Origin of the sequence: Sphingobium sp. LMA1-1-1.1, assembly GCF_040676365.1 — a bacterium.
GTDB lineage: Bacteria > Pseudomonadota > Alphaproteobacteria > Sphingomonadales > Sphingomonadaceae > Sphingobium.
On sequence record NZ_JBEGHS010000067.1, the window covers coordinates 1 to 55,521 of the forward strand.

The 55,521-nt window shown below is 64.8% G+C and carries 54 protein-coding genes and 1 tRNA gene (1 of these 55 only partly in view); 24 read left to right on the plus strand and 31 right to left on the minus strand.

The genetic code is table 11. The features are described 5' to 3' along the window. The coding region (locus MRBLMA1_RS20085; RefSeq protein WP_363739306.1) for a carbon starvation CstA family protein at positions 1–1,447 on the minus strand (1,447 nt) is incomplete at its 3' end. 232 nt (positions 1,448–1,679) lie between these two features. On the opposite strand from MRBLMA1_RS20085, the gene MRBLMA1_RS20090 reads away from it, so the two are divergent. Beyond that, positions 1,680–2,234 carry a 2'-5' RNA ligase family protein gene (locus MRBLMA1_RS20090; RefSeq protein ID WP_363739308.1) on the plus strand — a complete coding sequence of 185 codons (555 nt, stop codon included), beginning with the start codon at positions 1,680–1,682 and terminating at the stop codon, positions 2,232–2,234. A gap of 33 nt (positions 2,235–2,267) precedes the next feature. Here MRBLMA1_RS20090 and MRBLMA1_RS20095 read toward each other — a convergent pair whose 3' ends face one another. From MRBLMA1_RS20095 to MRBLMA1_RS20135, 9 genes are all read right to left on the minus strand, one after another. After that, complete coding sequence (locus MRBLMA1_RS20095; protein WP_363739310.1) at positions 2,268–2,690, minus strand: GFA family protein; 423 nt, start codon at positions 2,688–2,690, stop codon at positions 2,268–2,270. A 10-nt stretch (positions 2,691–2,700) separates the two neighbouring features. Next, a complete protein-coding gene (gene yihA, locus MRBLMA1_RS20100) occupies positions 2,701–3,348 on the minus strand; it encodes a ribosome biogenesis GTP-binding protein YihA/YsxC (protein WP_363739312.1) in 648 nt (215 codons plus the stop codon). A gap of 10 nt (positions 3,349–3,358) precedes the next feature. After that, complete coding sequence (gene yidC / locus MRBLMA1_RS20105) at positions 3,359–5,062, minus strand: membrane protein insertase YidC (protein WP_363739315.1); 1,704 nt, start codon at positions 5,060–5,062, stop codon at positions 3,359–3,361. A gap of 35 nt (positions 5,063–5,097) precedes the next feature. Next, on the minus strand, positions 5,098–5,310 hold the full coding sequence (yidD, locus tag MRBLMA1_RS20110; protein ID WP_133653450.1) for a membrane protein insertion efficiency factor YidD: 213 nt from the start codon (positions 5,308–5,310) through the stop codon (positions 5,098–5,100). Continuing rightward, the gene (gene rnpA, locus MRBLMA1_RS20115) at positions 5,307–5,726 is read right to left on the minus strand and encodes a ribonuclease P protein component (protein WP_363739317.1); all 420 of its coding nucleotides are present in this window, start codon (positions 5,724–5,726) and stop codon (positions 5,307–5,309) included. Before rnpA ends, yidD begins: the two co-directional genes overlap by 4 nt. Before the next feature lie 32 nt (positions 5,727–5,758). Then, complete coding sequence (gene rpmH / locus MRBLMA1_RS20120; protein WP_007683189.1) at positions 5,759–5,893, minus strand: 50S ribosomal protein L34; 135 nt, start codon at positions 5,891–5,893, stop codon at positions 5,759–5,761. 201 nt (positions 5,894–6,094) lie between these two features. Further along, positions 6,095–6,865, minus strand: a complete 771-nt coding sequence (locus MRBLMA1_RS20125) for a DsbA family protein (protein ID WP_363739319.1) — start codon at positions 6,863–6,865, stop codon at positions 6,095–6,097. Beyond that, a complete protein-coding gene (locus MRBLMA1_RS20130) occupies positions 6,862–8,214 on the minus strand; it encodes a M48 family metalloprotease (RefSeq protein ID WP_363739321.1) in 1,353 nt (450 codons plus the stop codon). The genes MRBLMA1_RS20125 and MRBLMA1_RS20130 overlap by 4 nt, the downstream gene beginning before the upstream one ends. A 263-nt stretch (positions 8,215–8,477) precedes the next feature. Continuing rightward, positions 8,478–11,138, minus strand: coding sequence for an Rne/Rng family ribonuclease (locus tag MRBLMA1_RS20135; protein WP_363739323.1), 2,661 nt, complete (start codon positions 11,136–11,138; stop codon positions 8,478–8,480). 509 nt (positions 11,139–11,647) lie between these two features. Here MRBLMA1_RS20135 and MRBLMA1_RS20140 point away from each other — a divergent pair. The 5 genes from MRBLMA1_RS20140 to MRBLMA1_RS20160 all read left to right on the plus strand — a co-directional run bounded on the left by MRBLMA1_RS20140 (position 11,648) and on the right by MRBLMA1_RS20160 (position 17,871). Further along, entirely contained in the window at positions 11,648–12,607 is a 960-nt protein-coding gene (locus tag MRBLMA1_RS20140) for an N-acetylmuramoyl-L-alanine amidase family protein (protein WP_414714781.1), read from the plus strand. Between the two features lie 85 nt (positions 12,608–12,692). Beyond that, positions 12,693–15,230, plus strand: coding sequence for a penicillin-binding protein 1A (locus MRBLMA1_RS20145; protein WP_363739327.1), 2,538 nt, complete (start codon positions 12,693–12,695; stop codon positions 15,228–15,230). Between the two features lie 393 nt (positions 15,231–15,623). After that, positions 15,624–16,751 carry a peptide chain release factor 2 gene (prfB, locus tag MRBLMA1_RS20150; protein ID WP_363739329.1) on the plus strand — a complete coding sequence of 376 codons (1,128 nt, stop codon included), beginning with the start codon at positions 15,624–15,626 and terminating at the stop codon, positions 16,749–16,751. Next, a complete protein-coding gene (locus tag MRBLMA1_RS20155) occupies positions 16,751–17,470 on the plus strand; it encodes a class I SAM-dependent methyltransferase (RefSeq protein WP_363739330.1) in 720 nt (239 codons plus the stop codon). Before prfB ends, MRBLMA1_RS20155 begins: the two co-directional genes overlap by 1 nt. 101 nt (positions 17,471–17,571) lie before the next feature. Then, positions 17,572–17,871 carry a PilZ domain-containing protein gene (locus MRBLMA1_RS20160; RefSeq protein ID WP_363739332.1) on the plus strand — a complete coding sequence of 100 codons (300 nt, stop codon included), beginning with the start codon at positions 17,572–17,574 and terminating at the stop codon, positions 17,869–17,871. A gap of 14 nt (positions 17,872–17,885) precedes the next feature. On the opposite strand, the gene MRBLMA1_RS20165 is transcribed toward MRBLMA1_RS20160, so the two are convergent. The 3 genes from MRBLMA1_RS20165 to MRBLMA1_RS20175 are packed head-to-tail and all read right to left on the minus strand — an operon-like array spanning position 17,886 to position 19,998. Further along, positions 17,886–18,044, minus strand: a complete 159-nt coding sequence (locus MRBLMA1_RS20165) for a hypothetical protein (RefSeq protein ID WP_167706561.1) — start codon at positions 18,042–18,044, stop codon at positions 17,886–17,888. Positions 18,045–18,056: 12 nt separating this feature from the next. Then, positions 18,057–18,770, minus strand: coding sequence for a hypothetical protein (locus MRBLMA1_RS20170; protein ID WP_363739334.1), 714 nt, complete (start codon positions 18,768–18,770; stop codon positions 18,057–18,059). Positions 18,771–18,774: 4 nt separating this feature from the next. Further along, the gene (locus tag MRBLMA1_RS20175; RefSeq protein WP_363739336.1) at positions 18,775–19,998 is read right to left on the minus strand and encodes a toxic anion resistance protein; all 1,224 of its coding nucleotides are present in this window, start codon (positions 19,996–19,998) and stop codon (positions 18,775–18,777) included. A 156-nt stretch (positions 19,999–20,154) separates the two neighbouring features. On the opposite strand from MRBLMA1_RS20175, the gene MRBLMA1_RS20180 reads away from it, so the two are divergent. The 4 genes from MRBLMA1_RS20180 (at position 20,155) to MRBLMA1_RS20195 (ending at position 25,865) form a co-directional block, all read left to right on the plus strand. Continuing rightward, entirely contained in the window at positions 20,155–20,490 is a 336-nt protein-coding gene (locus MRBLMA1_RS20180) for a DUF485 domain-containing protein (protein WP_363739338.1), read from the plus strand. Beyond that, positions 20,487–22,181, plus strand: a complete 1,695-nt coding sequence (locus MRBLMA1_RS20185; RefSeq protein ID WP_363739340.1) for a cation acetate symporter — start codon at positions 20,487–20,489, stop codon at positions 22,179–22,181. The genes MRBLMA1_RS20180 and MRBLMA1_RS20185 overlap by 4 nt, the downstream gene beginning before the upstream one ends. Positions 22,182–22,301: 120 nt before the next feature. Next, positions 22,302–24,122, plus strand: a complete 1,821-nt coding sequence (gene typA, locus MRBLMA1_RS20190) for a translational GTPase TypA (RefSeq protein WP_363739342.1) — start codon at positions 22,302–22,304, stop codon at positions 24,120–24,122. 420 nt (positions 24,123–24,542) lie between these two features. Then, positions 24,543–25,865, plus strand: coding sequence for a NupC/NupG family nucleoside CNT transporter (locus MRBLMA1_RS20195; RefSeq protein ID WP_363739343.1), 1,323 nt, complete (start codon positions 24,543–24,545; stop codon positions 25,863–25,865). Positions 25,866–25,897: 32 nt separating this feature from the next. On the opposite strand, the gene egtD is transcribed toward MRBLMA1_RS20195, so the two are convergent. Both egtD and egtB read right to left on the minus strand, forming a co-directional pair. Then, positions 25,898–26,854 carry an L-histidine N(alpha)-methyltransferase gene (egtD, locus tag MRBLMA1_RS20200; protein WP_363739344.1) on the minus strand — a complete coding sequence of 319 codons (957 nt, stop codon included), beginning with the start codon at positions 26,852–26,854 and terminating at the stop codon, positions 25,898–25,900. A gap of 4 nt (positions 26,855–26,858) precedes the next feature. Beyond that, positions 26,859–28,127: an ergothioneine biosynthesis protein EgtB gene (gene egtB, locus MRBLMA1_RS20205; protein WP_363739346.1), complete on the minus strand. Its 1,269-nt coding sequence runs from the start codon at positions 28,125–28,127 to the stop codon at positions 26,859–26,861. Between the two features lie 135 nt (positions 28,128–28,262). On the opposite strand from egtB, the gene coaBC reads away from it, so the two are divergent. The 4 genes from coaBC to MRBLMA1_RS20225 are packed head-to-tail and all read left to right on the plus strand — an operon-like array spanning position 28,263 to position 31,084. Then, the gene (gene coaBC / locus MRBLMA1_RS20210; protein ID WP_363739348.1) at positions 28,263–29,519 is read left to right on the plus strand and encodes a bifunctional phosphopantothenoylcysteine decarboxylase/phosphopantothenate--cysteine ligase CoaBC; all 1,257 of its coding nucleotides are present in this window, start codon (positions 28,263–28,265) and stop codon (positions 29,517–29,519) included. Further along, on the plus strand, positions 29,494–29,955 hold the full coding sequence (gene dut / locus MRBLMA1_RS20215) for a dUTP diphosphatase (protein WP_363739350.1): 462 nt from the start codon (positions 29,494–29,496) through the stop codon (positions 29,953–29,955). Before coaBC ends, dut begins: the two co-directional genes overlap by 26 nt. Beyond that, complete coding sequence (locus MRBLMA1_RS20220; protein WP_133653432.1) at positions 29,955–30,731, plus strand: HesA/MoeB/ThiF family protein; 777 nt, start codon at positions 29,955–29,957, stop codon at positions 30,729–30,731. The genes dut and MRBLMA1_RS20220 overlap by 1 nt, the downstream gene beginning before the upstream one ends. Then, positions 30,719–31,084 (plus strand): DsrE/DsrF/DrsH-like family protein, encoded by a 366-nt coding sequence (locus MRBLMA1_RS20225; protein ID WP_363739352.1) that lies wholly within the window; start codon positions 30,719–30,721, stop codon positions 31,082–31,084. The genes MRBLMA1_RS20220 and MRBLMA1_RS20225 overlap by 13 nt, the downstream gene beginning before the upstream one ends. 101 nt (positions 31,085–31,185) lie before the next feature. On the opposite strand, the gene MRBLMA1_RS20230 is transcribed toward MRBLMA1_RS20225, so the two are convergent. From MRBLMA1_RS20230 to MRBLMA1_RS20240, 3 genes are all read right to left on the minus strand, one after another. After that, positions 31,186–32,259 carry a M48 family metallopeptidase gene (locus MRBLMA1_RS20230; RefSeq protein WP_363739354.1) on the minus strand — a complete coding sequence of 358 codons (1,074 nt, stop codon included), beginning with the start codon at positions 32,257–32,259 and terminating at the stop codon, positions 31,186–31,188. Positions 32,260–32,264: 5 nt separating this feature from the next. Continuing rightward, positions 32,265–33,341 (minus strand): YjgN family protein, encoded by a 1,077-nt coding sequence (locus tag MRBLMA1_RS20235; RefSeq protein ID WP_363739356.1) that lies wholly within the window; start codon positions 33,339–33,341, stop codon positions 32,265–32,267. A gap of 124 nt (positions 33,342–33,465) precedes the next feature. Next, positions 33,466–33,903 (minus strand): ExbD/TolR family protein, encoded by a 438-nt coding sequence (locus tag MRBLMA1_RS20240; RefSeq protein ID WP_133653428.1) that lies wholly within the window; start codon positions 33,901–33,903, stop codon positions 33,466–33,468. Positions 33,904–34,092: 189 nt separating this feature from the next. On the opposite strand from MRBLMA1_RS20240, the gene thrS reads away from it, so the two are divergent. Continuing rightward, positions 34,093–36,090, plus strand: coding sequence for a threonine--tRNA ligase (gene thrS / locus MRBLMA1_RS20245; protein ID WP_363739555.1), 1,998 nt, complete (start codon positions 34,093–34,095; stop codon positions 36,088–36,090). 218 nt (positions 36,091–36,308) lie between these two features. Then, entirely contained in the window at positions 36,309–36,842 is a 534-nt protein-coding gene (infC, locus tag MRBLMA1_RS20250) for a translation initiation factor IF-3 (RefSeq protein WP_133653427.1), read from the plus strand. A gap of 131 nt (positions 36,843–36,973) precedes the next feature. Here the strand turns inward: infC and MRBLMA1_RS20255 are convergent, their stop codons facing one another. The 4 genes from MRBLMA1_RS20255 to gluQRS form a co-directional block, all read right to left on the minus strand. After that, complete coding sequence (locus MRBLMA1_RS20255; RefSeq protein WP_363739358.1) at positions 36,974–37,846, minus strand: GGDEF domain-containing protein; 873 nt, start codon at positions 37,844–37,846, stop codon at positions 36,974–36,976. Between the two features lie 138 nt (positions 37,847–37,984). Then, a complete protein-coding gene (locus MRBLMA1_RS20260; protein ID WP_363739359.1) occupies positions 37,985–38,554 on the minus strand; it encodes a cob(I)yrinic acid a,c-diamide adenosyltransferase in 570 nt (189 codons plus the stop codon). Positions 38,555–38,567: 13 nt separating this feature from the next. Continuing rightward, complete coding sequence (locus MRBLMA1_RS20265; RefSeq protein WP_133653424.1) at positions 38,568–38,801, minus strand: twin transmembrane helix small protein; 234 nt, start codon at positions 38,799–38,801, stop codon at positions 38,568–38,570. Positions 38,802–38,811: 10 nt separating this feature from the next. Continuing rightward, the gene (gluQRS, locus tag MRBLMA1_RS20270; protein ID WP_363739360.1) at positions 38,812–39,687 is read right to left on the minus strand and encodes a tRNA glutamyl-Q(34) synthetase GluQRS; all 876 of its coding nucleotides are present in this window, start codon (positions 39,685–39,687) and stop codon (positions 38,812–38,814) included. Positions 39,688–39,811: 124 nt separating this feature from the next. On the opposite strand from gluQRS, the gene MRBLMA1_RS20275 reads away from it, so the two are divergent. Beyond that, positions 39,812–40,378, plus strand: a complete 567-nt coding sequence (locus MRBLMA1_RS20275; protein WP_025549923.1) for an HNH endonuclease — start codon at positions 39,812–39,814, stop codon at positions 40,376–40,378. A 24-nt stretch (positions 40,379–40,402) separates the two neighbouring features. Here the strand turns inward: MRBLMA1_RS20275 and MRBLMA1_RS20280 are convergent, their stop codons facing one another. After that, on the minus strand, positions 40,403–41,140 hold the full coding sequence (locus tag MRBLMA1_RS20280) for a Crp/Fnr family transcriptional regulator (RefSeq protein WP_363739363.1): 738 nt from the start codon (positions 41,138–41,140) through the stop codon (positions 40,403–40,405). Between the two features lie 204 nt (positions 41,141–41,344). Here MRBLMA1_RS20280 and murA point away from each other — a divergent pair, with 204 nt between their 5' ends. Together murA and MRBLMA1_RS20290 are read left to right on the plus strand one after the other, a co-directional pair. Next, positions 41,345–42,628, plus strand: coding sequence for a UDP-N-acetylglucosamine 1-carboxyvinyltransferase (murA, locus tag MRBLMA1_RS20285; protein ID WP_363739365.1), 1,284 nt, complete (start codon positions 41,345–41,347; stop codon positions 42,626–42,628). After that, on the plus strand, positions 42,621–44,144 hold the full coding sequence (locus MRBLMA1_RS20290; protein WP_363739367.1) for a sensor histidine kinase: 1,524 nt from the start codon (positions 42,621–42,623) through the stop codon (positions 44,142–44,144). Before murA ends, MRBLMA1_RS20290 begins: the two co-directional genes overlap by 8 nt. Here MRBLMA1_RS20290 and MRBLMA1_RS20295 read toward each other — a convergent pair. The 3 genes from MRBLMA1_RS20295 to MRBLMA1_RS20305 form a co-directional block, all read right to left on the minus strand. Next, positions 44,089–44,526 (minus strand): response regulator, encoded by a 438-nt coding sequence (locus MRBLMA1_RS20295; RefSeq protein WP_363739368.1) that lies wholly within the window; start codon positions 44,524–44,526, stop codon positions 44,089–44,091. The genes MRBLMA1_RS20290 and MRBLMA1_RS20295 overlap by 56 nt on opposite strands. A gap of 72 nt (positions 44,527–44,598) precedes the next feature. After that, positions 44,599–44,826: a DUF2188 domain-containing protein gene (locus MRBLMA1_RS20300; protein ID WP_363739370.1), complete on the minus strand. Its 228-nt coding sequence runs from the start codon at positions 44,824–44,826 to the stop codon at positions 44,599–44,601. 146 nt (positions 44,827–44,972) lie between these two features. Beyond that, positions 44,973–45,590 (minus strand): DNA-3-methyladenine glycosylase family protein, encoded by a 618-nt coding sequence (locus MRBLMA1_RS20305; protein ID WP_363739372.1) that lies wholly within the window; start codon positions 45,588–45,590, stop codon positions 44,973–44,975. Between the two features lie 77 nt (positions 45,591–45,667). Here MRBLMA1_RS20305 and MRBLMA1_RS20310 point away from each other — a divergent pair, with 77 nt between their 5' ends. Beyond that, positions 45,668–45,985, plus strand: a complete 318-nt coding sequence (locus MRBLMA1_RS20310) for a 2Fe-2S iron-sulfur cluster-binding protein (RefSeq protein ID WP_363739374.1) — start codon at positions 45,668–45,670, stop codon at positions 45,983–45,985. A gap of 130 nt (positions 45,986–46,115) precedes the next feature. Here MRBLMA1_RS20310 and MRBLMA1_RS20315 read toward each other — a convergent pair whose 3' ends face one another. After that, positions 46,116–46,859, minus strand: a complete 744-nt coding sequence (locus tag MRBLMA1_RS20315) for a hypothetical protein (RefSeq protein ID WP_414714697.1) — start codon at positions 46,857–46,859, stop codon at positions 46,116–46,118. A 37-nt stretch (positions 46,860–46,896) separates the two neighbouring features. Then, positions 46,897–47,637: a 23S rRNA (guanosine(2251)-2'-O)-methyltransferase RlmB gene (gene rlmB / locus MRBLMA1_RS20320; RefSeq protein WP_133653414.1), complete on the minus strand. Its 741-nt coding sequence runs from the start codon at positions 47,635–47,637 to the stop codon at positions 46,897–46,899. 102 nt (positions 47,638–47,739) lie between these two features. Between rlmB and MRBLMA1_RS20325 the strand changes: the two genes are divergently transcribed. Together MRBLMA1_RS20325 and MRBLMA1_RS20330 are read left to right on the plus strand one after the other, a co-directional pair. Then, a tRNA-Tyr gene (locus MRBLMA1_RS20325) sits at positions 47,740–47,826 on the plus strand. Positions 47,827–47,958: 132 nt separating this feature from the next. Next, positions 47,959–50,226 (plus strand): glycoside hydrolase family 3 N-terminal domain-containing protein, encoded by a 2,268-nt coding sequence (locus tag MRBLMA1_RS20330; RefSeq protein WP_363739378.1) that lies wholly within the window; start codon positions 47,959–47,961, stop codon positions 50,224–50,226. A gap of 90 nt (positions 50,227–50,316) precedes the next feature. Here MRBLMA1_RS20330 and MRBLMA1_RS20335 read toward each other — a convergent pair whose 3' ends face one another. Continuing rightward, entirely contained in the window at positions 50,317–50,778 is a 462-nt protein-coding gene (locus MRBLMA1_RS20335; RefSeq protein WP_363739380.1) for a glycine zipper 2TM domain-containing protein, read from the minus strand. 195 nt (positions 50,779–50,973) lie between these two features. Here MRBLMA1_RS20335 and MRBLMA1_RS20340 point away from each other — a divergent pair, with 195 nt between their 5' ends. Beyond that, the gene (locus MRBLMA1_RS20340; protein ID WP_363739382.1) at positions 50,974–52,842 is read left to right on the plus strand and encodes an ABC-F family ATP-binding cassette domain-containing protein; all 1,869 of its coding nucleotides are present in this window, start codon (positions 50,974–50,976) and stop codon (positions 52,840–52,842) included. 21 nt (positions 52,843–52,863) lie between these two features. On the opposite strand, the gene MRBLMA1_RS20345 is transcribed toward MRBLMA1_RS20340, so the two are convergent. Together MRBLMA1_RS20345 and MRBLMA1_RS20350 are read right to left on the minus strand one after the other, a co-directional pair. Further along, positions 52,864–53,973, minus strand: coding sequence for an AI-2E family transporter (locus tag MRBLMA1_RS20345; protein WP_363739557.1), 1,110 nt, complete (start codon positions 53,971–53,973; stop codon positions 52,864–52,866). A 43-nt stretch (positions 53,974–54,016) separates the two neighbouring features. Beyond that, positions 54,017–55,258: a cytochrome b/b6 domain-containing protein gene (locus tag MRBLMA1_RS20350; RefSeq protein WP_363739383.1), complete on the minus strand. Its 1,242-nt coding sequence runs from the start codon at positions 55,256–55,258 to the stop codon at positions 54,017–54,019. 210 nt (positions 55,259–55,468) lie between these two features. Between MRBLMA1_RS20350 and MRBLMA1_RS20355 the strand changes: the two genes are divergently transcribed. Next, a protein-coding gene (locus tag MRBLMA1_RS20355) for an acyl-CoA thioesterase (RefSeq protein ID WP_133653409.1) crosses the window boundary here: on the plus strand, positions 55,469–55,521 show its start. The gene runs 385 nt beyond the window's last position; the window shows 53 of its 438 coding nt (coding positions 1–53); it begins with the start codon at positions 55,469–55,471; its stop codon lies off the right edge, out of view.

Sequence of the window (55,521 nt, forward strand, 5' to 3'; positions counted from 1 at the left end):
TCCCCGCATCGACGGCGGTCAGGATGAACAGCGCCTCGAACAGGATCGCGAAATGATACCAGAAGGCCTTCATCGCCGGCCCGCCCACGACATGGGAGAAGATCTCCGCCATCGCCACCGCCAGCGTTGGCGCCCCGCCCGCGCGGGAGATGATGCTGTGCTCGCCCACATCCTTCGCGGTCTGCAGGATCAGTTCGGGCGAGATGGGGAAACCCATGGCCGTCACCGCCGCCGCGGCGCTCGCCGCATCCTTGCCGATGACCGCCGCCGGGCTGTTCATCGTGAAATAGATGCCCGGATCGAGGATCGACGCGCCCACCAGCGCCATGATGGCGACGAACGCCTCCATCAGCATCGCGCCATAACCGATCATCGGCGCATCGGCTTCGCTCGCGATCAGCTTGGGCGTGGTGCCGCTGGAGATGAGGGCGTGGAAGCCCGATACCGCCCCGCAGGCGATGGTGATGAACAGGAAGGGGAACAGACCGCCCGACCAGACCGGCCCGTTGCCGCTGACGAACGCGGTTACGGCATGCATTTTGAGGGGCGGCGCCATGATGACGATGCCGATCGCCAGCGCGGCTATCGCGCCGATCTTGAGGAAGGTCGACAGATAATCGCGCGGCGCCAGCAACAGCCACACCGGCAGCACCGAAGCCACCGCACCATAGCCGATCAATATCCAGCAAAGCTGCACCGGCGTGAAGGTGAAGACCGGACCCCAGACCGGCGAAGCGGCGATGCTCTGCCCATAGACGATGGCGGCCAGCAGCCCGACCAGCCCCATCAGCGACACTTCCCCGATGCGGCCGGGCCTGATCCAGCGCGTATAGGCGCCCATCGCCATCGCCAGCGGCACTGTCGCGGCGACGGTGAACATGCCCCAGGGGCTTTCCGCCAGCGCCTTCACCACGATCAGCGCCAGCACGGCCAGGATGATGACCATGATCATGAAGGCGCCGAACAGGGCGATGGTGCCCGCCACCTGGCCCATTTCCATGCGGATCAGCTCGCCCAGCGACTTCCCGTCGCGGCGCATGGAGATGAAGAGGACCATGAAGTCCTGCACCGCGCCCGCCAACACCACGCCCGCGATGATCCAGAGCGTGCCGGGGAGATAGCCCATCTGCGCCGCCAGCACGGGTCCCACCAGAGGCCCCGCGCCCGCGATGGCGGCGAAATGATGACCGAACAGCACGGTGCGGTCGGTCGCCACATAATCCAGCCCGTCGGCGCGACGGATCGCCGGCGTGGGCCGTGACGGGTCCAGCCGCATCACGTTCCGCGCGATGTACAGCGCATAATAGCGATAGGCGACGAGGAAACTGCAGGCCGCCGCCACCACGATCCACAGGGCGTTGACCGCTTCACCGCGTGATACCGCCACCACGGACAGCGACGCCGCGCCGACCATCGCCATCACTATCCAGGGTATGTGCCGGGTCATCGCTCTCTGATTGCCTGTTCGTTGGAAATCCGCACAGTAGGGCCACAGCCCTCAAAGACAATCATCTTGTCGGAGGCCGGCATCTTGTCGGGAGGCCAGCCTGCCGCTCCACCCGCATGCCGCGCGCGTGATGATCCGGCGGCGCGGACAGGCGCGGCTTCAGCGGATTCGCCTTCGGCATGAAAAGAACATATCATGAACATATGCCGCCGAGTCGCATGGAGCAGATTGCATGGAAAGCCGCCCCACCCAGACCCTGTTCCGCCTGTTCTTCGCGCTGAAGCCGACAGCGCTGATCGCCCGCCAGACGGATCATTTCGCCGAAAGCATCGCTGGGGAAGCCCGGCGGGTCGCCGTGGATCATCAGCATGTGACGCTGGCGATCACCTGCGATCATGTCGATTATCCCTATGCCGTGATCAAGGCGCTGATGCGCGCCGGGACGGGCGTGATGGCGGAGCCGTTCGACCTGCGCCTGGACAGGCTCAGCATCGGCGGCCGGTCCGGCGCCTTGCGTCCATCCCGTCATGTCCCGTTGCTCGACGCGCTGCAGAAACAGATCGCGGCAGGGATGAAGGGGGCAGGGGTGATGCTGCGCCCCGGCTGGAGCTTCAGCCCGCACCAGACGCTCTTCTACCGCGACGGTCCACCGGAACAGCGTCGGGTGGAGGGCTTTGGCTGGCATGTCGACCGCTTCATGCTGATATGCAGCCATGTCGGGCGCACCCACCATGAAACCCTTGCCACCTGGACTTTGAAGGGGAGCGGACAGTACAGCCTTTTCTGACGAGCTGCGGCTTCAGCGCGGAAGCCCTTCGGATCAGTCGGAACCTGCGTCCTGGCCAATGATCCGTGGTGCCCGCACATAGCCGAAATCGCCTGTCCCCGACCAGGACCGCCCGTCGGGATAGCGCAGTTCGATGCCGGCAATGTCACGTTCGTCGGCCAGGCGCATATTGACGCCCATCATGCTGTTGCCGAACCGGGAAACCGCGCTGGCGGACAGGGTGAAATGGGTGGTCGATCCGCATCGCCCGCAAAACTGGATTTCCGCTGCCGGATCGTCCTTGTCCTCGCGGCAATAGCTGTGCGTGACACCCTCCACCTGCACCTCATCAGGGTGAAGATAGGCCCAATGCGCACCGGACTTGCGGCACAGCGTACAGTTGCAGGCGTTGATGAACTCCGGACGCTTCTCGATCGTCAGGCTGATCTGGCCGCAGAGGCAGGTGATCTTCACCATGGGCCCGTTCTTACCCCTGCGTCACGCTTTCCAGCACGGCCGCGCGCAATTCGGGCAAGCCCATGCCCTTTTCGCTCGACGTCGCGATGATGTCCGGATGCGCGGCTGGCCGTTTGCGGATCGCCTCGGACACGGCCTGATTCACTTCCGCCAGATGGCTGGCCTTCACCTTGTCGGTCTTGGTCAGGACGATGCGATAGCTGACCGCCGCAGCGTCCAGCATGTCGAGGATATCGGTGTCGACATCCTTGATCCCGTGGCGGCTGTCGATCAGCACCAGCGTCCGTTTCAGCTTCGCGCGACCCCGCAGATAGTCGTTCACCAGGAAACGCCATTTGCGCACCATGTCCTTGGGCGCCTTGGCATAGCCATAGCCCGGCATGTCGACCAGCCGGAAGCGCAGCGGGTCGCCGACGTCGAAGAAGTTCAGCTCCTGCGTCCGCCCCGGCGTGTTGGACGTGCGGGCAAGGCCGTTGCGGTTCGTCAGCGCGTTCAGCAGCGATGACTTGCCGACATTGGACCGGCCCGCAAATGCCACCTCATTCACCGCCATGTCGGGCAGGAATTTGAGGTCCGGCGCGGATTTGAGGAAGGCGATGGGGCCTGCAAAGACCTTGCGCGCTTCCTCGATCAACTCAGACTGTTCCTGTTCGTTCAAATCGCCGGCCTTATTTCGCGGTCGCCGCGCTCAGTTGCGGGTGACGCTTGTAAAGCCACCATTGCTGCAACATCGACAGGCAGTTGTTGGTAATCCAGTAGACCAGCAGGCCCGCTGCGAAGGGCGCCATGATGAACATCATCATCCACGGCATGATCGCGAACACCTGCTGTTGCATCGGGTCCATCTGTGCCGGGTTCAGCTTGAACTGGAAATACATGCTGATGCCGAGCAGCAGCGCCAGCACACCGATGCCCAGGAAGGCCGGCGGGGTGAAGGGCAACAGACCGAACAGGTTGACGATATGCAGCGGGTCGGGCGCGGAAAGATCCTTGATCCACAGCACGAAGGGCTGGTGGCGCATTTCGATGGTGAGTTGCAACACCTTGTAGAGTGCGAAGAAGATCGGGATCTGGATGAAGATCGGCAGACAGCCGGCGAGCGGGTTCACCTTCTCGCGCTTGTAGAGCTCCATCATCTCCTGCTGCAGCTTGGGCTTGTCCTCCTTGTACTTCTCCTGCAGCGCCTTCATCTTCGGCTGCACCGCGCGCATCGCTGCCATGCTGGCGAACTGGCGCTGGGCGACAGGGAACATCAGGCCGCGCACCACGAATGTCAGGCAGATGATCGCCACGCCGAAATTGCCGATCACCGTGAACAGCCAGTGCAGCAGCGCGAAGATCGGCTGTTCGAACCAGTAGAACCAGCCCCAGTCGATCGCCCGGTCGAACAGCGGAATGCCCGCCCGTTCATAGGCCTGGAGCGTCTTCACTTCCTTGGCGCCGACGAACAGCCGGTTGGTCTGCGTCATTGCCTTGCCCGGCGCGACCATGACGGGCGCCAAGGCGGCGTCGGTCTGATATTGCGTGCCGTCGCCCTTGCGCATCTGGCCCGTGAAGGCGGCCTTCTGGTCCGGCACCAGCGCGGAAAGCCAATATTTGTCGGTAAAGCCGATCCAGCCGCCCGTCGACTGGAAGCTCTGCACCGCCGGACCCTTGGCCAGATCCTTGTAATTCACGTCATAATTGGCCGCGCCGTTGAAGACGCCCATCGGCCCGACATGGATCGTCCAGGTGTCGGGATCGGCCGAAGGATGCGCCCGGCTGACATAGCCATAGCTTTTGACCCCCACCGCCCCGGCGCCGCTGTTCGACACCTTCTGCTGCGCGGTGATCATGTAATTTTCGTCGATGGAGTAGCGAATTTCGAAGGTCTGCCCGACGCCATTGCTCCACGTCAGCGTGACGGGGCTGGTCGGCGTCAGTTCCTTGGCCGTCGTGGTCCACACCGTACTGCCGTCCGGCGTCTTCACCCCTTCGCCCTGCCAGCCAAAGCCCGCAAAATAGGCGTCCTTGGTGCCGCTGGGGCTGTAGAGGCGGATCGCGGGCGAATCCTTCGCGATCGTTTCCTTGTAGGTCGGCAGCACGATATCATCGATGCGCGCGCCTTTGAGGTTGATCGATCCGGTGATCTTGGGCGTGCGGATGGGCACGCGCGGACTATCCTTCAGCACCAGGGCCAGATCACGGACCGCCGCGCCGCCCTCTGCCGCGGGGGCCGTGCCGGACGGGGTGAGCGGCGTGGTCTTGCCGCCCTCTATCCTGGTGGCCGGCGGATTGGCGGCAGGGAAGAAATGTTTGGCGACATAGGGCCAGCCGAACAGGATCGCCGCGGTCAGCAGCACCGCCAGGATGATATTCTTCTTGTCGTCCACGCTTGTCGGCTCCGCCGTGTCTCAAAAATTCACTGTCAGGGGACGGGATCGTATCCCGAACCGCCCCATGGGTGGCATCGCATTAGCCGCTTCGTGGCCAGCCAGCTACCCTTCACCGCACCATATTTGCCGATCGCCTGAATCGCATATTCGGAACAGGAGGGCGCATAGCGGCAGGAAGGCGGCAAGATGCGCGACGGACCCCATTGCCAGAAGCGCGCGACCAGGATGAGAAGGCCCCCGATCACGGCTTTTCCCGTCGATGTTCTTGCTTCGGTGCCCCGTCGCTTCCGGGAGCGGGCCGTGGAGTTTTCCGGCGGGAGGGACGATGCGCCTCACCCACCGGCCGCGACATCACCTTGCCCAGCGCCTTTTCCAGCTCCTGCCGAAGCAGGGCGAAGTCGCGCTCAATACCTTCGGCGCGCCCGATCAGCACATGATCCGCCCCGGCCATGCCAAGCGCTGGCAGCAGTTCGCGCGCCAGAACGCGAAAGCGGCGCTTCATCCGGTTGCGGATGACAGCGCCGCCAATCTTTTTCGTGACCGTGATGCCGTAGCGCATCGCCGGATCGCCGTCGCCACGTTCGCGCACCAGCAGGACAAAGCCCGGCATGGGCGCACGCCGTCCGCGATTCGCCGCCAGAAAATCGGCGCGCTTGCCCATGACGGCAGGCGCGCGATCAAGCGGCGCGTCGTTCAGGCGCTCAGGCTCTTGCGGCCGCGGGCACGACGAGCGCGCAGCACGTTGCGGCCGCCGGGGGTCGCCATGCGAGCGCGGAAACCGTGACGGCGCTTCCGAACCAGATTGCTCGGCTGATAGGTGCGCTTCATCGTTCATTCCTCAAAAACTAAAAGAATCGGGCGTGACAAAAAAGGGCCGCTGGTGGGCGGCCGCATGTCAGGGGGCGTCCGATAGGCAAAAGGGACCGGCGAGTCAATGGCGGAGGAGAGAGGCAGCGCGCTTTTCGCTTTGCATGGAGCAGGAGAATCGGCTGACCCGGCGCATTCCCGAATCCAGCCGAAATCCAGCGACTATTTCTCCCGCGCAGTCGTCACCGCAGCCTTCAGCGCATCATAGCCCACGGCGCCGTTCAGCACCTGGCCCCCGATCACGAAAGTGGGCGTGCCGCTCGCCTGCAGCTTCTGCGCAAGTCCGATATTGGACTGGATTTCCGCATCATATCGGCCCCCCGTTATCGCCCCCTGCGCCGCTTTCGCGTCGATCCCGACCTTTGCCGCGGCCGCCATGATCGTCTCGCGCGTCACCTTGCCCGCGGCATAGAGCGCGCGGTGGAAGGGCATATACTGGTTCTTCTCTGCCGCCAGCAGCGACACCTTCGCCGCGTCGATACTCTCGTCGGACAGGATCGGCAGTTCGCGATAGACGATCTTCACCCTCTTGTCCTCGCCCACCAGCCTGGCGAGATCGGGCAGCGACGCCCGGCAGTAACCGCAGGCATAGTCGAAAAACTCGACCACGGTCACATCGCCATCGGCGGCACCCTCCCACGCGCCGGCATAGGGGGTTTCGATCGTCTTGCGGCTGGCGTCGATCATGCCCGACATCCGCTTCGCCTGCAGCTTCTCGACCGCCTGCGGAATGATCTCGGGATGTTCCATGATATAGTCATGCACGATCTGCTCGATCGCGGCCTTGTCACCGGCATCGACGCGGCCCGTGCTCTGGGTGCCGAGCGCCGCGCCCGTCGCGGTGGCGGCGATGAAGGCGAAAACGCCAAGGGTCATCATGATGGTCCTGTTGGAAAGCGCCGCGCGAAAGCTGGGCCGGCTCTGGTCTGTCATCGTTTCTTTCGCTTCTGTTCGACGGCTGCGCGGGAAACCATGGCGATATCCTGCGCCCGCAGATAGTCAACCGTGCCCGGCTTCAATCCCTGCATCGCGGCATCGGCGCTGCGCAGCGCCATCTGGTCATTGCCTATCATCGAATAGCGCTCCGCCGTAGCCAGCGCGGCGCGCGGCAAGTCGCCGCGATGTTCATAGACCACGCCCAACTGGTACCAGGCGAAGGGGTTTTCGCGATCGCGCGCAATCGCGTTGCGCAGCACCGTTTCCGCCTCCGCGAAATTGGCGTCATTCTCCGTCGCGATCAGCGCATGGCCCAGCAGCGTGGCGATCAGCGGCTGGTTGGTCAGCCGCACCGCCTCGCGCAGGGGCGGGATGGCGTCGGCGGGCTTGCCGCTTTCCAGCAGCACCTGCCCTTTAAGCTCCAGGAAATAGGGATCATGCGGCGCGACGGCCAGCAGGGCGTCGACCTCGCTGAGCGCCTTGTCCGGATAGGCGCTCTTGTGCCAGGCGTAGGCGCGGGCATAATGGGCCGGGATCGACTGGTCGCTTTCGGGATATTTGAGCAGGGTCTGGTTGGGTTCCGAAACGAAGCCCACCAGCTTTGCCTTGATCCGTTCGAACCGGGCCTCCAGCTTCGGGTCCACCGGCTTGTCCCAGGCGGGATCGACCGTATAGACTTCCCGCAGCACATTGATGCGCTCGCCGGAAAGCGGGTGGGTGCGGCCATAGCTGTCGTCCTGCGGAATGGCGAGCCGATATTCCTGGTTCTGCAGCTTCTTGAAGAATTCCAGGCTGCCCTTGCCCGAAATCCCAGCCTTGCTGAGATAGCGCGCGCCCGCAAGGTCTGCGGAGCTCTCCTGCGCCCGCGAAAAGGCCAGGAACTTGCCCATCGCCGCCTGCTGCCCCAGGCCAAGGATACCCATGCCCGCTTCCGCGCCGCCCGCCGCGATCGCCGCCGCGCCCAGGACCAGGCTCAGCAGGGTGATGCCGGTGGCCTCCTTCATCCCCTCGCCATAACGGATGACATGGCCGCCCTCGATATGGCCGAGTTCATGCGCGACCACGCCCTGCACCTGGTTCACATTGTCGGCGGCGGCGATCAGCCCGCTATGCACCCAGACATATTGGCCGCCCGCAACGAACGCGTTGATATTGGGATCGTTGATGACCAGCACCTGGACGTTGCGCGGCTCCATGCCCGCCGCCTGCACCAGCGGCGCGGACATGTCCGCCATGAAGGCCTCGGTCTCCGCGTCGCGCAGGATCTGCTGCGCCGCGGCCGGACGCGACAACAGGGCAATCGATGCGGCTGCAATGGCCGCGAAACGAAGCCAGCGCATGGTCATGCCATGACGGCTCGGCATTTTTGGGCGGGGCAGGGCAGGGAAAGGGAGCTCCATCGCTGAGGGTCAATGCCTTGAACGGGCTGAACGGGTGCTGAAAGCGATTATGTAGCCTATTAAGCGGCAGGTCCAATAGCGGCTTTGGGGTGGAGAATGGCCACAAGCTCTCTCTCCCGGCACCGTTTAATCCTCAACCGAAAAGGAAAACGCCGCCGTCCGGCCGCCCCGGGGCGGCAAGACAGCGGCGTCTTTCATCCTGTGCCGGCTTATTGGCCGAAGGTGCGCTGCCACCAGCCGCGGCGCGGGCCGCCCTCGTCGCCCTCGCCCGTCGCGTCCGCTTCTCCGTCCATGGTGACCGTATCGCCGGTTTCGGGCGAAGCAGCCTCGGCGGGCGTGTCGGCCGAAGGCGCGGCCTCAGCGGCAGCGACTTCCTCGACCACCGGATCTGCCTTCTTCCGCCGCGTGCGCTTGGGCTTGGCCGGAGCCGCGTCGGCGGCCGGCGCTTCCGGCGCAGCTTCAGCGGCTGCGGCTTCCTCCGCTACCGGCTCAGCCTTCTTGCGACGGGTCCGCTTGGGCTTGGCCGGCGCCTCTTCAGCAACGGGTGCTTCCGGTGCCGCCTCGACGGGCGTTTCCGCAGCGGCTTCGACCGCCTCGGCGGCGGGGGCGGCGCTTTCCTTCGCCTTGCGGGCACGGGGGCGACGCCGGGTCTTGGGTGCCTCTTCCTCGGCAGCCGCCTCTGGCGCGGCTTCCGCCACAGGCTCCTGGGCGATTTCGGCTTCGACGGCTTCGACCGCTTCCTCGCCGGCAACAGAGCCTTCGCTCACGGCGTCCTCACCGGCCTCGCGACGACGGCGTCCACCCCGGCGACCGCGACGGCCGCGGCGACGGCCCTCGCCCTCCGCTTCGGCGGCGGCGTCAGCCGAAACAGTCTCGGCCTCCCCTTCGGTCTCGCCTTCCTCTTCGGCGTCGTCGGCCTCTCCGCCGGCCTCGCCGTGGATCTCGGATTCGGCGCGATTTTCGTCGCGCTGCCCACCGCGCCGACGACGGCGGCGACGGCGGCGTCGGCCGCCTTCACGGTCCTCGCCCCGCTCGGCGCGTTCCTCCTGCGCGGTTTCGACCTCTTCGATCTCTTCCTCGTCCAGTTCCTCGACGACGTCGAGATCGTCATCCTCCTCCACGATCGGCGTATAGTCGACCACCCGCTCCGGACGCGGCCCGCTGGCCTCGACCGACATGCGCGCGCCCTCTACCTCGCCATCGGGCAGGATGGCGATGCGCACGCCATAGCGCTGCTCGATCTCGTCCAGCTCGTGGCGCTTGTTGTTGAGGACGTAGAAGGCCGCTTCCTGGCTCGCGCGCAGCGTGATCAGGTTGCCGCGACCACGCGCCGCCTCCTCTTCCAGCATGCGCAGCGCGCTGAGGCCCGCCGACGAAGCGGTGCGGACCAGCCCCGTGCCCTCGCAATGCGGGCACTGGCGCGTGGAGGCTTCAAGGACGCCGGTGCGCAGCCGCTGGCGGCTCATCTCCATGAGGCCGAAACCGGAAATACGGCCGACCTGGATGCGGGCGCGATCGTCCTTCAGCGCCTCCTTCATCGCCTTCTCGACCTTGCGGATGTTGGAGTTCATCTCCATGTCGATGAAGTCGATGACGACCAGACCCGCCATGTCGCGCAGGCGGAGCTGACGCGCGATCTCGCGGGCGGCTTCCAGATTGGTGGCGACGGCGGTCTGCTCGATGCCATGCTCGCGGGTCGAACGGCCGGAGTTGATGTCGATCGACACCAGCGCCTCGGTCGGGTTGATGACCAGATAGCCGCCGGACTTGAGCTGAACGACGGGATTGTACATCGCCGCGAGCTGATCCTCGACGCTGGCGCGCTGGAACAGCGACACGGCATCGGCATATTGCTTCACCCGGCGCGCATGGCTGGGCATCAGCAGTTTCATGAAGTCCTTGGCCGCCTTATAGCCATATTCGCCCTCGACGATGACCTCTTCGATATCCTTGTTGTAGATATCGCGGATCGCCCGCTTGATGAGGTCGCTGTCATTATGGATCAGCGCGGGCGCGTCGGACTTCAGCGTCTTTTCGCGGATTTCGTCCCACAGCCGGGCGAGATAGTCGAAGTCGCGCTTGATCTCCGGCTTGGTGCGCTGCAGGCCGGCGGTGCGAACGATGCAGCCCATGGTCGAGGGCAGCGCCATTTCCGCGATGATCGACTTCAACCGCTTGCGGTCGGCGGCGTTGGAAATCTTGCGCGAAATCCCGCCGCCATGCGACGTGTTCGGCATCAGCACGCAGTAACGGCCCGCCAGCGACAAATAGGTGGTCAGCGCAGCGCCCTTGTTGCCGCGCTCCTCCTTGACGACCTGCACCAGCAGCACCTGGCGGCGCTTGATGACGTCCTGGATCTTGTAGCGGCGGCGCAGCGCCATGCGCTTGCGGCGCAGTTCGTCGGCGGCTTCGTCGCCCTTGCCGCGGCGGCCACGGCCACCCTTGTCATTCTCGGGCGCTTCCTCACCATGCTCCTCATCGTCGTGATGATGGGTCGCCTCGACCACTTCCAGGCCCCCATCGGCGGCCGGATGATCGTCGTCATCGTCGAAATCGGCACGCAGCGCGGCCTCTTCCTCGGCATGCTCGCGCTCCTCGCGCAGCAGCGCTTCGCGGTCCTCGCGGGGGATCTGATAATAGTCGGGATGGATTTCACTGAAGGCCAGGAAGCCGTGGCGGTTGCCGCCATAATCGACGAACGCCGCCTGCAGCGACGGCTCTACGCGCGTGACCTTGGCGAGGTAGATATTGCCCTTGAGCTGCTTGTGCTCGGCCGATTCGAAATCGAACTCCTCGATCCGGTTACCTTTGACGACCGCGACCCGGGTTTCTTCCCGGTGGCGCGCATCGATCAGCATACGCATTGTCATTCATTGTTCTCCGGCGCTGGCGGCCGACGGCACTGGGCCGGGCTGCCGCGCGATAGTAAGGGGGCGGCGCGAGTTGCTGCATCGCCCGGTTTGGTTTGGAAAATTGCGTGTCTGCTGCCGGGGCAGGGCCGGACCATGTGCCGGACACCACCAACCACGCCGCATCGCCCGGGATCGGGTTCAGCGTCGATTGGAAATCATGCCTCATGCAGCGTCAACCTGTTCGTGCATCGATAGTGGCGTATCCGCCTGCCGATGCCATCGTGAATATCCAAAAAAGAACGGTCGCCCGATAAAGGCACGCCTTCTAAGGAATATGATTGGGTAGCAGTCAAAACCGCAGGGAGCAACGGCCCCTGGAAATATTGTTTCGCGCCAGCGGCACTTTGCTCCCAATACATCCTGCCGTTTATCGCCATCATGGTTAAGATTGGATTAAGTGGCCTGTTCGGCAATGCCCCGTCTCACAATGCCGCCCGCGTCGCGAACGGGAAGTGACGAGGTAAAAATTGCGCTGGACGGCGCCGGGCCGCGCGGTGCACAAGCGGCGCATGCTTCAAAGTCTTGCGCTCGCAAGCATGATCCTCTCGGCTGCGCCCGCTTCCGCTGATGGCCTTGATGGCGATCGGCCCGGCTTGCGCTTCGACGTGCCCGCGCACATGGCGCCTCGTCCGGCGAAGCGGCTCCACAGCATCACCGTTCCGATCCCTCCCGTCGCCCGTGGTGTCTCGCTTCCGCCGGTGGAGGGGTCGCGCGACGCGTCGCGTCCGCTGGTGGTGATTGATGCCGGTCATGGCGGCCATGATCCTGGCGCAGTCAACCGCGAGACTGGCGAGCGCGAGAAAGATGTGACGCTGGCCATCGCGCAGGCGATCCGCGATGAACTGGTGAAGTCGGGCAGGGTCCGCGTCGCGCTGACCCGCGACGACGACCGTTTCCTGGTGCTGCAGGAACGCTACGGCATCGCGCGCCAGCTCAACGCGGACCTGTTCATTTCCATCCACGCCGATTCGGCCGATAACGACAAGGCGCGGGGCGCAACCGTCTATACCCTGTCCGAAACCGCCTCCGACCGGGAGGCATCGCGCCTCGCCGCGCGCGAGAACAAGGCGGATGTGTTGAACGGCATCAACCTGGGCGGCCAGTCGGGCGATGTCTCGTCGATCCTCATCGACCTGACGCAGCGGGAATCGATGAACATGTCGGTGGCCTTCGCCCGGCTGCTCCAGCGCGAAGCGGCGCCCTATGTCCCGTTCCGCGGCAATGCGCACCGCTTTGCCTCGCTGATAGTGCTGAAGGCGCCCGATACGCCGTCGGTGCTGTTCGAAACCGGCTATCTCTCCAACAGCGCCGATGCGGCTTTCCTGGCGTCGAGGGAAGGGCAGGCGAACATCGCCCGGGGCGTGGCACGCGCCATCGAAGTGCATTTTGCGCGCAAGCTGGCGGCGAGCAGGGACCGGGGCGGTTAGCCAGGCGCGCGGCGGACGCGACATATCCCGCCACCGGCATTCCACTCTGGCGCTTCCCCGATTTTGACCTTACAGCCCGACCATCATGGAAGAGGCACGCCCCCAACACGCCGCATCATCCTTTGCTCAGCGCCTGCGTCGTGGCCTGAGCGGTTTTCGGCAGCGCCTCCAGCCCCATTGGGACAGGCGCTGGTTCCGCTGGATCGCGATCGGCCTTGGCGGTCTCCTGCTCGCTTATGCGCTGTTCTGGCTCATCTTCGCGCGCGGCCTGCCCGATGCGGCGACGCTGCTGGAATATGAGCCGCCCCTGCCGACCATAGTGCGCGACACCAACGGCCAGCCGGTCCACAGCTATGCCCGCGAACGGCGCGTGCAGCTCCAGTACAGCGATTATCCTCCGCTCCTTATCCGCGCCTATCTGTCGGCGGAGGACAAGACCTTTTTCGAGCATCATGGCGTCGACATCCCCGGCTTCATCGGCGCGGTTTTCGACTATGCGACCAAGATCGGATCGGGGCAGCGCGCCCGCGGCGGCTCCACCATCACGCAGCAGGTGGCCAAGAACCTGCTGATCGGCGACGAATATTCGCCCACGCGCAAGGTGAAGGAAATGATCCTCGCCTATCGCATGGAGGGCGTGCTGTCGAAGCAGCAGATATTGGAACTCTACCTCAACCAGATATTCCTCGGCCGCAACGCCTATGGCGTGCAGGCTGCGGCCCGCGCCTATTTCAACAAGGATGTGGCCGACCTCAAGCTGCACGAAATGGCCTATCTGGCGATCCTGCCCAAGGGACCGGCCAATTACCGCCCGGAAAGCCCGACCGGCCACGAACGCGCGCTGGAGCGTCGCAACTGGGCGCTGGGGGAAATGTACAAAAATGGCTGGATCACGGGGGCGCAGCGGAACGAGGCGCAGGCGCAGCCGCTCGGCACCGTGGCCGCGCACGGCTCCAGCTTCGATGCGCGCGCCGGCGGCTATTATATGGAGGAGGTGCGCCGCCGCCTGATCCAGCTTTTCGGGGAGAAGGCGGAGGATGGCCCCAACAGCGTCTATGCCGGGGGCCTCTGGGTGCGCAGCCCCTATGACCCGAAGATCCAGGACCTGACGACGACGGCGCTGCGCAACGGCCTGCTGCGCTTCGACGCGGGCAAGGGCTGGTCCGGGCCGGTCGCCAAGATCGACATGGATCGCGGCTGGCAACGGGAACTGGCGGCGAGCTATATCGACGTCGACTATGCGGGATGGCGCGTCGCCGTGATCGTCAGTCGCGATTCCTCCTCGGCGCAGATCGGCTTTTCGGACGGTTCGACCGGCACGCTGCCTGCCGACGCCGCCCAACTGCCCTATCGCAAGACAGGCGGACCAGCCTTTGCCGCGATGGCGCCGGGCGACCTGATCGTGGTGGCGCGCAACGGATCGGGCTGGGCGCTGCGCAACGTGCCGGAAGTTTCCGGCGGCATGGTGGTGGAGGAAACCCATTCGGGCCGCGTCCGCGCCATGCAGGGGGGCTTCGACAATCGCCTCTCCTCCTATAACCGCGCCACCCAGGCCATGCGGCAGCCGGGATCGACCATCAAGCCCTTCGTCTATGCCGCCGCGTTGGACAACGGGATGACGCCGGCCTCGATCATCGTCGATGGCCCGCTGTGCGTCTATCAGGGCGCGGGCCTCGGCCAGAAATGCTTCCGCAACTTCTCCGGGGGCAGCGCCGGGCCGCAGACGATGCGCTGGGGCGTCGAACAGTCGCGCAACCTGATGACCGTGCGCGCCGCCAGCCAGACCGGCATGGACCGCGTCGTGCGTACGATAAAGGCGATGGGGATCGGCGATTACCAGCCCTATCTCTCCTTCGCCCTGGGTGCGGGCGAAACCACGGTGGAGCGCATGGTGAACGCCTATGCCATGCTGGCCAATCAGGGGCGGCAACTCAGCCCCAAGCTGATGGATTATGTGCAGGACCGTCGCGGCAAGGTGATCTGGCCATTGCGCTGGCGTGCCTGCGATGGCTGCAACATGGCCAATTGGGATGGCAAGCCCATGCCGCGCTTCGGTTTCGAGGGGCGCCAGGTGATGAACCCCATGACCGCCTATCAGGTCGTCCACATCACCGAAGGCGTGATCCAGCGCGGCACCGCCACCGTGCTGGCCGACCTCAAGCGCCCGCTGTTCGGCAAGACCGGCACGACCAACGGCCCGACCAATGTGTGGTTTGTCGGCGGATCGCCGGACATCGTGGCGGGCGTCTATATCGGCTATGACCAGCCGCGCAGCCTAGGCGGCTGGGCGCAGGGTGGCCGCGTCGCCGCGCCGATCTGGAAGGCGGCGATGACGCCGGTCCTGGAAACCATGCCCAAGACGCCTTTCATCGCGCCGGCCGGCATCCGCATGGTCACGATCGACCGCCGTTCGGGCAAGCGCGTCTACGGCGTCTGGCCGACCGACGAGCCCAAGCCCGCCGTGATCTGGGAAGCGTTCAAGCCCGAATCCGAACCGCGCCGATCGATCCGCAAGGAAGAGGTCGCCGCCCAGGACAAGGCCGCCGCCCGCATCGAAGCGACGGTCCAGCATCGTCAGCGCACCGACAGCGACTTCCTGCAGGACCAGGGCGGGATTTACTGATAGCGGTCAGGATGGTGAGCAGACAGGGGTTCCCGGTGCCCCTTTCCCGACCCTGACTCGGAGCAATAGGGTGCCCAACGGCAACAGCGTCCCACAAAAAACATCCTATTTCTCCAGCGGGCTGCCATTCAGCCTGTCCTATTCCGCCTTCACCGCTCTATCCCGCATCCCTCTTTGAAACGTCCGATGAAAACCCCGCCCAGGCACACGCGCGCCCGGGCACGCGCGCGCATACACTGTGAACTTCGACGCAAAACGGCCATTTCCCGCCAATCCTTCCGTGCAGGTCGGCAAGGATTGAATCTTCCCAAATCGGCCGCCCTCGGATAGGGGCAGGCATTTGATGCGTTTGCCGGTCTAGAAGCCAAGCGCCCGACATTCTGGAGATGCCCCATGCGCGCCGAAGCGCAGCAATATATTGACCGCATTGACGCCGCGCTGGATCTGCTGCGCCGCTTCCTTGACTGGGATCGCGCCCTTCGCCGCCTCGATGAGCTGAACGCCCGGGTCGAGGATCCGACCCTGTGGGACAATCAGAAGCTCGCGCAGGAGGTGATGCGCGAACGCACCCGGCTCGAGGCCGCGATCGGCGCGACCCGTGCGATCGAGAGCGAGAAGAACGACACCGCCGAACTCATCGAAATGGCAGAGGCGGAGGGCGACGAGGATATGGTGAGCGAAGCCATCGCTTCGCTCAAGGCGCTGGCCGACCGTGCCGATGAGGACAAGATCAGGGCACTGCTCGCGGGGGAGGCCGACGCCAGCGACACCTATCTCGAAATCCACGCCGGCGCCGGCGGGACGGAAAGCCAGGACTGGGCGGAAATGCTCAGCCGCATGTACCGTCGCTGGGCGGAGCGCCGCGGCTACAAGGTCGAACTGGTCGACTATCAGGCCGGCGACCAGGCGGGCATCAAGTCCGCCACCTTCCTGTTCAAGGGCGAGAATGCCTATGGCTACGCCAAGACGGAGAGCGGCGTGCATCGCCTCGTCCGCATCAGCCCCTATGACAGTTCGGCGCGCCGCCACACCAGCTTCTCGTCGGTCTGGGTCTATCCGGTGATCGACGACAATATCGATATCGAGATCAACGAAAGCGACCTCAAGATCGACACCTATCGCGCATCGGGCGCAGGCGGCCAGCACGTCAACACCACCGACTCCGCCGTTCGCATCACCCACGTTCCCTCGGGCATCATCGTTGCCTCCCAGAATGACCGCTCGCAGCACAAGAACCGCGCGACCGCGATGAACATGCTGAAGGCGCGCCTCTACGAGGCGGAACTGCGCCGGCGCGAGGAAGCCGCTTCGGGCGAATATCAGGCCAAGACCGAGATCGGCTGGGGCCACCAGATCCGTTCCTATGTGCTTCAACCCTATCAGCTCGTGAAGGATCTGCGCACGGGCGTCACATCGACCTCGCCCGACGACGTGCTCGACGGCGCTCTCGATCCCTTCATGGCGGCCGCCCTGTCGCAGAAGGTGACCGGCGAGAAGGTGGATGTGGAGGATGTCGACTGATGAAGGCCCCGGCGCTGGCGGGCTGCTTGCTCCTGCTGGCGGGCTGCGGCCCGTTTTCGTCGGACCGCAATGGCGACCGCGCGCCGGGCGCGCGCGCCTTTCCCCGCGCCGACCGTCCGGTCGCGCCGATCGTGTCCACCCGCTGGTCGAGCGAGGAAGCGCGCGACCGGGTGAACGAAGCGGAAGACATCATGAACCGCGCCGGCATCCATCCCGGCATGACAGTGGCGGATATCGGCGCGGGCGAGGGCTATTATACCGTGCGGCTCGCCAAGCGGGTGGGGGATGGCGGCCGCGTCCTGGCGGAGGATATCATGCCCGAAGTGATCGAGGCCCTGTCCCGCCGCATCACCCGTGAGAACTGGCGCAACGTCAGCGTCCGCCTGGGCGCGCCGGAAGATCCGAAACTGCCTGCAAACAGCTTCGACCGCATCCTCATGGTCCACATGTACCATGAAATCGCGGAACCCTACGCCTTTCTCTGGAATCTCAGTCCCGCGCTCAAGCCGGACGGCGAACTGATCGTGGTCGACGCCAACCGACCGACCGACCGGCATGGCACGCCGCCGCGCCTCTTGTCCTGCGAACTGGCGGCCATGGGTTTCCGTTTGGAGGAACTGGTGCCGAAACCCACGGCCGGCGGCTATTTTGCGCGGTTCAAGCGCGTTACCGCCCGGCCGGAACCCTCCTCCATCGTCCCTTGCGCCCTCCGACCCTGAGCTCCCTGATGCCGCGAGGCTTTCCATGCGTATCACGGATGATGGACGGATGGCGTTCTTCACACGCTTGACGATCGGATGCCTTGGGGACAAGGCAGGGCATGATTGATCCCAATCGCACCGCAGGACAGCGGCGGCTTGATCCGCGCCACAAGATGTTCAGCCCCGTCGCCCTGCATCTCGGCGATACGCAGACGCGGGCGCATTTTCTCGACCTTTCCTCCTCGGGCGCGCTTGCGCATTGCGAAACGCCGCCGTCGGCCGGCGCCTATATCATGGTCGAGGCCGCGGGAGTGCAGGCGAGCGGCCGTGTCATGTGGGTCGTCGGCAAGCGTTTCGGCATCCGGTTCAGCCAGCCCCTGACCGACCCGGCCATGGCCGTGCTGATCGAAGGCGCCTGACCCCTTTTACGCCCTCAACCCTTTTGCCGCCATTTCCGGAACAGCGACGCGCCCAGCAGGCCGCCGCCGACAAGCGCCGCGATCGCCCCGCCCGCACTCGCCAGAGCCCAGGCTCCGGCCGCCAGCAGACCGGTCAGGAAATCAACGATGATCAGCGTCAAATGGATCATCACCGTAGGAAGACGTCAGTCCTGCCCAAGTTCCTTCGCTTCCTGATATTTGAGTTCCAGGAAGCGGTTCTGCACCGCCAGCTTGTCAAGGTCGCCGCTGGCCAGATTCTCGCTCATCCGCGCAATTTCGGCGTCGATCACCCCCAATCCATCGATCAACTGCCGTTCGGGAATGCGGCCGTTGCGCTCTTCCCGCCGCAGCGGTTCGGGAATGGACTGGTAGCCGGTGACGAGTTCGGGCAGGTGATCGGTCAGCAATTTCCGGATTTCCTGGGCCGCCGGATCCTGTTCGCCCAGCCGTTCGAGTTGCGGCGCCAGGGTTTCCAGCTTGACGCCGATGCTGTCGACCAGGGTAACGGCCGGTGCGGGCAGGGCCTTGCGCTGGTTTTCCAGCCAGATTTCGGTTTGCAGGGGCAAAGCCGTGAGGGCGGTATCCGCCAACGCCTCGGCGCGCACTTTTTTCTCGCCGGGGGCAATGGCAATCAGCAGCACCGCCGCCATCATGACGCCCAGCGCGATCATCACCCCGGTCGTGCCGAGCGGGGTGATGAAGCCCGCCACCGCGCTGGCGACCAGAACAGCGACGATCGCCCAAAAGGCAAATTTGACCTTCCGCATCAGCGCGGCATTGCGGCGGTGCCGGGCGCGCGCCGACAGGCTCTGTCCGCGCTCGCTGTGGCGGCGGAGAACGGCCTCCGCGTCGGCCAGCACGCGGTCGGAACGACTCATTTCCTCAGGCCTCGATCGAACTCAGCAGCGGATTATCGGCGCGGGCCTGGTTTGCGGCCTGCGCCTGCCCCTCGGCACGCGCGATATAGCCCTTCGACTTCTCGACCTCGTTCGACAGCGTGGTCACCGTCGTCTTCATATTCTCCAGCGCCTTCAGCTTGAACGTGTCGATATTGTCCATCGTATCGTAGATATTCTGGAAGGCGCGCTGCAGCGTCTCGATCGGAATGGTGCTGGACGCCGCCTGCTCGTGAATCTGCGCTGTCTGGTTCTTCAGCATCTCGCCCGTCGAATCGATCATGTTCGCGGTCGTCGTGTTGAGTGCGGTGATCTGCTCCAGCACCAGGCGTTGCCCGACCAGCGCCTGCGCCACGGTAACGGCGGTACGCAGCGCCGCGACGGTCGTCGTGCTGGCGCGATCGACACCTTTCACCAGTTCGACATTGTTCTTCTTGACGAGGTCCAGCGCCAGATAACCCTGCACCGTCACCGCCATCTGCGTCAGCAAGTCCTGCGTGCGCTGGCGGATATAGAAAAGCGCGCTTTCGCGGATCGCCTTGGCCTTGGTGGGATCGATCGAATCCAGTTCCAGCGCCTTGGCCTCCAGCCGGGCGTCCAGCGCCTTGCTGATATGGATCATCTGTTCCAGGCGACCCATCGTCGCCCACATATTCTGCCGCTCGACATCGATCGCGGCATTGTCCTTGATCAGCACGTCCTTGCCGCTGGCGAGCGACCCGAGGATCGAATTGATGTGGCTCTGCGCACTCTTGTAGCTGTCGAAATAGTCGCGCATCCGATTGCCGAAGGGGATCAGGCCGAACAGCTTTTTTGGTGCGGTCAAGCTGCCGCGCTTGCCGGGATCGAGATCTTCCACAGTGCGGCGCAGTTCGGCCAGGTCCGCGCCGACCTTGCTGTCGCTGTCCATGGCGCGCACCGGCCGGTCCAGGAATCGGTTGGAATGCCCTGCGGCCTCGGCGATTTCCTTGCGCCCCATATTGGTGAGCTGGTCGACCCGCTGGCCGAATTCCGGCGAATTGGCGTCCTGCGCGACGAGATCGTCGATGAAGGCATCGACCTTCTCGTCGAGCTTTGACTTTTTGTCCTCGTCCAGCGGTACCAGGCCGGCCGCCTTTTCCGGCGCGACGGGCGGCACCGGATCGGGCGGGGTCAGGTTCAGCATGTCGCCGGAAGTCGTTGCGGCAGCGGTTGGCGCGGTCGAAGCCATGTTATCTCCCAGAAGCGCGTGGCGGGTCCGCTGTCATATGTGCATAAAACAGTGGGGCCGCAAGTCTGCCACAGCGTTATAAGGGCGCCCTGGTTGCCATTGCAATCGTCTGAGGTCTGGTTAGGATAACTCGGACAAGATGAGCAGGGGGATCAGATGAAAGGCCGGGAAGAAGCATGGGTGGCGGCGGTTGTCGCTGACCCCCGCTATCATGCACTGGTGGCGGCGCGCGCGCGGCTTGGATGGCTGCTCTCCATCATCATCTTCACGGCCTTTGCAGGTTATCTGCTGCTGATCGCGTTCGACAAGGCGCTGCTTGGCGCGCCGATCGGGACGGGCGTCACCTCCATCGGCATTCCCGTGGGTCTCGGCCTCATCCTGTTGGCGATCGCGCTCACGGGCGTCTATGTCGCCCATGCCAATCGCCATCATGACGCGCGGATGGCTGCGATCCTTTCGGATCATGTTCCCTCGCAGGAGTATGATGCATGAAGGGGTTTGTTACTGCCCTGGCGCTCCTGTTTCCCATCCCTGCCTTCGCCGCCGCGCTGGAGGGGGAGGCGCAGCGCCAGCCGTTGAACCTGGTCGCCATCCTCATGTTCGTCGCCTTTGTGGGCCTGACGCTCTGGATCACCAAGGCAGCGGCGGCGCGGACCCGTACCGCGTCCGACTTCTACACGGCGGGCGGCGGGATCAGCGGTTTCCAGAACGGCCTCGCCATGGCGGGCGATTATATGTCGGCGGCCTCCTTCCTCGGCATTTCGGCGCAGATCTTCAACGACGGCTATGATGGGCTCATCTACTCCACCGGCTTTCTGGTCGGCTGGCCTATCCTGCTGTTCCTGATGGCGGAGAGGTTGCGCAATCTAGGGCGCTACACCTTTGCCGATGTCGCTTCCTACCGCTTCGCCCAGCCACCGGTGCGCAGTTTCGCGGCGGTCAGTACCTTGCTGGTCGTCAGCTTCTACCTGATCGCGCAGATGGTGGGGGCGGGGCAGCTCATCAAATTATTGTTCGGCTTGCCCTATGCCGTGGCGGTGGTGATCGTCGGCGCGCTGATGATGCTCTATGTCCTCTTCGGCGGCATGCGCGCGACGACCTGGGTGCAGATCATCAAGGCAGTGCTGCTGCTAGGTGGCGCCAGCTTCATGGCGCTGATGGTGCTGGCGCAGATGGGCTTCAGCCTTGAAGCGCTGTTTGCCCGCGCGGTGGAAGTGAAGACTGAGGCCGCGCTTTCCAGCGGGGCCGCCATGGCTGAAGCGGCGGAGCGGGGCCGGTCGATCATGGGTCCGGGCAATTTCATCAAGGATCCCGTTTCGGCCATTTCCTTCGGCCTTGCACTGATGCTGGGGACGGCAGGGCTGCCGCATATCCTGATGCGTTTCTTTACCGTTCCGGATGCGAAGGAAGCGCGCAAGTCGGTGCTCTGGGCGACCGGATGGATCGGCTATTTCTACATCCTGACCTTCATCATCGGTTTCGGCGCGATCGTGCTGGTGGGGACGGACGGCAATTATCTGGACGGAGAAGGCGCGCTCCGCGGCGGCGGCAATATGGCGGCGATCCATCTGGCGCATGCGATTGGCGGCAATGCCTTCCTGGGCTTCATTTCGGCGGTGGCGTTCGCGACCATCCTTGCCGTGGTGGCTGGGCTGACGCTTTCGGCGGCATCCGCGGTCAGCCATGATCTCTACGCTACGGTCTTCAAAAATGGTCGGGCGAGTTCGGCGGACGAACTGCGCGTGTCGCGGTTGACCACGCTGGCGCTGGGTGCGCTGGCAGTGCTGCTGGGACTGGTGTTCGAGAAGCAGAACGTGGCCTTCATGGTCAGCCTTGCCTTCGCGTTGGCGGCGTCGGGCAATTTTCCCGTGCTGATCCTCTCGCTGCTCTGGAGCGGCTGCACCACCCGTGGCGCGGCATGGGGCGGGACCATCGGCCTGTTGACGGCCTTTGTCCTGACCCTGCTGTCACCCACGGTCTGGACGACCACCTTCGGTCTGGGACCCGCGCCTTTTCCCTATAGTTCGGCGGCGATCTTTTCCGTTCCGGCGGGTTTCCTCTCGATCTGGCTGATCTCTCTGCTTGACCGATCGCCGCGCGCTGCGGTGGACAGGGCGGGCTATACGGCGCAGCGGGTGCGGGCGGAAACCGGAATAGGGGCCTTCGCCGCGTCCGACCATTAAAGGCGGCGTCCGTCGTCGCGCAGAACTTGCCGCAGCGCGTCATTTCCTGTAGGGGCGCGCCCGATAGTCCTGAGCAGGCGCGGTGCCGGCCGGGAAACCTTAAATCCCGAAGGCAGTTGCATGTCCCTGCGTAATATCGCGATCATCGCGCACGTCGACCATGGCAAGACCACGCTCGTCGACCAGCTTTTCCGCCAGTCCGGCACCTTTCGCGACAACCAGCGCGTCGAGGAACGGGCGATGGATTCGAACGACCTGGAAAAGGAACGCGGCATCACCATCCTGGCGAAGCCCACCTCGGTCGAATGGAACGGCACCCGCATCAACATCGTCGACACGCCCGGCCACGCCGATTTCGGCGGTGAGGTGGAGCGCATCCTGTCCATGGTCGACGGCGTGATCCTGCTGGTCGATTCGTCGGAAGGCGCGATGCCGCAAACCAAGTTCGTGACTGGCAAGGCGCTGGCGCTGGGCCTGAAGCCCATCGTCGTCGTCAACAAGGTCGACCGTCCCGACGAGCGTATCCAGGAAGTGCTGGACGAGGTGTTCGACCTGTTCGTGACGCTGGATGCCACTGACGAGCAGCTCGACTTCCCGGTGCTCTACGCTTCGGGCCGCAACGGCTATGCCAATGAAGACCCGTCGCTGCGTTCGGGCACGCTGGAGCCGTTGTTCCAGAAGATCGTCGACCATGTGCCGCCGCCGGCGCTGGACGTGGACGCGCCGTTCAGCTTCCTGGTGACGTTGCTTGACCGCGACAATTTCCTGGGTCGTGTCCTCACGGGCCGCGTCAATTCGGGCACGCTGAAGGTCAATCAGGCGATCCATGCCATTGATGCGGACGGCAATGTGCTGGAAACCGGCCGTGCGTCGAAGATCCTGTCCTTCCGTGGCCTGGAACGCGTGCCGGTGGAAGAAGCCAGGGCGGGGGACATCATCTCGCTGGCCGGCCTGACGGTCGCGACCGTCGCCAACACCATCGCCGATCCGTCGGTCACCAGCGCGATCCGGGCCCAGCCGATCGACCCGCCGACCCTGTCGATGCGCTTTGCCGTCAATGATTCGCCCATGGCGGGCCGCGAAGGCAGCAAGGTGACCAGCCGCATGATCCGCGACCGCCTGATGCGCGAAGCCGAATCCAATGTCGCGATCAAGGTGACGGAATCGGCGGACAAGGACAGTTTCGAAGTCGCCGGTCGCGGTGAACTTCAGCTTGGCGTGCTGATCGAGACGATGCGCCGCGAAGGCTTCGAACTCGGCATTTCGCGTCCCCGCGTGCTGTTCGGCGAGGACGAGAACGGCAACCGGACCGAGCCCTATGAGACTGTCGTGATCGACGTGGACGATGAGTTCTCCAGCACGGTCGTCGACAAGATGAACCAGCGCAAGGCGGAAATGACCGACATGCGCCCGTCGGGCGGCGGCAAGACCCGCATCACCTTCTCCGCACCCTCGCGCGGCCTGATCGGCTATCACGGCGAATTCCTGTCCGACACGCGCGGCACCGGCATCATGAACCGGCTGTTCGAGAAATATGGCCCGCACAAGGGCAATATCGAAGGCCGCAAGAATGGCGTGCTGATCTCCAACGGCGTGGGTGAGGCGGTGGCCTATGCCCTTGGCCCGCTGGAAGAGCGCGGCGTCCTGATGGTCGGCGTGGGCGAAGCGCTCTACGAAGGCATGATCATCGGCCAGAACGCCAAGCCGGAAGACCTGGAAGTCAACCCGATGAAGTCGAAGGCGCTGACGAACTTCCGCGCTTCGGGCAAGGACGACAGCATCCGCCTGACCCCGCCATGGAAGATGACGCTGGAACAGGCCATCGCTTACATTGACGACGATGAAATGGTCGAGGTGACGCCCAAGAACATCCGTCTGCGCAAGCGCTATCTCGACCCGAACGAGCGCAAGCGCATGTCGCGGGCCAAAGCCGCCGCCTGATCTGGCGGAAGGACGAAAAAAGGGGCTGGCATCGCGAGATGCCGGCCCTTTTTGCGTTTGGAAGGTCCGGAATGGGCCGTTTTCCGCCGAAGTTCACACCATATGCGCGCGCATGCGCGCCCGCGCGTAGCGTTCGGGGCAATGATTTCCACATGTCAAAGACGGAGCGGGAATAGGCAGGCCGGGGGATGTAGGACAGGATAAAAATGGTGCCGGATCGCGGAATAGGATGCTTTTTCGCCCGCCGTGGCACGGAGGATACAGTTGGTTGGGGAGACCTTGCCTCCGGCCATCGTCCCGCTGCCAGCAAGGCCCGCATATCGCCTCCACAACCGCCTGTTTCACCTTCGCAAAGCTGCTGGCTTCCGTGCTGCGCGCTCTTTATGGTCGCGCAATTCTTTCTTCCCGCGAAAGCTCCTCATGCACCTCCTCACAGGCCTAGCCGGTATCGCGCTGATCCTTGCCATTGCCGTCGCCCTTTCTTCCGACCGCCGCGCCATCCGGCTTCGCGTCGTCGGCGCGGCATTCCTGTTGCAGGCGGGCATTGCCCTGCTGGTGCTTTATGTCCCCGCCGGACGCGCCGCCATCGCCGGCATATCGCGTGGCGTGGCGAACCTGCTCGGCTATGCGCAGGCTGGAACGGATTTCATCTTCGGCCCGCTCGCCAAGCCGGAGATTGGCGGCGCGAGCTTTGCCATTGCCGCCTTGCCGGTGATCATCTTCTTCGCCAGCCTGGTTTCGATCCTCTACCATCTGGGCATCATGCAGCAGATCGTGCGCTGGGTCGGCGGCGCGATCGAGAAGGTGACGGGCGTTTCGAAGGTCGAAAGTCTCTGCGCCGCCGCCAACATCTTCGTCGGGCAAAGCGAAAGCCCCCTCGTCATCCGCCCCTATCTGGCGGGACTGACGCCGCCGCAGCTTTTCGCGGTGATGACCAGCGGCATGGCGGGGGTCGCGGGAACCATATTGGCCGCCTATGCCGCCATGGGCATCAAGATCGATTATCTGCTGGCGGCGAGTTTCATGTCAGCGCCCGGCGGCCTGCTGATGGCGAAGATCATGATGCCGGACGAAGCGGACCGTGAACCCGAACTTCCGCTGGGCGATCATCCCGACATCGTCCTTCCTGAAAACCGGATCGGCGGCACCGGCCCCGCTGTGCTGGCGCCGGAGGAAATGTCGCGCGATCCGATGCCGTCCGCCGCCCATGATGAGGAGAAGCCGGCCAACCTGATCATGGCGGCCGCGCAGGGCGCGCAGACGGGCGTGAAGCTGGCCGTGGCGGTCGGCGCCATGCTGCTGGCCTTCGTTGCGCTGGTCGCACTGGCAAACGGCATATTGGGCGGCATCGGCGGCTGGCTCGGCTATCCCGGCCTCAGCTTCCAGCAGCTATTGGGCTATGTCTTTTCACCGGTCATGTATCTGCTCAACATTCCCTGGACGGAGGCGCAGGTGGCGGGTGGCCTGTTCGGCACCAAGGTCGTGCTCAACGAGTTCGTCGCCTATATCAACCTGGGGCAGGTGCAGGGTGCGCTGTCGCCCGCGACCGTCGCCATCGTCACATTCGCGCTTTGCGGCTTCGCCAATTTCAGCTCGATAGCGATCCAGATGGCCGTCACGGGCAATCTGGCGCCGAGCCAGCGCCCGGTGATCGCCCGGCTGGGGGTCAAGGCGCTGGTCGCGGGCAGCCTGGCCAATCTGATGAGCGCGGCGCTGGCCGGACTGATGCTCAGCCTGCGCTGATCGTTCCGAATCCATTTGCTGTCCTGCGAAAGTCAGGCTTCTGCCAGGACGAGTGAAAACAGCCCCTCCTCATCGCTCCATTCGCGCACCGGTTCCCAGTCACCGGCGCGCAGCAGCAGCCTTTCGTCGCGTGGGCCATATTTATGGCTGCTTTCGGTATGGATCGTTTCGCCCTCCGTCATGCGGAAGCATTGGCCCGCGACGTGGAAGTGAAGCGGCCGCACCGCTTCCAGATGCATTTCAATCCGCGCCTTGTCGTCGTTCCAGACGGCGCGATGGACGAAGCCGTCCAATGGCAGGTCGCCGTCCAGTTCCCGATTGATGCGCCTGATCAGGTTGAGGTTGAATGCTGCCGTCACGCCGGCTGCGTCATCATAGGCGGCGACCAGCCGGCCGCGATCCTTGATCCGGTCCATGCCGATCAGCAGCATCGCTCCCTCGCCGAGAAGGCGCCGCATCGCCCGCAGCAGGTCGACCGCCGCATGGGGTTCCATATTGCCGATGGTCGATCCGGGGAAGAAGCCAAGGCGTGGCAGCCCGTCGATCGCGGTGGGCAAGGCCAGATCGGTGTTGAAGTCGCCCACCAGCGGCAAAACCGGCAAGCCCGGAAAGGCCGATGCCAATTGCGCGCTCGACGCATGGAGGAAGTCGCCGCTGATGTCGACCGGCACATAGGCGGCCGGATCGATGGCGCGCAGCAGATGGGGGGTTTTGCGTGCACTGCCCGCGCCGAATTCCACCACGGCCCGGCCGGGGCCGATCGCGGCGGCGAAATCCCGGCCATGCCGCTCCAGCAGGGCGGTTTCCGTGCGTGTCGGATAATATTCCGGCAGATCGGTGATCGCTTCGAACAGTTCCGAACCGCGCTGGTCGTAGAACCAGATGGGCGGCGTCGCCTTGGGCTCGCGGGACAGCCCCTCGATAATGTCCCGCCGGAAGGCCGGATCGGGGGCGGGCAGCGATGGCGGGGCATTTTCGGTCAGGAGCATCGCCTCACAGATCCTTTGCCAGCCGCAGTCCGGTGAACTGCCAGCGTTGATGGGGGTAGAAGAAATTGCGGTAGCTCGCGCGCAAATGACCCCGCGGGGTGGCGCAACTGCCGCCCTTCAGCACGAACTGGCCGGACATGAACTTGCCGTTATATTCGCCCACCGCACCCTCGGCGGCGCGGAAACCGGGGTGGGGGCGATAGGCGCTGCCCGTCCATTCCCAGACGTCGCCGAACATCTGCGTCAGGGCGGCAGCACCGTTCGCGGCGCGGGGGCGGGGGCAGGCCGCATCGTCCAACTGATTGCCGCTGGTAGGCGCGATATTGAGTGCCGCACTTTCCCATTCCGCCTCCGTGGGCAGTCGCGCGCCCGCCCATCGGGCATAGGCGTCCGCCTCATAGAGGCTGATATGGCATACCGGGGCGGCGGGATTGACCGGCTTGCGCCCGTCCAGGCCAAAGCGCGTCCAACCTCGTCCGTCCCGTCGCCAGTAAAGCGGTGCGTCGATCCGTTCCGCCTCTACCCAGGCCCAGCCGTCCGACAGCCAATGGGCGGCGTCGGCATAGCCGCCATCCTCCATGAAGCTGATCCATTCGCCATTGGTTATCGGCCGGTGCGCCAGGGCATGGGGGTGGAGAATCGTCTTGTGGCGGGGGGTTTCGCAATCGAAGGCGAAATCGCTCTTTCCGTCATCGCCGATCTCGACCAGGCCCTGCCGACCCTCGATCCAGTGGAGCGGGCCGGGAACGGGCGCCGGCAGCGCATTGGGCGCATCGTGCAGGGCCGGCTCCAGCGGGTTCAGCGACAACAGATGCTGCATGTCGGTGAGCATGAGTTCCTGATGCTGCTGTTCATGGTGAAGGCCGAGCAGCACCAGAGCCTGCGCATCGGGCATCAGCATCGGCAGCGCGGTGGTCAGCGCCGCGTCGACATGGGCGCGGTAGGCGCGGATTTCATCCAGCGTCGGGCGGGTGAGCATGCCCCGCATCGGCCGGGCGTGGCGTGGACCCTCGGCCTCATAGTAGCTGTTGAACAGATAGGCGTAATGCGGGTCGAAGGGCGTGTAGCCCGCCACATTGTCGCGCAGGACGAAGCTTTCGAAGAACCAGCTCACATGGGCCAGGTGCCATTTGGCGGGGGAAGCATCGGCCATGGACTGGACCGTGGCGTCCGCGTCCGACAGGGGCGCGGCGATCGCCTCGCTCAACGCCCGCACTTCGCGGTAGCGGGTCAGGAGGTCGATCTGGCCCGGTGCGGTCCGGCTTCTTGCCATGCATGCCCCTTCGATACGGTTGCGCCGCTCTCAACCAATAATCGCATGAGGGGGCCTGTAGGTTCCGACCATGCCCGGCGCATCCATGGGAATTGCTGGACAAGGGCGCGTCGCTTGACCAAATGATGGCCAGTCATGACCAAGCGCATCCTTCTCATCGTGTCGGGCGGCATCGCGGCCTACAAATCGCTGGAGCTGGTGCGGCTGCTGCGCAAGCGGGGCATTGCCGTGCGGGCGGTGCTGACGGAGAGCGCCGGGAAATTCGTGACGCCGCTGTCGCTGGGCGTGCTGACCGAGGACCATGTCTATGGCGACATGTTCGACCTCAAGGAAGAGCGGGAGATCGGCCATATCCAGCTTTCGCGGCAGGCCGACCTGGTGGTGGTTGCGCCGGCGACGGCGAACATAATTGCCAAGATGGCCGGCGGCATTGCCGATGATCTGGCGACCACGTTGCTGCTAGCGACCGACAAGCCGGTGCTTGCCGTCCCAGCGATGAACGTGCGCATGTGGCATCATGCGGCGACGCAGCGGAACGTTGCCCAGCTCAAGGCCGACGGCGTGCATGTGATGGAACCGGACAGCGGCGAAATGGCCTGCGGCGAATTCGGCAAGGGCCGTCTGCCCGATCCCGAGGCGATCGCGGCGGAAATGGCGCGGCTGCTCGCCCGGCCGCTTGCCGCCGATCCGCTTGCGGGGCAGCCGGATTTCGAGACGGCGGATGCACCGCTTGCGGGACGGCATGTGCTGGTGACGGCGGGGCCGACGCATGAGCCGATCGACCCGGTCCGCTACATCGCCAACCGATCATCCGGCAAGCAGGGCTTTGCCATAGCGGCCGCAGCGGCGCGGGCAGGCGCGCGGGTGACTTTGGTGGCGGGCCCCGTACATCTGCCGACGCCAGCGGGCGTAAGCCGCGTCGATGTGGAAACCGCGCGGGAGATGCTGGCGGCGGTGGAAGCCGCGTTGCCGGCCGATGCGGCGATCATGGTGGCGGCCGTCGCGGACTGGCGCACGGCCGATGCCGCGGATCAGAAGCTCAAAAAGGATGGCTCCGGCAAGCCATCGCCCTTGGCCCTGGTGGAGAATCCCGACATCCTCGCCACGCTGGCCCGGCATGCGAAGCGTCCCACCCTGCTGGTCGGCTTTGCCGCCGAGACGCAGAAGATCGCCGAACATGCGCAGGCGAAGCTGGCGCGCAAGGGCGCCGACTGGATCGTCGCCAACGATGTGTCGGGCCCACCCGGCTCCAGCGTGATGGGTGGCGATTCCAACAGTGTGCACATTGTTTCGAAAGATGGCGTCGAGAGCTGGGACCATCTGCCCAAGGATGCCGTCGCCACCCGCTTGATAGAAAAGGTCGCTCATGTCCTCTCCTCTTCCGCCCATTGAAATCCGCCTGAAGCGCCTGCCCCATGGGGAGGGCCTGCCGGTGCCGGCCTATGCCACGGCGCATGCGGCGGGGCTGGATGTCGTGTCGGCGGAGGACGTCACCCTCGCGCCTGGCGGCCGGCATGCGGTGGCGACGGGTTTTGCCATGGCGATTCCGGAAGGTTATGAAGTGCAGGTGCGGCCGCGATCCGGTCTGGCGCTGAAACATGGCATCAGCCTGCCCAACACGCCGGGGACGATCGATGCGGACTATCGCGGCGAGTTGAAGGTCATATTGATCAATCTGGGCGAGGAACCCTTTGTGATCGCGCGGGGCGACCGGATCGCGCAACTGGTCGCCGCGCCGGTGCAGGTGGCCCGCTTCGCCGAGGTCGAGGAACTGGACGAGACGGCGAGGGGCGCGGGCGGCTTCGGATCGACGGGGGTGCGTAACTGATGGCATCCCTCCCCCTCACCGACGATCAGCTTGAACGCTATGCCCGCCATATCGTGCTGAAGGAGATTGGCGGCGCGGGCCAGGCGCGGCTGTTGTCGGCGGATGTGGCGATCATCGGTGCGGGCGGGATCGGCAGCCCGGCGATCCTCTATCTCGCGGCGGCGGGGGTCGGGACCATCCGGGTGATAGACGATGATATCGTCGCCCTCTCCAATCTTCAGCGGCAGGTGCTGTTCGACACCGACGCGATCGGCGCGTCCAAGGCCGAAAGCGCGATGGCGGCCGTTGCGCGGCTCAATCCGGACGTGAAGCTGATCCCGATCAATGCCCGTATCGATGCGGACAATGCCGCGCTGATGCTGCGGGACGCGGATGTGGTGCTGGACGGTTGCGACAGTTTCGCGACCCGGCTGGCGGTGGCCGATTGCACGCAAAAGCTGAGGATTCCGCTGGTTTCGGCGGCGGTCGGGCCATTTGAGGGGCAGTTGGCCACCTATCGCGGCTGGGAAGCGGGCAAGCCCTGCTATCGCTGCCTTGTCGGATCGCCGGAGGATGCGCCGGAGCGGAATTGTTCCGAAACGGGCGTGATCGGGGCGTTGACGGGCGTGATGGGCAGCCTGGCGGCGCTGGAGGTGATCCGCGCGCTGGTTCCCTTTGGCGAAGATATGGCGGGGCGCCTGCTGCTCGCCGACCTGCTGTCGATGCGGTTCCGGACCGTGGCGGTGCCCAAGGACGCCGCCTGCCAGGGCTGCGCCGCGGAACTATGCGCGAACTGAGGATCGTCGTCGCGACGGCGGATGCCGAGCGGCTGCGCGGCGCATTGGTGATGGCGGCGACCCAGGCGGCGCTGGGCGGCGGCGCGGTCCTGTTCCTGCAACTGGATGCGGTAGGGCTGTTGCGCATGCCCCTGGCAGCGCCCCTTGACGAAGCGCATCGGTCGGCGGGCCTGCCCTCGCTGGCGATGCTGATCGAAGAGGCGGTGGAATTGGGCGTGACCCTGCTCGCCTGTCAGAGCGGACTTGTGCTTTGCGGCATGTCGGCGGACGATCTGCCCAAGGGTGTGGAGGTTAGCGGGCCGATCGGGTTCCTGCAGCAGACGAGCGACGAGGCCCGGCTGATATTCGTGTGAGGTGGCTGGCCCGTTCATGGGGCCGGGAAACGGGCGGTCTGCTGACGACAATTGTCCTGGAGCATGTTTTCCGAGCCGTCAGGGCTGAATGTCGATTCGTCCTAGAAGGATTGGCCCCAGAATTTGGCGACCTTCGGATCGCTGGCGCAGGAGGTTCGCAGCGCCTGCCATTGCGCCTGATCCAGCGCCGGTCGGTAAGCTGTGCCCGGCTTGACGGCGGCGGCGAAGCGGCGGCGGCGTTCGGCGGAGAGCGGATGGGAGGAAAGCCAGCTCATCGCCCGCGCTTCCGTGCCTTCATCCTTGCCGCCGATCCGATCGAAGAAGGCGGCGGTCGCGGCGGGCGAAATCCCGGCGGCGCGCATCTGGTCGATGGCGACCCCGTCCGCGGCAGACTCCGCGCCGCGGCCGTAGCTCAGCGACAATACGCCGTTCAGATAATTGCCCGCATTGCCCCCCGCGCCGCCCAGCACGACGCTGAGGCCAAGCTGGCGGATGAGGCCCGTCATCGTGTCGCGGTGGCGCACATGGCCCAGTTCATGGCCAAGCACGCCCGCGACTTCATCGGCGGACTTTGCCTGCTGGACCAGTCCGTCGAAGAGGATGATCCGTCCCCCCGGCAATGTTACCGCATTCACCATCGGAATATTGGCAAGTGCGATGTCGCGGGCCTCATGGCCCGGGTCGATCCGTGCCGCCAGTCCCCTGAGCGCGGCATCGCCCGCCGGCGTGTGGCAGAAACGGCCGCCGAAATCGCCCACCATGGCGTCGCCCATCCGGTTCTCCCAGGCGTGCGGGACGAGCGGGGCGATGGCGGCGGGTGCCTCGAGCGCGCCCCAGATGATGAGAGCGGCGGCGATGGTGAAGACGGCGGCCGCCGGCCACAGGCCGAAGCGGTCGATCCAGCGGCCATAGCGTTCGCCCTTCGGCAAATGGGTGGCGATGTCGGCTGGCGCTTCGCCGGAAAAGCCCATGCGCCAGCCGGGAACCGTCTTATGGCCATAGGCGGAACGATCACCCTGCAGGCCGATGACGGTGAGGTCGCTCCAGTCGGCGGGCAGGCCCGCCCAGCCGCTTTCCGGCTCCTCCAGCACAAAGCCCGTGCCGGCGGGTCGCAGCAGGACTTCGCGCCGGACCGCCGTCACGCCGTCATAATGCCAGAGCCGGAAGTCGGACATGCGGCTTAGAAAGCGCCCACGTCGAGCGCGTCCAGCAGGCCCTCGCCATGGCGGCTGGTCTTCGTCTGCGACTGGGTGAGTTCGTCGGTATAGATGGCGCCCGTCACGCCCATATGGGTGACGAAGAATTTCCAGTGCCGATATTGCAGGAAGATCGACCCGATGCCGAGCGTGCAGGCCACCAACGCAATGTCGCCCAGGAACAGCAATATCCAGTCCCTGGTCCGGGCGTAGAAATGGAAGTCGAGGCCGGTGAGCGACAGCCCTTCCACCGCTTCGCGGAAGAAGCTGGCGTAGAAGGCGAGCGCGATGAGGCCGAGCCCCAGATAAAAGACCAGCACGAGCGCGATGATGCCTATTATGACCCCGGCCATGTGGGAGCCCACATTGTCCTGCCCCGGAAAGCCCACCATGGCGACCATCACCCCTCCGCCCACGAACAGCAGGATCGGCAGGAGGTAGAAGAGCAGGAAACGCCTGAAGGTCGGGCCGTGATCGCCCGCGGCTTCGAAGGCATGCGGGCCGAAGCTCATCTTGTTCCAGCGCTCGTTCCACAGCGACATCATCGACCAGGGGATGAGCAGTCCGAGAGCCAGGCTGCCCACCGCGGACTTCCACATATAGGAAATGCCGTAGCCAAAGCCCTGATCGTCGCTGCCGCCCCGGATGCCGTGCCACCATGTCCGGCTGAGCCGGTAGCGCAGCGCGCGGAAGCGGGCGAGGCCGACCATGTAGAAGATCGTCACGAACGCCGCGAGCGTCAGTATCGCGGCTATCCCCTGATGCCCCTGGAGGATCAGCGCCTGCGCGCCGAATTGCAGGAAGAGGAAGGGCAGGCCGATCAGCACGACCACCATCAGGAAGCCCAGGAACAGTTCCTTGCCCGTGCCCGTCCATTCCAGCCGGTCGTCGATGAAGCGTGTATTCGCCCAGAGATAGCGCCGCGTGCGCGTCGTCGCCCAGAAGCGGTATATGCCCAGCGTGACGATCGTCAGCAGCAGGTTGGTGAAGGCGATCGGCGCATAGTCGCGCCAGTTGCCCTCGAAAGCGAAGCCGTCGCCGCCTATGCGTTCCTGATCCATGATGCCCCCCCCCCTTTGGTCCCCGGTGGGAGAAGACTATGCCGGGGACCGTCGGTCAAGGGGTTTCATGGTTGTATGGAATGCTATCCCGCTGAAATCAGGCGGATCGGCATTTTACGGGTGATCAGAAGCTGGCGTAGCGTTCATTGCCGATGAAGCCGAGCTTCGTCACGCCTGACCGGCGGATGTCGGCCAGCACTTCATCCACCGTCACATAGCGGGCGCCGGCATCGGGCTGGAACTGCAGCTCCGGTTCGGCAGGCAGGCGCAGCGAGGCGGCAAGATATTGGCGGAGCGTCAGCCGGTCGACGGCCCCGCCGTTCCAGCGGATGGTGCCGTCGGCATCGATGCCGACCCTGTTCTTGACGGTGTCGACCGGTGGTGGGATCAATTCCCTGGGGGTCTGCGGCAGGTCGACGCCGACGCTGTGCGTCTGGATCGGGATCGTGATGATGAACATGATCAGCAGCACCAGCATCACGTCGATCAGCGGCGTGGTGTTCATGTCCGACATTGGCGTTTCCCCGTCGCCCGGCCGGGGTCTTGCGAAGCTCAAGGCCATATGCATCCCTCCTGTTGAAATAATGATATAACAACACATGCATGATGCACCGACTGCGATGCACTGACAAGAGGGCTTCTCTGGCAAGAGGGCTTCTATTGACAGGGCGGGCGGCCCATTTATGGGGAAGGCGCGGCCCTTTTCGGCTGCGCAACCTGCATTTCAACAGAAAGACCCCCCGTGTCCGCCATGCTCAAGATAACCCTGCCCGATGGTTCCGTGCGTGAAGTCGCGCCCGGCACTACCCCGGCGGACATTGCGGCGGCGATCGGGCCGGGCCTGGCCAAGGCTGCCATCGCCGCGCGCGTCGATGGCGAACTGCGCGACATCATGCGGCCGCTGGAGGCCGACGCGCAGCTGGCGCTGGTGACGGCGAAGGACGAGGCCGATGCGCTGGAACTGGCGCGGCACGACTTTGCCCATGTGCTGGCCGAAGCGGTGCAGGCGCTTTTTCCGGGGACGCAGATCACCTTCGGTCCGGCGACGGACGATGGTTTCTATTATGACTTCGCGCCCCCGGTCGTCGAAGGAAAGCAGCGGCCCTTCACGGAGGAAGACCTGCCCGCCATCGAGGCGAAGATGCGGGAGATCATTGCCGCCGACAAGCCGCTCAGGCGTGAAGTGTGGAAGCGCGAGGAACTGATCGCGCGCTGGCGGGCGGAGGGCGAGACGTTCAAGGCCGAATGGGCCGCCGAGCTGCCCGACGGCGAGGAACTGACCGTCTATTGGTCGGGTGGCGACTGGCTCGACATGTGCCGCGGACCGCATCTGGCCTCGACAGGCAAGCTCGATCCGGCGGCGTTCAAGCTGACCCGCGTGTCGGGCGCCTATTGGCGCGGCGACCAGAAAAATGCGATGCTTTCGCGCATCTATGGCACCGGCTGGCTCAATCGTAAGCAGCTCGACGCGCATCTGACGCGGCTGGAGGAAGCGGGCAAGCGCGACCATCGCAAGCTGGGCGCGGAGATGGACCTGTTCCACCTTCAGCAGGAAGCGCATGGCAGCGTCTTCTGGCACCCCAAGGGCTATATCATCTGGCGCGAACTGGAAGCCTATATGCGCCGTGCCATCGATGCGGCGGGCTATCGCGAGGTGAAGACGCCGCAGGTGATGGACGCGCGCCAGTGGGAGCAGTCGGGCCACTGGGGCAAATATCGCGAGAATATGTTCGTCATCCCCGACGAAGTGCCCAATGTCGCGGATGAAGGGCCGCTGGTGTCGGACGATGCCGACTGGATGGCGTTGAAGCCCATGAATTGCCCGGCGCATGTCCTGATCTTCCGCCAGGGGATCAAGAGCTATCGCGACCTGCCCTTGCGTTTCTACGAAAATGGCTGCTGCCATCGCAACGAGCCGCATGGGGCGCTGCATGGCCTGATGCGCGTGCGCCAGTTCACGCAGGACGACGCGCACATCTTCTGCCGTGAGGACCAGATCGTGGAGGAGGTGCGGGCCTTCTGCGCGCTGGCCGACCGCATCTACAAGGATTTCGGCTTCACCTACTCGATCAAGCTCGCCCTGCGTCCGGAAAAGCGCTTCGGCAGCGATGCGATGTGGGACCAGGCGGAAAATGAACTGCGCGACGCGGTGGCGGCGGCGGGCCTCAATACGCCCGAATTTGGCTGGGAGGAACTGCCGGGTGAAGGCGCCTTCTATGCGCCGAAGCTGGAATGGCACCTGACCGATGCGATCGGGCGGACATGGCAGGTCGGCACCATCCAGTCGGACCGGGTGCTGCCGGAGCGGCTGGACGCATCCTATGTGGGTGAGGATGGCGAGCGGCATCGGCCGGTGATGCTCCATCGCGCGATCTTCGGCTCCTATGAACGGTTCATCGGCATCCTCATTGAACATTATGCCGGCCGTTTCCCGCTCTGGCTGGCGCCGGTGCAGGCGGTGGTGGCGACCATCGTGTCCGATGCGGACAGCTATGCGAGCCAGGTGGTGGAGAAGCTGCGGGCGGCCGGCATCCGCGCCGAAACCGACGTCCGCAACGAAAAGATCAACTACAAGGTGCGCGAGCATAGCCTTGCGAAAGTGCCGAATCTGTTGGTCGTCGGCCGCCGGGAGGCGGACGAAGGGACGGTGGCGCTGCGCGAGCTGGGCAAGGAAGGGCAGAGCCTTCTTTCTCTCGATGATGTCATCGCCCGTCTTGCAAAGGAGGCACGGGCACCCGATATGCGGTGAGGCAGCAATGCCACATGGGACCGGCAAATCAGCGATTGCGGACTTGCCGGCCCTTTCGGCTTTGCGCTAGAGGCTGCTCCGATTGAGTCGGAGCACTCTCTAGCTCGTCTTTTGCCGTATCCGCGATCGGTTGGTTGTTCCGGCTGATCGCAAAATGCGCGGGAGTCCGCCGGAGCCGTTTCGTAATTGCCATAGGAGAAGCCACTATACGTCCCCCGATGATGCGCCGTCCCATGGCGCCGCCGCCGAAGTCCGGTCCCCGTTACAACGAGTTCATCAACGTGCCCAAGGTGCGCGTGATCGATGACGAAGGCGAAAATCTGGGCGTGATGTATACGCAGGAAGCGATCGAGCGCGCCTATGAGCTGGGGCTGGACCTGGTCGAGGTGTCGCCCAACGCCGATCCGCCGGTGTGCAAGTTCCTGGACATCGGCAAGTACAAGTATGAGGCGCAGAAGAAGGCGAACCTTGCCCGCAAGACCCAGAGGACGCAGGAGATCAAGGAGATCAAGATGCGTCCGAACATCGACGATCATGACTATGATACGAAGATGAAGAAGGTCCATGACTTCATCGGCGAAGGCGACAAGGTGAAGATCACCTTGCGGTTCCGTGGCCGTGAATTGTCGCACCAGCAGCTGGGCATGCAACTCCTCCAGCGCGTGGCGGAGAATGTAGGCGAGATCGCGAAGGTCGAAGCCTATCCCCGCATGGAGGGGCGCCAGATGCTGATGGTGCTGGCGCCGAAATAAGCTTGCCGATTTTCGGTGGTCTTTGTCGGGCGGGGTCTGGAAGCAGGCTCCGCCTGAACTGTTTCCGATGCGGCTTCTGGATGACCCTTGAGGTGGTCTCGGCATGGATCATGCCGATTGAGGGCCGGGAATTACCGCAGGCTGACGGCGGGCCGCTCGGCGCGCTGGATCTGGCCGCGGCCCGAATTTTTCGCGCGATAGAGCGCCTCGTCGGCCTTGCCGATCGCCGTCATCACCGGGCCGCCCCGCCAGGCGCATAGCCCGACGGAGAAGGTGATCGGTTGTCCGTTCACCGTGCCCACGGGCTCTCGCCGCATCCGTTCCGCAATGCGGGCCAGCGACCAGCTTGCCTCCTCCTCTATGGCGTCCTGATAGAAGATCGCGAAAGCCTGTCCGGCCCAGCGGGCGATGATGTCGACGCGACGGGTCTGCGACGACAGGCGCGTGGCGAAATCGACGAGCACGCGATCGCCTTCCTCATGACCGAGCATCTCGTTGACCTGCGTGAAATGGTCGAGGTCGATGATCGCGATGCAGCCCTTGCGCCCGGCCAGCGGCAGCGCGTCGAGCTGGGCCAGGAAGCCGCGACGGTTGGGAATGCCGGTCAGCGCATCCTCATTGGCCGCGATGTTCAGTGCGTCGATCTGTTCGCGCGTCGTGGCGGCGGGGCCGCGCACGCGGTGGAAGAGCCTGGTGGAGATGTCGATCATTTCCCGCAGCGTCGGTGCCCAACGCTTGCGTTCCGGCTGCTCCACCGGGTTCAGCGCGTTCACCTGCCCGTGGAGCGGGTCCAGCAGCGCGCCAATGCCGATCAGCGCTCCGGCAGCGCCCGCCATGGTCGCCAGCGTCAAGATGATGAACTCCGCCCAGGCGATCCGCCCCGTCGCCGTGCCCCACAGGATATAGCCGAGCAGCGGCAGATGAGTGGTCGCAAGGCAGAGGGTCAGGAGGCGAAGCCGCAAGGGGCGGGGGAAGATGAAGGAAGTCGCGAGGTAGAATTGCATCCCTGGGCCCTGTCATAGCGATCGGGCCAAAATTGGGGCGGCGCGTAAAGAGGCGGTGAAGCAACAGGGTTAACGCCTGGCGCAGGGACGAACCGTGCTGCCCATGAGTCGAATGGCGTCGATTGCCGGGAAATCGCTTCAGCGCGACGCGCCCGGCACCCATTTGACATCGCCCGCACCATTGCCGTTAAGGCGCCGCGCCATCACGAACAGCAGGTCGGACAAACGGTTGAGATAGGCCAATGCCTGCGGATTGATCGCGACCTCGACGGCTGCGGCGGTGGCCGAGCGTTCGGCGCGGCGGGTGACGGCACGGGCCAGATGCACGGCGGCGGCGGCGTGCGAGCCGCCGGGCAGGACGAAGCTGTCCAGTGGGGCGAGATCGGTGTTCATCGCATCGATCTGCTGCTCCAGCCGATCGACCTGGGACGAGACGATCCGCAACGCCCAGGGTTCGTCCTCCCCCTCCGGCATAGGTGTGGCCAGGTCGGCGCCCAGGTCGAACAGATCATTCTGGATGGTCGTCAGCCAGCCCGCCTCCGGCCTGTCGCCGATCGCGATGACGGCGAGGCCGATGGCGCTGTTCGCCTCATCGACGTCGCCTACCGCCTGCATGCGCGGCGCATGTTTGGGCAGGCGGGATCCATCCACCAGCCCGGTCGTGCCCGCGTCACCGGTGCGGGTGTAGATCCTGTTCAGCTTCACCATGACGGGCGGGCGCTCAGCCGTGGCCCTTCATCAGCAGCAACAGCGCCACGATGATCACCGCCACTGCCTGAAACAGGATGCGGTTCATCATCATCCTGTTCTGCTTGAGGCTGGATGGACTGGGTCCGCCTTCCGGCGAGTTCAACTGTTCCTTGGTCGCCTGCAGAAAGGCGATGATTCCCCGGATCAGGGCGAACAGGGTGGCGCCCATGGCCAGGATGAGGGCGATGACGAGCAGCGTGTTCATGAGATCGAATCTAGGCGCTGCCCAGGGAAATGCCAATCGGAAAGCGCGCATGGCGCAGATCGTCGGCCAGGCGCCGCGGGTCCATGCCCTCCGCGCGCAGATCGGCCAGGCCGATCGATCCGTCGCGCTTGGCCAGCCGCCTGCCGTCCGGTCCGACCAGCAGGGGATGGTGGGCATAGAGGGGGGAGGGCAGGTCGAGCAGCGCCTGGATCAGGCGGTGGATGTCGGTCGCGGGGCGCAGATCCTCGCCGCGCAATATATGGGTCACGCCCATCGCCGCATCGTCCAGCGTGCAGGAAAGATGATAGCTGGCGGGCGCATCCTTGCGCGCCAGCACGACGTCGCCCGCGGCAAGCGGTCCGGCAGGGACGGCCGTTGCCGCATCGTCATTCGGCGGGAAGGGCAGGGCATGCCATTGCAGCGGGCCCGCCCGCGCGACCGCCTGCGCCATGTCGATCCGCCATGCATGGGGATGGCCGGCCGCGATCCGGCTTGCCCGATGCGCATCGTTCAGCCCGCGACATGTGCCGGGATAGACCGGCCCCTCCGGCCCGTGCGGCGCCGTCGCGCTGGCGGCGATGTCGGCGCGGGTGCAGAAGCACGGATAGAGCAGGCCCATGGCCTTCAGTCGTTCCAGCGCCGATTGATAATGGTCGAGCCGCGCCGACTGGAACACGATGTCCCCGTCCCAGGCGATGCCCAGCCAGTGCAGATCCTCGACGATGCCGGCGACATGCTCCGGCCGGCTGCGGGTGCCGTCTATATCCTCGATCCGCAGGCGGAAGGACCCGCCCCGCGCCCGCGCCAGGTCCATGGCCAGCAGCGCCGACCAGCCATGGCCGACATGCAACCTACCCGTGGGGCTTGGCGCAAAGCGAGTCACCATATGCTGTGGTCGTGCCGATTGAGTCATACAGGCCCTTGACGGGATGGGGTCGATGATGCTGTCATGCTGTCGTCACCTTTCTGATCGATCAGGGCGGTGGCGAAAGGGGGTTGAAGGGTAATATATGTACCATCCCGACCTGATACGACATCCGGAAAACTGTCCGGCTTTGGTCCTGAATGCGGACTACACGCCTTTAAGCTATTATCCGTTGAGCCTGTGGCCCTGGCAAACCGCCATCAAGGCGGTTTTTTTGGATCGGGTGGACATCGTCGCCAGCTATGAGCGGCAGGTGCACAGCCCCAGCGTCCAGATGCAGATACCTTCCGTGATCGCGCTGAAGCAATATGTGAAGCCGTCGGAACATCCCGCCTTCACCCGGTTCAACCTGTTCCTGCGCGACAAGTTCGCCTGCCAATATTGCGGCTCCCCGAACGATCTGACCTTCGACCATGTCATTCCGCGGCGCGCGGGCGGGCGGACGACCTGGGAAAATGTCGCCACGGCCTGTTCGCCCTGCAATCTGAAGAAGGGCGGGCGGACACCGAAGGAGGCGCATATGCAATTGCATGTGACGCCGATCCGCCCGACAAGCTGGCAATTGCAGGAACATGGCAGGGCCTTCCCGCCCAACTATCTGCACGAAAGCTGGCACGACTGGCTCTATTGGGACGTGGAACTGCTGGCGTAAAATCCCTCTCCGGAGGGGATGCCGTCAATCCAGGCCCGGCAGCCAATCCAGGTCCATATCCTTGTGCCGGTTGGTATAATGGCCGATTTCCTCCAGCCGCGCCATGTCGCGCAGGGTGATCCGTCCATTGGCCCGGCTGATCAGCCCTTCCTGTTCCATCTGCCGGATCATCCGGTTCACGTGGACGGAGGTGAGGCCGATCGCGTCCCCGATCTCCTCCTGCGTCAGCTTGAGGTCGAAGCTGTCAGTGATGCCATCGTCGGTCACCCGCAGGCGGTCGAATATGTCGAGCAGGAAGGATGCCACCCGCGCCTTGGCAGAGGTGCGTCCCAGGGAGGCGAGCCGGTCCGTCAGCGCGACCCGTTCCGCATTGGAAAGCAGGAACAGCAGCGCTGCGACGCGGGGATATTCCTCTAGCAGACGGCGCAGCGCATGCTTGTCGAACGGGCAGATGATCGCATCGGACAGCGCAACCAGCGATTCCGGCGCCCGGCTGTAGATCGTGCTGGCTGATCCGATGAAATCGCCGGGAAAGTAGACGCGCAGGATCTGACGGCTTCCGTCAGGCAGGATCACGAAGCTCATCACCCGTCCTTCGCGCAGGACGAAGAGTTCGGTCACCATTTCGTTGACGCGCTGTATCATCGCGCCGCGCTTTACCTTGCGGGGATTCTCCTCCAGCCTTGTAAGTGCCTTTTTTTCTGCATCGGACAGGGCCACATGCTTCGCCAACCTGTCCGCGAAACAACTTGTTGCCACCAAAACACCTTTTTGCTTGCATTGTCGTTACGATGGCAAAACGCCCCACGCGTCTTTTGGCTGCATTTGCGCAAACTGCACTAAACTCGATCAATAATGGGCGGACGAACGCACAAATGTTTCAATTGTGCGCGGAAATATGTCCGGGAATGGACAGCCGCGCCGACCGCCTTGCGGAAACCGTAATTAACGTTAAGAACCCAGCCGATGGACCGCATTCACATCCGCGGCGGCAAAGCGCTGAACGGCCGCCTTCCCATTTCCGGCGCGAAGAACGCCGCGCTCACGCTGCTGCCCTGTGCGCTGCTGACCGACGAGCCGGTGACGCTGCGCAACCTGCCGCGGCTGGCGGATGTCGACAGCTTCGGCCATCTGTTGAACCAGCTTGGCGTGTCGACGATGATCGAGGGCGCCCGTCCTGAGGATTTCGGCCGCGTCATGACGCTGCGGGCCGGCCGCGTGACCTCGACCGAAGCGCCCTATGACATCGTGCGCAAGATGCGTGCATCGATCCTGGTGCTCGGCCCGCTGCTCGCGCGCGCGGGAGAGGCGCGGGTGTCCTTGCCCGGCGGCTGCGCCATCGGCAACCGCCCGATCGACCTGCACCTGAAAGCGCTGGAGGCGTTCGGCGCGATCATCGAGATCAACGCCGGCTATGTGCGCGCGAGTCTGCCCGACGGCGGCCTGCCGGGGGGCATCTACACCTTCCCGGTCGTGTCCGTCGGCGCGACGGAGAATGCGCTGATGGCCGCCGTGCTGGCCAAGGGCAGCTGCATCCTGGAAAATGCGGCGCGGGAACCGGAGATCGTTGATCTCTGCAACCTGCTGAACGCCATGGGCGCCGACATAGAGGGCGTGGGGACCGACAAGCTTATCATCCACGGCCGCGAACGGCTGCACGGCGCGACATACAGCGTCATGCCCGACCGGATCGAGGCGGGGAGCTATGCCTGCGCCGCGGCGATCACCGGCGGCTCGCTGGAACTGGCCGGGGCATGCGCCGATGACATGCACGCCATATTGGCCGCGCTGCGCGAGGCGGGTGTCCATGTCGAGGAGCTGAAGGATGGGATCAGGGTGTCGGCTGACGGCCGGCTGCGCCCGCTGACCATTTCGACCGCGCCCTTCCCCGCATTTCCGACCGACATGCAGGCGCAGTTCATGGCGATGCTGACGCGCGCGGACGGCGCATCAGTGCTGACCGAGACGATCTTCGAGAACCGCTACATGCATGTTCCCGAACTGGCGCGCATGGGGGCCGACATCGGCGTCAACGGCCGCACCGCGGTCGTGCGCGGGGTCGACCGGCTGGTCGGCGCGCCGGTCATGGCGACGGACCTGCGCGCCTCGATGAGCCTGATCCTTGCCGGCCTTGCCGCTGAAGGGGAAACCCAGGTCCACCGCGTCTATCATCTCGACCGCGGCTATGAGCGGCTGGAGGAAAAGCTCTCTGCCGTTGGCGCGGACATCGAACGCGTCAGCGATGGTTGACGGGCGCGGGCTCGAGACCGATCGCGCGGCGCTGCTGGCGCGCTACGATCTCGATACCGGGGGCTTCGCCACGCTCGACCAGATTACCGCATTCGCCGCCGCGCTGTGTGATGCGCCCATCGCGCTTGTCAGCATCGTCGAGGATGATCGCCAGCGTTTCCTGGCCCGCACCGGGCTGGACGCGGAGGAAACGCCCCGCGACGTGTCCTTCTGCGCCCATGCCATGCAGGGTGAGGGGATATTCGTCGTCCCCGATGCCACGCAGAATCCCGGTTTTCGTGACAATGCCCTGGTCACGGGGCCGCCGTTCATCCGTTTCTATGCCGGTGCGCCGCTGATCGACAGCGAGGATGCGTCGCTGGGCGCGCTTTGCGTCATCGATGACAAGCCGCGGGACGACCTGACCGTCCTTCAGCGCCAGGGACTGTCTCTCCTGGCCCGCCAGGTGATGGTCGAGCTGGAGGGGCGCCGCCGCGACCGCGACGTGATCGCCCGGCAGCAACGGGACGCGCAGGCGGTGGCGGAAAGCGACCGGATGTTCCGCACGCTTGCCGACACCATGCCGCAGATGGTCTGGTCGACGCTGCCGGACGGTTATCACGACTATTACAATGCACGATGGTACGAGTTTACCGGCGTGCCGACGGGTTCGACCGATGGCGAGGGATGGAACGGCATGTTCCATCCTGACGATCAGGAACGCGCCTGGGGCCGCTGGCGCCGTTCGCTGGAGACCGGCGAACCCTATGAGATCGAATATCGGTTGCGCCATCACAGCGGCGATTATCGATGGACGCTGGGGCGCGCGCTGCCGATCCGGGATGAGGATGGGGCGATCGTTCGCTGGATCGGAACCTGTACCGACATCAACGACCAGATCGCGATGGTGGAAGAACGGGAGATCATTGCCCATGAGCTCTCGCACCGGATCAAGAATATTTTTTCGGTGATTTCCGGGCTGATCGGCCTGTCGGCGCGCCAGCATCCGGAAATCCGCGCCGCGGCGGACGACCTGCGCGATCGCATCATGGCATTGGGCCGCGCCCATGATTTCGTCCGGCCCCATGGCCCGAATTCCCAGCCGGATCAGGGTGACGGCCGGCTGTGGGGCATATTGGAGCAGATCTTCACGCCTTATCGCGACGCGCTGGGACCGCGCATCCGCTGTATCGGCGACGATCCTGAAATCGACGACCGTTCCGCTACGCCGCTGGCGTTGCTGTTCCACGAGCTGGCGACCAACGCCGCGAAATATGGCGCGCTTTCCGCACCCGGCGGGCAGGTGATGATCGAGGTGAAGGGTGAGGACGACCACATCCGCATCGATTGGCGCGAGGAGGGCGGACCGCCGCCCGCACCGGCCACCAGCGAGGGTTTTGGCAGCCGGCTGATGCAGTTGAGCGTGGAACGGCAACTGGGCGGGCGCATGACCCGGCAATGGCGGCCGGAAGGCTTGAGCCTCAGCCTCTGGATTCCAGCCCGGTCAATGAGCCGGGTGGCGGCAGGAAAGGGGTGAAGCCGGCGATTTCGGCGGCTTCCAGCTCAGGACTTTCGGCGGCGGCAAGGTGCAGCGTTTCGGCGATGCTGTGGGCGCGGAAAGGCTTGGTGATGACGCCGAGCGCAGCGGCTGAGGCGGTCCCGATCTGCGCCGGATTGGCCGTCACATAGATGACCCGGATGCCAAATTGGCTGGCCAGTTCTACGCCGATGCCCGGTCCCGTGGGGCCGTCGCGCAGGTTGAGATCGACCAGCGCGATGTCGCAATGGCGGGCAGCGTCCAATGCAGCCTGACGATCGGCCGCGATGGCGCCGACGGTAAAGCCCGCATCCTCCACGATGTGCTCAATTTCCAGGGCGACGAATATTTCGTCTTCTACGATCAGAACCTTTTTGCTCATCCCACAGTCCACGCAACCGGAGGCGTTAAATGCGCAGATCCGTCACAGGTTCCCGTGGGAGCGCAAAATTTTTCAGGCCTTGTCTGCCTCCACGCTGGTCCAGAGCGTCTCGAAGGCGGTGCCGCGCATCAGCAGGACCGAGGCGGGATAACCCGCGCCGCCAGCCTTTTGCGCGGTGGCGGTCGCATTTTCCACCGCCGCTTCCTGCGTCGCGAAAGGGCCATAATAGCGATTGTCGAGATTGATCTTCCAGACGCCCTCATGTTCGAGGACGATGTAGCGGGCATGGGGCAGGGGCATCACATTATTCCCAAATTCGAGGTCTGAGGGTCGACGCATACCGGCGGGCAAAGCTCCAGGCCAAGGCCCGCACGGCGGCCCGTCCGCAGCAGGACAGGGGGCTGGCCTCCAGGGTCGGCCTGAACTGTGCTCCATCTCGACATGGTCTACAAAACCTCCGTATTATAATGGTGCCATGCCATGATGGCGGCCGCGCCGCGATGGGGGCGCCAGCGTTCGGCGACGTCGCGGGTCAGCTTCTCGCTGGGCCGCTGAGCGAGGCCCAATATCCGTCCGATCTCGATCTGCACCGCGAGGTCGCCCGCCGGCCAGACATCCGGCCGCCCTTCGGCGAACAGCAGGTAGATTTCGGCCGACCACCGCCCGATCCCCTTGACCTGCACCAGTTGCGCGATCGCTTCCTCATCATCCTGGGGCAGATTGTGCAGGTCGATTTCGCCGCTGACCACCAGTTCCGCCAGGCTTCGGGCATAGCCCTGCTTCTGCCGCGACAGGCCGCAGGCGCGCAACGTATCGAAATCACGGGCGAGAAGGGCGTCCGGCGCGCAGCCTGTGCCCAGTTCGGCTTCCAGCCGCCGCCAGACCGCCCCGGCCGCGGCAACGCTCACCTGCTGGCCGACGATGGTGCGCAGCAAGGTTTCATAACCTGGCTCGCGGACGCGGGGCGGCGGATAACCGACCCGGCCGATGGCCGCGGCGAAACCGGGTTCCATCGCAGCTATGATATCCAGGCTGTTCCGCAACGCTTCTGCCGTATTCACCATGATTTGTCGCCTGGCCCTTGATTTCCTGCTGCTCGTCCGACATGAGCGGCGGGAAAAAATTAGAGGGACTTGGGTACATGGCGAAACTGATCGTGGTCAACCGCGCGGGCGAAGAACAGACGGTGGAGGCGGACAGCGGCCTTTCCGTGATGGAGATCATCCGCGACAACGGATTTGACGAACTGCTGGCCCTCTGCGGTGGCTGCTGTTCTTGCGCGACGTGCCATGTCTACGTCGACCCTGCCTTCACCGACAGCCTGCCTGCGATCAGCGAGGACGAGAACGACCTGCTCGACAGCTCCGATCATCGCAACCAGACGAGCCGCCTGTCCTGCCAGTTGCAGTTCAACGATTCGCTCGACGGTCTCCGCGTGACGATTGCGCCGGAAGATTGAATCCGGTCGCGGGTGACCAATCCCGAACATGCCCGTCCCGCATGCGGAAGGGCCGGGATTGGCGCGAGCGCGCGATGATCCGCGCCAGCCGATGAGACCTGTGCTGCGTTGAATCTGACGCAGCATGGCTTTACGGCCTGAACTTCAGGGTGGCCGCCGGTGCCTCGCTGGTCAGGGACGTCACCTTCCAGACGATCCGTTTCCCTTGCGGCGTGTCCTGCGCGCCGTCTTCCTGGTTCTGGCTGACGATCTCTGCATTGGTGGTGAGGGTGAAGGTGCCGTCCAGCGCCTTGGCGGCATCGTCATTGCCCCCGCCCATCGGACCCTGGCTCTTGTCATAGCCGTTGGAATAGCCCGGCGCTTTCACCCGCGCCCGGTCTTCCCCGCGCAACTCCACGACGACGAAGGGCAGCACGATCTGCGCATCGCTGTTGAAGGGGAACAGGAAGGCGTGGGTCAGCCGGCCGCTGATCGCATAGTCGATCTCGAACCGGTGATTGCCCATGTAGCGGGCCGACCGGAATCCCTTTTCCTTCAGCAGCGCTGCGGCGATCGCCTGCATCTGCTGCTCGTCATTCTTGTCGTCCTTGACGTCGAAGCGCTCTTCCGTCTTGCCCTGCGTCTTGGACTGGAGCGCCGTATGCAGGCTGCTCTGCTGGTCCTTGGGTGGTGCGCCGTCGATGGGATCGTCATTGCCGGGCATCGAACCCAGGCCCTTGCCCATGTCCGATGCCAGGATCTCGCCCTTGTAGGTGAAGCTGAAGCTCCGGTCCGCCCGGATGTCCAGCGTGGAGTCGAACTTGCCCGGCGTCACCAGGCAGGCCGAGAGCAGCAGACTGGCCGCCAGCACAACGGCCGAGCGCAGAAAAATCATCACGATCGAAACCCCTGTCGTCCGTGGCCCCGGGCCGCTACCGGCTGGCAGCGGCATAAAGGGCGATTGCCGCGGCATTGGAGACGTTCAGGCTCTCCATGCGCGGGCTGATCGGCAGCTTAGCCAAAATGTCGCAATGCGCCATGCTGTTGTGGCGCAGCCCTTCGCCCTCGGCCCCCAGCACCAGCGCGACGCGGGACGTGCCGATCGCCTCGCCCAGCGTCTGTTCCGCCGTGCCGTCCAGCCCGATGCGCCAAAAGCCCGCTTCCGCGATTTCATCGAGGGCGCGGGCAAGGTTCACGACCCGCACCCAGGGCACGATTTCCAGCGCGCCGGATGCCGAGCGCGCCAGCACGCCCGATTCGGGCGGAGCATGGCGGTCCTGCGTGACGATGCAGAGCGCGTCGAACGCGGCGGCGGAGCGCAGGATCGCGCCGACATTGTGCGGGTCGGTCACCTGGTCCAGCACCAGCACGGGACGATGATCGTCCCGCCCGGCCTCCAGCGCGTCGCCCAGCCAGACATCATCCAGCGGCTCTACCTCCGCCACGATCCCCTGATGCGGCGCGTCGGACGGCACCATGCGGCCCAGATCCGCCCCGTCGGCATAGACGATGGGTAGGACCGGCGGCAGGTCGAGCGCGTTCAGCGCCTCCCGCGTGCCCCAGATCTTGCGCACCACCCTGTCCGGATTGGCGAGCGCGGCGATGACGGCATGCCGTCCATAGAAGCGGGGAAAGGTCCCTTTGGCCTTTCCGGTGCGATTTCCTCTTTTCATGGAAGCGCTCTTTTCACATTGGACCATTGACAGGCAAGTCTCCTTTCGCCATTGGAGCGCCCTCCAGCCGATCGGGGCTTCTCCGAATATGGTTAGGCGACTGGACAGGTGGCCGAGTGGTTAAAGGCAGCAGACTGTAAATCTGCCCGGGTTTCCCGTACGCTGGTTCGAATCCAGCCCTGTCCACCATCGCCCCGCCATCTTGCGTCCCCGGCTGAACTGATCGGCCCTGAGGCTCGGTCCATCCCTCCGCCGGTTGCTTTCTTTCATGCGTTGACGGGATAGGTGCGGTTCATCCGGAATCAGTTACGCTCCCCCTTGATGACCCCGATCCCTCCCGTAGCCCGCCGGGCCGTCCTGACCGCCGCCCTTGCCGGCTTCCTGACGCTTCCGCTGCCCCGTCGCGCGCTTGCCGCGACGGAGGTCGAGCGCGTGGACGATCTGATCGCGCGCATGACCATCGAGGAGAAGGCGGGACAGATGACCTGTCTGGCCGACAGTTTCCGTCCCTATAACCCGCCCAATCCGCAGACCGGCATCCAGAATGAAAGGCAGCTTGCCGAGGAGATCCGCAAGGGGCGTGTGGGATGCCTGTTCAACGGCATAGGCGTGGCGGGCGCGCGCCGCGCGCAGGAGATCGCGGTCAGGCAGAGCCGCCTTGGCATTCCCCTGCTGTTCGCGGGCGACGTGATCCATGGGCTCAAGACGATCTTCCCGGTGACGCTCGCCGAAACGGCCAGTTTTGATCCTTCGCTGGCGGAGCGCACGGCGCGCGCGATGGCGGTCGAGGCCACGGCGGCCGGTCTGCACCTGACCTTTGCGCCCATGGTCGACGTCGCCCGCGACCAGCGCTGGGGGCGTGTGGTCGAGGGCGCCGGGGAGGATGTCTATCTGGGCGGGCTGTTCGCCGCCGCCCGCGTGCGCGGCTTCCAGGGGCGTGACCTGCGCCGCGACGACAGCCTGCTTGCCTGCCCCAAGCATTTCGCCGCCTATGGCGCGGTCGCCGGGGGCCTGGAATATGGCAGCGTCGACATCAGTGACGAGACGCTGCGCGAAACCCATCTTCCGCCCTTTGGCGCGGCCTTCGCGGCGGGCGCGCTCACCACCATGGCGGCGTTCAGCGAGATCAACGGCGTGCCGGCGACGGCCGACCGTGACCTGCTGACCGACATGCTGCGTGGGGAGATGAAGTTTCGCGGCTTTGTCTTTTCCGACTATACGGCGGATGAGGAACTGATCGCCCATGGCTATGCCGAGGATGAGCGCGATGCCACCCGCCTCGCCATCCTGGCCGGGGTGGACATGTCTATGCAGAGCGGCCTTTATATCCGCCATATCCCCGATCTGGTGAAAAGCGGCGCCGTGCCGATGGAGACGGTGGACGTCGCGGTCCGGCGCATCCTTTATGTGAAGACGGCCATCGGGCTGTTCGACAATCCCTGGCGCTCCCTGAACGAGGAAGCGGAAAGGAGTCGTATCTTCACGCCCGGCCATCGTGCCCTGGCGCGCGAAGCCGCCGCGCGTTCGGTCGTGCTGCTGCAGAATAACGGCGTCCTGCCGCTCGATCCGGCCAAGGCGCAGACCATCGCGCTCATCGGTCCCTTCGGCGAGGACAGGGAGAATGTCTACGGCCCCTGGGCCTTTTACGGCGACAAGGGAAAGGGCGTCGACATCGCCACCGGCCTGCGCGCCGCCATGCCCGATCCCGGCCGATTGCTGATCGCCCCGGGCAGTGGCATATTGACGCCCATCGACGGCGGGGTGGCGAAGGCGGTGGAGACCGCCAGGGCCGCCGATGTCGTCATCCTCGCCATAGGGGAATCGCAGGACATGTCGGGCGAGGCGCAATCCCGCACCGCCATCGAGATTCCGGTCGTGCAGCAGGCGCTGGCCGATGCGGTGGCCGGTACGGGAAAGCCGGTCATCGTCCTCCTTCGCCACGGCCGGGCGCTGGCGCTGCATGACGGCGTCGCCAATGCGCAGGCGATCCTTGCGACCTGGTTCCTGGGGTCGGAGTCCGGCCATGCCATAGCGGACATCCTGTTCGGCAAGGAAAATCCCTCTGCCAAGCTGCCGGTCAGCTTTCCCTGGGAATCGGGGCAGGAGCCCTTTTTCTACGACCGCAAGTCGACCGGGCGCCCGGTGATCGACAATCGCACCGAATATCGATCGCGCTATGCCACGACCGACAACAGCGCGCGCTATCCCTTCGGGCACGGGCTTGGCTATAGCGAGTTCGTGCTGGAGGACCTCAAGCTTTCGGACATGGCGCTGCGCTGGGACCGGGCGATTGAGGTGACCGCCCGCCTCACCAACAAGGGGGGGCGCAAGGGCAGCGAGGTGGTGCAGCTCTACATTCGCGACCGCGTCGCCAGCCGCACCCGCCCGATCCGCGAACTGAAACGCATCGCGCGCATGACGCTGGACCCCGGCGAGAGCAGGACGGTTCGATTCTCCCTGTCCCGCGTCGACCTGCAATTTGTCGGCGCGGGCAACCGGATTATTGCGGAGCCGGGCGCTTTCGACCTGTGGGTCGGGCAGTCGTCGATCAATGGCCTGCACGCCCAGTTCACGCTCTATGCCGCATAGCGCGCAGAGGAAAATCCTCCCCACGGATACCGTGGGGAGGATTTCACGTCCTCGTCCATATGCGCCCAAGGCGCGTTTCAGGAACGTCGATTAGCGGCAATCATTCTGTTCGATGGCGCGCCCGGCCAGCGCTCCGGCGCCCGCACCCAGGATCAGCCCGGTGGTGCTCGGCCGGTCCCAGCGCCCGCCACGGCCGATCTCCCGGCCAAGAAGCCCGCCCAGCACGCCGCCGATCACCGTGCCGGTCGTTCCCGACGAGCAGCGGGCATAGCGCGGCCTGGCATGGTAGACGCGGAGGCCGCCGTCATAACCCTCGCGATAATAGCTGTCGCGATAATGGACGGGGGCACGGTCATATTCGCGATAGTCGCGGTCATAGCCGCCGCGATAGCCGTCATCCTCCCGATAGGTTTCGCTGCGATAATAGCTGCCGTCGTCGCCGTCATAGCGCTCGCTATAATGATAATTGCTCTGCGCCATCGCCGGTGAAGCGGCAATGCCGGCCAAGGCGGCACCGGCCATCGATAGTGACAGGATCATGGTCTTCAGCATGGCAACCTCGCAAAAATTCCCGTGGCGGGATCTGACAAGGACGCTTTTGCACCCGTGCGGCTTGCGCCATGCTGAATATGGCTGTCGACAATCGTTCAGAAACATTGCCGGAAACATCACCTCGCCGCCTTCTCCTTTCGGCCGGCCGTTTTCCGACCGCTGACAATCGCGATCGGCTCTGCTAGGGGGCCGGCCATGCTGAATCTCAGGGACATCACCGTGCGCCTCGGTGGACGCACCATCCTCGATCGCGCCAGTGCCGCGCTGCCGCCGCGCAGCCGCGTCGGGTTGATCGGCCGCAACGGCGCGGGCAAGTCGACGCTGATGAAGGTGATGATCGGCCAGCTCGACCCGGACGGGGGGGCATGCGAGATGCCCCGCGACACGCGCCTTGGCTATATCGCGCAGGAGGCCCCCTCCGGCACGGCCACCCCTTTCGACACGGTTCTGGCCGCCGACAGTGAGCGCGCCGCGCTGATGGCGGAGGCGGAACATACCGAAGATCCCGACCGCCTGGGCCATATCTATGAGCGGCTGAACGCCATCGACGCCTATACCGCGCCCGCGCGCGCCGCCCGCATCCTTGTCGGCCTTGGCTTTGACGAGGAGATGCAGGGGCGTCCGCTCGACAGCTATTCGGGTGGCTGGAAGATGCGCGTGGCGCTTGCCTCGCTGCTCTTCTCCAACCCCGAACTGCTCCTGCTCGACGAGCCGTCGAACCATCTCGACCTGGAAGCGACACTGTGGCTGGAGAATTTCCTCAAAGGCTATCGCGGCACCGTGGTCGTGATCAGCCATGAGCGCGACCTGCTCAACAATGTGGTCGACTATATCCTCCATCTGGAAGGGGGAAAGATCACCCTCTATCCCGGCGGCTACGACGCATTCGAGCGCCAGCGCGCCGAACGCCTGGCCCAGCAGGAGGCTGCCCGCGCCAAGCAGCAGGCCGAGCGCGAGAAATTGCAGGACTATGTCGCCCGCAACTCCGCCCGCGCGTCGACCGCGAAACAGGCGCAGTCCCGCGCCAAGGCGCTGGCGAAGATGCAGCCCATCGCCGCCGCGATCGAAGACCCGACGCTGCATTTCGGTTTCCCCAACCCGCCCGAACTGCGCCCGCCGCTCATCACCATGGACATGGCGGCGGTGGGCTATGACGACGCGCCGGTGCTGCGCCGGGTCAACCTGCGCATCGATCCCGACGACCGGCTGGCGCTGCTGGGACGGAACGGCAATGGCAAGACCACGCTCGCCCGGCTGATCGCCGCGCAACTGAAGCCGATGGAAGGCGCGATGAACGCCTCTGCCAAGATGCAGGTCGGCTATTTCACCCAATATCAGGTGGAGGAACTGGACGTCACCGACACGCCGCTTGAACATATGAGCCGGGTGATGAAGGGGGCCACGCCTGCCGCCGTACGTGCGCAGCTCGGCCGCTTCGGCTTTTCCGGCGAGCGCGCGACGCAGAAGGTCGGCTCCATGTCGGGCGGGGAGAGGGCGCGGCTGGCGCTGGCGCTCATCACCCGCGACGCGCCGCATCTGCTGATTCTCGATGAACCGACCAACCACCTCGACGTCGACAGTCGCGAGGCGCTGGTGCAGGCGCTGAACGACTATTCGGGCGCGGTGGTGATCGTCTCGCACGACCGCCACATGATCGAGTTGGTGGCGGATCGCCTCGTGCTGGTCGACAATGGCACGGCCCAGCCGTTCGACGGCAGCCTGGAGGATTATACCGACATCATCCTGCGCAAGGCGGATGGGAATGGGAGCGGCGGAGACGCGCCCAAGGTGGACCGCAAGGCGGAAAAGCGCAACGCCGCAGAATGGCGCGAAAGGCAGAAGACGGCGAAGAACGCCGTTGCCAAAGCGGAAAAGGAAATGGCGACGCTGGCGGCCGAGCGCAGCCGCATCGACAAGGCGCTGTTCGACCCCAAGTCCGCCACCGGCGTCGAGGCGAAGATGACCATGACGCAACTGATGGTGAAGCGTTCCGAGGTCGAGAAGAAGCTGGAAGCCGCGGAAGAAGTCTGGATGGAAGCCAGCGCGGCGCTGGAGGAATTGTAGACGCCCGGTTCCGGTCGTGCTTCAGCCGCCCGGCGCTTCTTCCGTCAGTGGTCCTTCCAGCCCGTCGGCGCCGGTCCGCATCTTCGTCACGATATTCCACGTCGCGATGAACAGGGCCGCGATCACCGGCCCGATGACGATGCCGTTGAACCCGAACAGGTCGATCCCGCCCAGCGTGGTGATCAGCACCACATAATCGGGAATCCGCGTATCCCGGCCGACCAGGATCGGGCGCAGGATATTGTCGACCATGCCGATCACGAACATGCCGCAAAAGACGAGGATCAATCCCTTCACCACCGCTCCGGTCACGAAGAGATAAATGGCGACCGGCACCCAGATCAGCCCGGTTCCCACCGCGGGAATCAGCGAGAACGCACCCATCAATACGCCCCACAGCAGCGCGCCCGGCAGGCCCAGCGCCCAGAAAATGATTCCGCCGATCAGTCCCTGTACGATGGCGACGACGATGCTGCCCTTGATCGTGGCGCGGGTGACGAGGACGAACTGCGCCATCAGCGCACGGCGATAGGCGATCCGCATCGGCGCTGCCCTGTCCACCATTGCCGACAGTCGTGGTCCGTCGCGCAGGAGGAAGAAGGTGAGGTACAGCATCACGCCCAGCGCCATCAGGAAGCTGAAAGCGCTTTGCCCGATCTGCAGCGCCTGCGTGGCGACCGTGCGGAAGCTTGACGAGATGCCGGCGCTCAGCATCTCGCGCGCGGCGGCGAAATTGGTGATGCCCAGCCGGTTGAGAAAGACCGCGGCCCAACGGGGCAGGCTGGCCTGGAACTGCGCGAACATCCGCGCGAAGTTGATCTCTCCGCTTTGCACCTTGGCGTAGAAGAGGGTCGCTTCCTGCACCAGCGCCATGGTCAGGATGATGGCGGGCACGATCACGAGCGCGATGATCAGAAGCAGCGTCAGCGCCGCCGCGCTGTTCCGGTGCCGCGGCATCATGCCGATCAGGCCCTGGTTGACCGGCGCGAACAGGATGGCGGCGATCACGCCCCACAATATGGCCGCGAAAAAGGGTTCGATCACCAGCGCGAAGGCGATCGAGACAATGAGGACGAAGCCGAGGAAGACCCCATCCTCTATTCGCGTGGCTGGCGGCTCTTTGCTGTCCATCATGCTGCTTTGGCAGAAGTCCCGATGCAAATCTATCCGCGGATCATTCCGCCTTCGCACTGAAGGCGAAGCTGACCGACACCTTGGGGTCCAGACCGCTGCTGCTGGCGCCATTGCCGACGTCGAAGGCGGCGCGGGCTATGGTGGCCGATCCCGCAACCTTCCGCGCCTTTCCGGTGCCGGAGAGGGTGAAGCGGATGCTCTGCGGCTTGCTCACGCCCTTGAGGTTCAGGGTGCCAGAGGCGCGATAGCTGTTGGCGCCGGTCTTCCGTGCGCCCCGTGCGGTGAAGATGGCCTTGGGATGCGCCGCCACGCCGAAGAATTCGTCCCCCGCCAGCATGCCGTCCTGATAGTTGTCGCCGACGCTGGCGCTCGCCAGGTCGATTTCCACGCGAATGTCGGCGCCGTCCGGATGATCCGGGTCCATCACGATCTTCGCCGTCCATTTGGAAAAGCCGCCGCTGATCGTCGCACCGCTGTTGCCAACGGAAAAGCCGATGGTCCCGCCCGGCTGCACCGTCCAGGACGGCGGCGGCCCAACGGGTTCTTCAACCGCTGCGGCATTGTCGGCTTCGGCCGGTGCCGCGGCGTTGGCGGTGTTGTCGGCGACCTGCGCTGCACTGGCGGGCGCCTCTTCCTCCACCGCCCCCACTGCCTCCGGCTTGGCCGGGGAGGCCGCCGCCTTTGGAGCGGGCTCCGGCAGAATGGCGCGTCCCAGGACGAACCCCAATGCGATCAGCGCGGGCAAGGCAAAGAGCAACAGCGGCGAACGCGCCGGCATCATCCGCCAGAGCAACCCGTCGCGCATCAGCACATGATGCCGCAGCGCGCCCGCGACATGCAGCGCGAACAGCGCGATGCCGAGCCAGGCGATCAACCCGTGGCCGCCCTCCGCCAGTTCATGCGTGCTCATGGGCAGGGGCAAATGGGGCAGGGGGACGATGCCGAAGATCAGGGTCGGCACCTTGACCTTCGCGGTCGACACCAGCGCCCAGCCGGTCAGCGGCGCGCCCAGCATGAACAGATAGAGGCCCGCATGCACCGCCTTGGCCAGAGCGCCCTGCCAGCCGCCCTCGACCGGGGCAGGACGCGGTTTCCAATAGCGTATGGCGATGCGGGCGAAGGTCAGCAGCAGGATCGAGATGCCGATCGACTTGTGCCATTGAAACAGCGCGAAGCCGCGGGCGCCAAGATCTTCCAGTGCCCATCCGACGGCGATCTGGAACGCCAGCAGGGCGGCGATTGCCCAATGCAGGAAAATGGCCAGCCGACTATAGCGTTGCATCAAGACTCCCATGCGCGACAAATCAGCCGGAAGCTATGCGGCGCCCGCGGCGAAGTCCATCGCCGTGACCGGAAACAATCCGTTACCGTCATGAGCCGATGATCCCCTGCGCCTGTGTCATAAAGGTCGCAGTCCGATCAATTTCGACCCGGCGATTGCATCCCCGTCATCAGGGACTAAGACCAGAAAAAAACATAGGACAAGCAGGACATGGCCAAACCCGAATCCTGGCGGCTCCGCCCGGAAGCTTATCGTTTCGTCAC

Excerpts from the sequence above, each read along its gene's own strand:
- MRBLMA1_RS20090 (WP_363739308.1), top strand. The coding sequence starts at position 1,680 with ATGGAAAGCCGCCCCACCCAGACCCTGTTCCGCCTGTTCTTCGCGCTG.
- MRBLMA1_RS20095 (WP_363739310.1), bottom strand. The coding sequence starts at position 2,690 with ATGGTGAAGATCACCTGCCTCTGCGGCCAGATCAGCCTGACGATCGAG.
- rnpA (WP_363739317.1), bottom strand. The coding sequence starts at position 5,726 with ATGGGCAAGCGCGCCGATTTTCTGGCGGCGAATCGCGGACGGCGTGCG.
- rpmH (WP_007683189.1), bottom strand. The coding sequence starts at position 5,893 with ATGAAGCGCACCTATCAGCCGAGCAATCTGGTTCGGAAGCGCCGTCAC.
- MRBLMA1_RS20125 (WP_363739319.1), bottom strand. The coding sequence starts at position 6,865 with ATGACAGACCAGAGCCGGCCCAGCTTTCGCGCGGCGCTTTCCAACAGG.
- MRBLMA1_RS20130 (WP_363739321.1), bottom strand. The coding sequence starts at position 8,214 with ATGACCATGCGCTGGCTTCGTTTCGCGGCCATTGCAGCCGCATCGATT.
- MRBLMA1_RS20135 (WP_363739323.1), bottom strand. The coding sequence starts at position 11,138 with ATGACAATGCGTATGCTGATCGATGCGCGCCACCGGGAAGAAACCCGG.
- MRBLMA1_RS20145 (WP_363739327.1), top strand. The coding sequence starts at position 12,693 with ATGGAAGAGGCACGCCCCCAACACGCCGCATCATCCTTTGCTCAGCGC.
- prfB (WP_363739329.1), top strand. The coding sequence starts at position 15,624 with ATGCGCGCCGAAGCGCAGCAATATATTGACCGCATTGACGCCGCGCTG.
- MRBLMA1_RS20155 (WP_363739330.1), top strand. The coding sequence starts at position 16,751 with ATGAAGGCCCCGGCGCTGGCGGGCTGCTTGCTCCTGCTGGCGGGCTGC.
- MRBLMA1_RS20160 (WP_363739332.1), top strand. The coding sequence starts at position 17,572 with ATGATTGATCCCAATCGCACCGCAGGACAGCGGCGGCTTGATCCGCGC.
- MRBLMA1_RS20170 (WP_363739334.1), bottom strand. The coding sequence starts at position 18,770 with ATGAGTCGTTCCGACCGCGTGCTGGCCGACGCGGAGGCCGTTCTCCGC.
- MRBLMA1_RS20175 (WP_363739336.1), bottom strand. The coding sequence starts at position 19,998 with ATGGCTTCGACCGCGCCAACCGCTGCCGCAACGACTTCCGGCGACATG.
- MRBLMA1_RS20180 (WP_363739338.1), top strand. The coding sequence starts at position 20,155 with ATGAAAGGCCGGGAAGAAGCATGGGTGGCGGCGGTTGTCGCTGACCCC.
- MRBLMA1_RS20185 (WP_363739340.1), top strand. The coding sequence starts at position 20,487 with ATGAAGGGGTTTGTTACTGCCCTGGCGCTCCTGTTTCCCATCCCTGCC.
- typA (WP_363739342.1), top strand. The coding sequence starts at position 22,302 with ATGTCCCTGCGTAATATCGCGATCATCGCGCACGTCGACCATGGCAAG.
- MRBLMA1_RS20195 (WP_363739343.1), top strand. The coding sequence starts at position 24,543 with ATGCACCTCCTCACAGGCCTAGCCGGTATCGCGCTGATCCTTGCCATT.
- egtD (WP_363739344.1), bottom strand. The coding sequence starts at position 26,854 with ATGCTCCTGACCGAAAATGCCCCGCCATCGCTGCCCGCCCCCGATCCG.
- egtB (WP_363739346.1), bottom strand. The coding sequence starts at position 28,127 with ATGGCAAGAAGCCGGACCGCACCGGGCCAGATCGACCTCCTGACCCGC.
- coaBC (WP_363739348.1), top strand. The coding sequence starts at position 28,263 with ATGACCAAGCGCATCCTTCTCATCGTGTCGGGCGGCATCGCGGCCTAC.
- dut (WP_363739350.1), top strand. The coding sequence starts at position 29,494 with ATGTCCTCTCCTCTTCCGCCCATTGAAATCCGCCTGAAGCGCCTGCCC.
- MRBLMA1_RS20220 (WP_133653432.1), top strand. The coding sequence starts at position 29,955 with ATGGCATCCCTCCCCCTCACCGACGATCAGCTTGAACGCTATGCCCGC.
- MRBLMA1_RS20225 (WP_363739352.1), top strand. The coding sequence starts at position 30,719 with ATGCGCGAACTGAGGATCGTCGTCGCGACGGCGGATGCCGAGCGGCTG.
- MRBLMA1_RS20230 (WP_363739354.1), bottom strand. The coding sequence starts at position 32,259 with ATGTCCGACTTCCGGCTCTGGCATTATGACGGCGTGACGGCGGTCCGG.
- MRBLMA1_RS20235 (WP_363739356.1), bottom strand. The coding sequence starts at position 33,341 with ATGGATCAGGAACGCATAGGCGGCGACGGCTTCGCTTTCGAGGGCAAC.
- MRBLMA1_RS20240 (WP_133653428.1), bottom strand. The coding sequence starts at position 33,903 with ATGGCCTTGAGCTTCGCAAGACCCCGGCCGGGCGACGGGGAAACGCCA.
- thrS (WP_363739555.1), top strand. The coding sequence starts at position 34,093 with ATGCTCAAGATAACCCTGCCCGATGGTTCCGTGCGTGAAGTCGCGCCC.
- infC (WP_133653427.1), top strand. The coding sequence starts at position 36,309 with ATGATGCGCCGTCCCATGGCGCCGCCGCCGAAGTCCGGTCCCCGTTAC.
- MRBLMA1_RS20255 (WP_363739358.1), bottom strand. The coding sequence starts at position 37,846 with ATGCAATTCTACCTCGCGACTTCCTTCATCTTCCCCCGCCCCTTGCGG.
- MRBLMA1_RS20260 (WP_363739359.1), bottom strand. The coding sequence starts at position 38,554 with ATGGTGAAGCTGAACAGGATCTACACCCGCACCGGTGACGCGGGCACG.
- MRBLMA1_RS20265 (WP_133653424.1), bottom strand. The coding sequence starts at position 38,801 with ATGAACACGCTGCTCGTCATCGCCCTCATCCTGGCCATGGGCGCCACC.
- gluQRS (WP_363739360.1), bottom strand. The coding sequence starts at position 39,687 with ATGGTGACTCGCTTTGCGCCAAGCCCCACGGGTAGGTTGCATGTCGGC.
- MRBLMA1_RS20275 (WP_025549923.1), top strand. The coding sequence starts at position 39,812 with ATGTACCATCCCGACCTGATACGACATCCGGAAAACTGTCCGGCTTTG.
- murA (WP_363739365.1), top strand. The coding sequence starts at position 41,345 with ATGGACCGCATTCACATCCGCGGCGGCAAAGCGCTGAACGGCCGCCTT.
- MRBLMA1_RS20290 (WP_363739367.1), top strand. The coding sequence starts at position 42,621 with ATGGTTGACGGGCGCGGGCTCGAGACCGATCGCGCGGCGCTGCTGGCG.
- MRBLMA1_RS20295 (WP_363739368.1), bottom strand. The coding sequence starts at position 44,526 with ATGAGCAAAAAGGTTCTGATCGTAGAAGACGAAATATTCGTCGCCCTG.
- MRBLMA1_RS20300 (WP_363739370.1), bottom strand. The coding sequence starts at position 44,826 with ATGCCCCTGCCCCATGCCCGCTACATCGTCCTCGAACATGAGGGCGTC.
- MRBLMA1_RS20305 (WP_363739372.1), bottom strand. The coding sequence starts at position 45,590 with ATGGTGAATACGGCAGAAGCGTTGCGGAACAGCCTGGATATCATAGCT.
- MRBLMA1_RS20310 (WP_363739374.1), top strand. The coding sequence starts at position 45,668 with ATGGCGAAACTGATCGTGGTCAACCGCGCGGGCGAAGAACAGACGGTG.
- MRBLMA1_RS20315 (WP_414714697.1), bottom strand. The coding sequence starts at position 46,859 with ATGATTTTTCTGCGCTCGGCCGTTGTGCTGGCGGCCAGTCTGCTGCTC.
- rlmB (WP_133653414.1), bottom strand. The coding sequence starts at position 47,637 with ATGAAAAGAGGAAATCGCACCGGAAAGGCCAAAGGGACCTTTCCCCGC.
- MRBLMA1_RS20330 (WP_363739378.1), top strand. The coding sequence starts at position 47,959 with ATGACCCCGATCCCTCCCGTAGCCCGCCGGGCCGTCCTGACCGCCGCC.
- MRBLMA1_RS20335 (WP_363739380.1), bottom strand. The coding sequence starts at position 50,778 with ATGCTGAAGACCATGATCCTGTCACTATCGATGGCCGGTGCCGCCTTG.
- MRBLMA1_RS20340 (WP_363739382.1), top strand. The coding sequence starts at position 50,974 with ATGCTGAATCTCAGGGACATCACCGTGCGCCTCGGTGGACGCACCATC.
- MRBLMA1_RS20345 (WP_363739557.1), bottom strand. The coding sequence starts at position 53,973 with ATGGACAGCAAAGAGCCGCCAGCCACGCGAATAGAGGATGGGGTCTTC.
- MRBLMA1_RS20350 (WP_363739383.1), bottom strand. The coding sequence starts at position 55,258 with ATGCAACGCTATAGTCGGCTGGCCATTTTCCTGCATTGGGCAATCGCC.